This window comes from uncultured Veillonella sp. (genome assembly GCF_963524655.1).
Classification (GTDB): Bacteria; Bacillota; Negativicutes; order Veillonellales; family Veillonellaceae; genus Veillonella.
This window is the reverse complement of sequence record NZ_CAURHA010000006.1, coordinates 1-57,671: the sequence shown is the minus strand read 5'-3', so window position 1 is coordinate 57,671 and position 57,671 is coordinate 1. Positions and strand designations below refer to the sequence as shown.

43 protein-coding genes and 1 pseudogene (1 of these 44 running past the window's edge) are annotated in these 57,671 nt (G+C 36.4%); 41 read left to right on the top strand and 3 right to left on the bottom strand.

All coding sequences use genetic code 11. From position 1 onward, the window contains the following. From dnaA to RYM16_RS02380, 9 genes are all read left to right on the top strand, one after another. On the top strand, positions 1-1,299 hold the 3' portion of the coding sequence (dnaA, locus tag RYM16_RS02420) for a chromosomal replication initiator protein DnaA (RefSeq protein ID WP_314982074.1). Its footprint begins 279 nt before the window's first position; 1,299 of the gene's 1,578 nt are visible here — the last part of the coding sequence; its start codon lies off the left edge, out of view; its stop codon occupies positions 1,297-1,299. 298 nt (positions 1,300-1,597) lie between these two features. After that, positions 1,598-2,710 (top strand): DNA polymerase III subunit beta, encoded by a 1,113-nt coding sequence (dnaN, locus tag RYM16_RS02415; RefSeq protein WP_004698016.1) that lies wholly within the window; start codon positions 1,598-1,600, stop codon positions 2,708-2,710. Positions 2,711-2,859: 149 nt separating this feature from the next. Then, positions 2,860-3,093 carry an RNA-binding S4 domain-containing protein gene (locus RYM16_RS02410; RefSeq protein WP_314982072.1) on the top strand — a complete coding sequence of 78 codons (234 nt, stop codon included), beginning with the start codon at positions 2,860-2,862 and terminating at the stop codon, positions 3,091-3,093. Between the two features lie 3 nt (positions 3,094-3,096). After that, on the top strand, positions 3,097-4,197 hold the full coding sequence (gene recF / locus RYM16_RS02405; RefSeq protein WP_314982070.1) for a DNA replication/repair protein RecF: 1,101 nt from the start codon (positions 3,097-3,099) through the stop codon (positions 4,195-4,197). Next, complete coding sequence (locus tag RYM16_RS02400) at positions 4,184-5,086, top strand: DUF721 domain-containing protein (RefSeq protein WP_314982068.1); 903 nt, start codon at positions 4,184-4,186, stop codon at positions 5,084-5,086. Before recF ends, RYM16_RS02400 begins: the two co-directional genes overlap by 14 nt. A gap of 13 nt (positions 5,087-5,099) precedes the next feature. Continuing rightward, complete coding sequence (locus RYM16_RS02395) at positions 5,100-5,348, top strand: DUF370 domain-containing protein (protein WP_009351583.1); 249 nt, start codon at positions 5,100-5,102, stop codon at positions 5,346-5,348. A gap of 75 nt (positions 5,349-5,423) precedes the next feature. Further along, positions 5,424-7,325, top strand: coding sequence for a DNA topoisomerase (ATP-hydrolyzing) subunit B (gyrB, locus tag RYM16_RS02390; protein ID WP_314982066.1), 1,902 nt, complete (start codon positions 5,424-5,426; stop codon positions 7,323-7,325). A gap of 10 nt (positions 7,326-7,335) precedes the next feature. Beyond that, positions 7,336-8,817, top strand: a complete 1,482-nt coding sequence (locus tag RYM16_RS02385) for an amino acid permease (protein WP_314982065.1) — start codon at positions 7,336-7,338, stop codon at positions 8,815-8,817. 153 nt (positions 8,818-8,970) lie between these two features. Further along, positions 8,971-9,288: a YbjQ family protein gene (locus RYM16_RS02380; protein WP_009351557.1), complete on the top strand. Its 318-nt coding sequence runs from the start codon at positions 8,971-8,973 to the stop codon at positions 9,286-9,288. A 247-nt stretch (positions 9,289-9,535) separates the two neighbouring features. Here RYM16_RS02380 and RYM16_RS02375 read toward each other — a convergent pair whose 3' ends face one another. The 3 genes from RYM16_RS02375 to RYM16_RS02365 form a co-directional block, all read right to left on the bottom strand. Then, positions 9,536-12,598 carry an efflux RND transporter permease subunit gene (locus RYM16_RS02375; RefSeq protein ID WP_314982063.1) on the bottom strand — a complete coding sequence of 1,021 codons (3,063 nt, stop codon included), beginning with the start codon at positions 12,596-12,598 and terminating at the stop codon, positions 9,536-9,538. Continuing rightward, on the bottom strand, positions 12,595-13,659 hold the full coding sequence (locus RYM16_RS02370; RefSeq protein ID WP_314982061.1) for an efflux RND transporter periplasmic adaptor subunit: 1,065 nt from the start codon (positions 13,657-13,659) through the stop codon (positions 12,595-12,597). Before RYM16_RS02370 ends, RYM16_RS02375 begins: the two co-directional genes overlap by 4 nt. A 480-nt stretch (positions 13,660-14,139) precedes the next feature. Beyond that, entirely contained in the window at positions 14,140-15,495 is a 1,356-nt protein-coding gene (locus RYM16_RS02365) for a hemolysin family protein (protein ID WP_314982059.1), read from the bottom strand. A 507-nt stretch (positions 15,496-16,002) separates the two neighbouring features. Here RYM16_RS02365 and RYM16_RS02360 point away from each other — a divergent pair. The 32 genes and pseudogenes from RYM16_RS02360 to RYM16_RS02205 all read left to right on the top strand — a co-directional run bounded on the left by RYM16_RS02360 (position 16,003) and on the right by RYM16_RS02205 (position 57,538). Further along, entirely contained in the window at positions 16,003-16,602 is a 600-nt protein-coding gene (locus RYM16_RS02360; RefSeq protein ID WP_314982057.1) for a class I SAM-dependent methyltransferase, read from the top strand. Positions 16,603-16,854: 252 nt separating this feature from the next. After that, entirely contained in the window at positions 16,855-18,009 is a 1,155-nt protein-coding gene (locus tag RYM16_RS02355; protein ID WP_314982055.1) for a transcriptional regulator, read from the top strand. A gap of 201 nt (positions 18,010-18,210) precedes the next feature. Further along, positions 18,211-20,223, top strand: coding sequence for a sulfatase-like hydrolase/transferase (locus RYM16_RS02350; protein WP_314982052.1), 2,013 nt, complete (start codon positions 18,211-18,213; stop codon positions 20,221-20,223). A gap of 101 nt (positions 20,224-20,324) precedes the next feature. Beyond that, positions 20,325-21,290: a glycosyltransferase gene (locus RYM16_RS02345; protein WP_314982051.1), complete on the top strand. Its 966-nt coding sequence runs from the start codon at positions 20,325-20,327 to the stop codon at positions 21,288-21,290. An 18-nt stretch (positions 21,291-21,308) separates the two neighbouring features. Beyond that, a complete protein-coding gene (locus tag RYM16_RS02340) occupies positions 21,309-22,067 on the top strand; it encodes a glycosyltransferase family 2 protein (protein ID WP_278604905.1) in 759 nt (252 codons plus the stop codon). Between the two features lie 16 nt (positions 22,068-22,083). After that, the gene (locus RYM16_RS02335) at positions 22,084-23,022 is read left to right on the top strand and encodes a DUF535 family protein (protein WP_314982048.1); all 939 of its coding nucleotides are present in this window, start codon (positions 22,084-22,086) and stop codon (positions 23,020-23,022) included. Between the two features lie 9 nt (positions 23,023-23,031). Continuing rightward, a complete protein-coding gene (locus tag RYM16_RS02330; protein ID WP_314982046.1) occupies positions 23,032-24,174 on the top strand; it encodes a glycosyltransferase in 1,143 nt (380 codons plus the stop codon). A gap of 46 nt (positions 24,175-24,220) precedes the next feature. Further along, the gene (locus RYM16_RS02325) at positions 24,221-25,399 is read left to right on the top strand and encodes an O-antigen ligase family protein (protein ID WP_314982044.1); all 1,179 of its coding nucleotides are present in this window, start codon (positions 24,221-24,223) and stop codon (positions 25,397-25,399) included. 260 nt (positions 25,400-25,659) lie between these two features. Then, a complete protein-coding gene (wbaP, locus tag RYM16_RS02320) occupies positions 25,660-27,096 on the top strand; it encodes an undecaprenyl-phosphate galactose phosphotransferase WbaP (RefSeq protein ID WP_314982042.1) in 1,437 nt (478 codons plus the stop codon). After that, the gene (gene glf / locus RYM16_RS02315; protein WP_314982040.1) at positions 27,096-28,190 is read left to right on the top strand and encodes a UDP-galactopyranose mutase; all 1,095 of its coding nucleotides are present in this window, start codon (positions 27,096-27,098) and stop codon (positions 28,188-28,190) included. Before wbaP ends, glf begins: the two co-directional genes overlap by 1 nt. A 2-nt stretch (positions 28,191-28,192) precedes the next feature. After that, on the top strand, positions 28,193-29,197 hold the full coding sequence (locus tag RYM16_RS02310) for an acyltransferase (RefSeq protein WP_314982038.1): 1,005 nt from the start codon (positions 28,193-28,195) through the stop codon (positions 29,195-29,197). Between the two features lie 25 nt (positions 29,198-29,222). After that, positions 29,223-30,833, top strand: coding sequence for a hypothetical protein (locus RYM16_RS02305; protein ID WP_314982035.1), 1,611 nt, complete (start codon positions 29,223-29,225; stop codon positions 30,831-30,833). Then, positions 30,823-31,584 (top strand): DUF4422 domain-containing protein, encoded by a 762-nt coding sequence (locus tag RYM16_RS02300; RefSeq protein WP_314982034.1) that lies wholly within the window; start codon positions 30,823-30,825, stop codon positions 31,582-31,584. The genes RYM16_RS02305 and RYM16_RS02300 overlap by 11 nt, the downstream gene beginning before the upstream one ends. A gap of 10 nt (positions 31,585-31,594) precedes the next feature. Further along, positions 31,595-32,686, top strand: a complete 1,092-nt coding sequence (locus RYM16_RS02295) for a glycosyltransferase (protein ID WP_314982033.1) — start codon at positions 31,595-31,597, stop codon at positions 32,684-32,686. Then, on the top strand, positions 32,683-33,684 hold the full coding sequence (locus tag RYM16_RS02290) for a polysaccharide deacetylase family protein (protein ID WP_314982032.1): 1,002 nt from the start codon (positions 32,683-32,685) through the stop codon (positions 33,682-33,684). The genes RYM16_RS02295 and RYM16_RS02290 overlap by 4 nt, the downstream gene beginning before the upstream one ends. Positions 33,685-33,696: 12 nt before the next feature. After that, the gene (locus RYM16_RS02285; protein ID WP_314982030.1) at positions 33,697-34,491 is read left to right on the top strand and encodes a LicD family protein; all 795 of its coding nucleotides are present in this window, start codon (positions 33,697-33,699) and stop codon (positions 34,489-34,491) included. A 16-nt stretch (positions 34,492-34,507) separates the two neighbouring features. Further along, on the top strand, positions 34,508-35,227 hold the full coding sequence (locus RYM16_RS02280) for an IspD/TarI family cytidylyltransferase (protein ID WP_314982028.1): 720 nt from the start codon (positions 34,508-34,510) through the stop codon (positions 35,225-35,227). A gap of 9 nt (positions 35,228-35,236) precedes the next feature. Next, entirely contained in the window at positions 35,237-36,757 is a 1,521-nt protein-coding gene (locus RYM16_RS02275) for a transporter (protein ID WP_314982026.1), read from the top strand. 2 nt (positions 36,758-36,759) lie between these two features. Next, a complete protein-coding gene (locus tag RYM16_RS02270; protein WP_314982024.1) occupies positions 36,760-37,680 on the top strand; it encodes an NAD-dependent epimerase/dehydratase family protein in 921 nt (306 codons plus the stop codon). 5 nt (positions 37,681-37,685) lie between these two features. Then, on the top strand, positions 37,686-38,747 hold the full coding sequence (locus RYM16_RS02265; protein WP_314982022.1) for an NAD-dependent epimerase/dehydratase family protein: 1,062 nt from the start codon (positions 37,686-37,688) through the stop codon (positions 38,745-38,747). A 223-nt stretch (positions 38,748-38,970) separates the two neighbouring features. After that, positions 38,971-39,381: a hypothetical protein gene (locus RYM16_RS02260; RefSeq protein WP_314982020.1), complete on the top strand. Its 411-nt coding sequence runs from the start codon at positions 38,971-38,973 to the stop codon at positions 39,379-39,381. A gap of 186 nt (positions 39,382-39,567) precedes the next feature. Further along, positions 39,568-40,200 (top strand): hypothetical protein, encoded by a 633-nt coding sequence (locus tag RYM16_RS02255; protein WP_314982018.1) that lies wholly within the window; start codon positions 39,568-39,570, stop codon positions 40,198-40,200. Positions 40,201-40,410: 210 nt separating this feature from the next. Continuing rightward, positions 40,411-41,799: a putative porin gene (locus RYM16_RS02250; protein WP_314982016.1), complete on the top strand. Its 1,389-nt coding sequence runs from the start codon at positions 40,411-40,413 to the stop codon at positions 41,797-41,799. A gap of 315 nt (positions 41,800-42,114) precedes the next feature. Further along, positions 42,115-43,323: a helix-hairpin-helix domain-containing protein gene (locus RYM16_RS02245; RefSeq protein WP_314982014.1), complete on the top strand. Its 1,209-nt coding sequence runs from the start codon at positions 42,115-42,117 to the stop codon at positions 43,321-43,323. Positions 43,324-43,619: 296 nt separating this feature from the next. Continuing rightward, on the top strand, positions 43,620-45,878 hold the full coding sequence (locus RYM16_RS02240; protein ID WP_314982012.1) for an autotransporter outer membrane beta-barrel domain-containing protein: 2,259 nt from the start codon (positions 43,620-43,622) through the stop codon (positions 45,876-45,878). A 161-nt stretch (positions 45,879-46,039) separates the two neighbouring features. After that, positions 46,040-47,196: pseudogene (locus tag RYM16_RS02235) on the top strand (putative porin); the annotation flags it as partial. Positions 47,197-48,187: 991 nt separating this feature from the next. Then, on the top strand, positions 48,188-48,514 hold the full coding sequence (locus RYM16_RS02230) for a hypothetical protein (RefSeq protein ID WP_009351580.1): 327 nt from the start codon (positions 48,188-48,190) through the stop codon (positions 48,512-48,514). A 595-nt stretch (positions 48,515-49,109) separates the two neighbouring features. Then, the gene (locus RYM16_RS02225) at positions 49,110-51,335 is read left to right on the top strand and encodes an autotransporter outer membrane beta-barrel domain-containing protein (RefSeq protein WP_314982010.1); all 2,226 of its coding nucleotides are present in this window, start codon (positions 49,110-49,112) and stop codon (positions 51,333-51,335) included. A gap of 358 nt (positions 51,336-51,693) precedes the next feature. After that, positions 51,694-52,263, top strand: coding sequence for a hypothetical protein (locus RYM16_RS02220; protein WP_314982008.1), 570 nt, complete (start codon positions 51,694-51,696; stop codon positions 52,261-52,263). Positions 52,264-53,002: 739 nt separating this feature from the next. Continuing rightward, positions 53,003-55,330 carry an autotransporter domain-containing protein gene (locus RYM16_RS02215; protein ID WP_314982006.1) on the top strand — a complete coding sequence of 776 codons (2,328 nt, stop codon included), beginning with the start codon at positions 53,003-53,005 and terminating at the stop codon, positions 55,328-55,330. A gap of 458 nt (positions 55,331-55,788) precedes the next feature. Continuing rightward, complete coding sequence (locus RYM16_RS02210) at positions 55,789-56,931, top strand: ATP-binding protein (protein ID WP_314982005.1); 1,143 nt, start codon at positions 55,789-55,791, stop codon at positions 56,929-56,931. Between the two features lie 4 nt (positions 56,932-56,935). After that, complete coding sequence (locus RYM16_RS02205) at positions 56,936-57,538, top strand: hypothetical protein (protein ID WP_314982003.1); 603 nt, start codon at positions 56,936-56,938, stop codon at positions 57,536-57,538. The last annotated feature ends 133 nt before the right edge of the window (positions 57,539-57,671 follow it).

Below are 57,671 nucleotides of genomic sequence, written 5' to 3'. Positions count from 1 at the left end.
GATACTACCTTTGTTGATGAAAGTCTCATTGATGATGCTCCTGTAGTGGCTCCACCGATGCCGTTACCACCTGTGGTAGAGGAAAAAGCTCAACAAGATGAGTTCTACACACCGGTGTATCAGGAACCTGTCTATATCGACCGCACACCAGCTCCTGTGAATATTCCAGATGAGCCAATGGTAGCGCCTAGTAAAACGGTTGAAACTACAACACCTACATTACAGTCTGATAATGTGCCTGTGGATTTATCCTTATCTAACCTTAATCCAGCGTATCGTTTCGATAACTACGTTACAGGTAACGCCAACCGCATTCCTTTTGGGGCTGCTCAAAATGTAGCTGAATTCCCAGGAGGCGACTATAATCCGCTCTTTATCTACGGCCCGTCAGGCCTCGGTAAAACGCACTTAATGCACGCTATTGGCAACGCTATCAAGGAACATCATCCACATATGAAGGTTATGTCCATTACGAGCGAAAACTTTATGAACATCTTCGTTGAAACATTGCAACGTAACCAAGGTAAATTATTCCGCAATACGTTCCGCAACATAGACGTGCTCATGATCGACGATATTCAGTTCCTTGAAAGTCGTGAAAGTACGAAAACTGAGCTATTTAATACGTTCAATGAATTATTAAATAACAACAAGCAAATTGTCCTCACCTCTGATACGATGCCAAACGATATGGAGCAATTCGAAGATCGTCTCCGTTCTCGTTTCCAAGCTGGCTACATTGCCACTATGGAAAATCCAGATTTAGAAACGCGCATTGCCATCTTTAGATCTTTGCTAGAACGAGAATATAAGAAAAATCGCGTTATCCGCATCGATAACGACTCCATCAACTACGTGGCATTACAATTTAGCGAAAACGTCCGCGTGTTGCAAGGTGCTTTCACCAAATTAATCGGCACCGCATCCATCGATCAACGTCTTGAATCTATCGACCTAGAATATACAAAACAAGCCTTGGCTGGCCTCGTTCACACAGAAGAGGTGAACATGGTTAATATTGAAAGTATCCAGAATTTTGTAAGTTCTTATTTCAATATTAAAAAGCAAGACTTGCTCGGCAAGAAGAGAAAAGCTCAATTCGCATTCCCACGGCAAATTGCCATGTATTTATGCCGCGACATGATCAACGAAAGTTATCCGCAAATCGCAGCTGCCTTCTCTCGTGACCATACGACAATTCTCCATGCGTACGATAAAATCACGAAGGAAATTGAAAAAAACGAAGAAACAAAACGCATAGTAGCAGAAATTAAACAGAAATTAACAACCTGTGGATAACTCTGTGGATAGATGGTGTATAACTTTGTGGATATCCAAAAACTCGCACTTACCTGTGAGTATGTGGATAAGTAGATACAAACTATCAACATAGTTATACACACCCCAAAAATCACACAGCTAGTGGCCCCAATTCACTTTTACACATATGAACAGGCCCCTACTATTACTACTACTAAAACTAACAAACAATCAAAAAACCAGTAGAAACAGATCTATCGCAGAATATCTATAGAGCATCTACGGTAGCAAACATAGAATATTACAAACAAACATACAAATCATAAAGGAGTTATAAATGCATATTACATTCCCAAAAGCAAATCTCCAAAAAGCAATCAACGTATTGCAAAAGGTATCTCAAAATAAAACAAGTTCCAACTTACCAGGTGCTATCTACATGACAACAAAAAATGGTCAAGTAGAGTTACAAGGTAACGATTTTGAGCTCGGTATTCGTTTAACCATCGATGGCGACATCAAAGAACCTGGCACATTAGTAGTAGGTTCTCGCTATTTCCAAGAATTAATTCGCAAATTACCTGGCGATACAATCGAACTTTACAAACCAGAGGACGGAAATTCTTTAACAATCACATCTGGATCTTCTGAATTTAACCTCGTTACATTACATCCAGATGATTTCTCTTTGGTTGAACAAATTCACGACCAAGATCATGTAAATATCGATAGCTTTGCTATGAAAGAACTCATCGATTTAACAAACTACGCAGCTGCAACAGACGAAGATCGTCCTGTATTTACTGGTGCTCTTCTTGAAATTAAAGAAAACGAAGTCACAATGGTTGCTACTGATACACATCGCATGGCTGTTAAGAAAATCACTATCGATGAACCAGCAACTACGCCAATGCGTGCTATCATTCCTACAAAAACGTTGGCTGAAGTATCTCGTTTATTACCAACAGATAATCCAGCCATGATCAACATCATCTGGAACCGCACACAAATCGTGTTCAACTTTGAATCTATTTATATTATTTCTCGTTTGATCGAAGGCACATATCCTGAATATGAAAAGGTAATTCCTTCCCAATTCGACTCTAGCGCTGTTATCGATCGCCGCGAATTCGCTGGTGCTGTTGACCGCGTATCCTTATTAGCTAAAGATATCAGCTATAACGTAATTCGTTATGATTGGTCTGAAAGCAATGTAACATTGTCTACTCAAAATACTGAAATCGGTATGGCCAAAGAAGACGTAGCTGTTGAATTTAAAGGTACACCTTTCACAATCTCCTTCAACGGTCGCTACATCTCCGACATCTTGCGCCACAGCACAGGCGATAACATCCACTTGTTCTTAAAACAAAATGGTCCAGTTGTCATTCGCCAAGACAATAATCCGAACTATACATACGTAGTAACACCAGTTCGTACGAATGCGTGATCTTAAATACAGTTATATTTTGAGAAAAATATTACTGCATTGTATATTTTACTGAATTAATATACATATTTTTATTAGGTAATGATGATTAAAAGTCATCGTTACCTAATTCCCATATAGTTATAAATTGTCCACTATAGGAGGACGTTATGAAAGAGCAACAGCAGGTACCCATTCATACGAAGTACATTCAAATTGATCAGTTGTTGAAGTTAGAAGGCATTATCGAAACAGGTGGTCAAATTAAATCCTTTATCGATGAAGGCATTCTTACTTTGAATGGTCAAGTTGTGACAGAAAAGCGCAAGAAGTGTCGCGTTGGGGACGTGATTTCTTGCGAAGGTCTCGATGTAGATCTCGTGATTACTCAAGAGGAGGCATAATCGGTGAGAATTGACTCACTGCAATTATTCCAGTTTCGTAATTACAAGGATGTACAGATTCAGTTTAATCCGGAGATTATCGTTTTACACGGCACCAATGGGGCTGGTAAGACGAATATCCTCGAATCCATCTATGTGGGTACCATTGGTAAAAGCCATCGTACAAACGATACATCGGATATGCTCATGTTCAATGCTGAGGAAGCAGGCATTGTCGTTAAGTTCGAGAAAAAGGATACACCTCAAAAGGTAAATATTAAGTTATTTCGCCAAGGTCCTAAGGATATTCGTTTAAACGACACTAAAATATCTCAAAAAGAATTGATTGGTACATTAAATACAGTTATCTTCTGTCCTGAAGATTTACAGCTCATCAAGGGTACTCCATCGGGGCGTAGACGTTTTCTCGATATGGAAATCTCTCAGACTAGCGCTACTTATTATCATCAGTTGATGCAGTATAATCGGTTATTACAGCAACGAAATGCAGTCCTCAAGGAATATAGAGGAAAGCAAAACATTCCTCTTGAAGAATGGGATTTACAGCTAGCTGATATGGCGAGCTTTATCGTAAAGAAACGGTTAGAAAGCTTAAAGAAAATTAACCTTCTTATCGATTTGATGAATCGTAAATTGACGGATGGCCTTGAGAATTTAACCATCGGTTATGAACAGCCTTATATGGACAACGGATCCTTAGAATATACAAAGGAAGGCTTTTACGAGCGCATTAAAGCAGCGTTGCCCCAGGATCGTCATCGGATGACCACCAGCGTAGGTCCTCATCGCGATGATTTACGATTCTTTTCCGATGCGATGGATTTAAAGAAATTTGGATCACAAGGGCAGCAACGAACGGCTGTATTGTCCTTAAAGTTGAGTGAGCTTGAGTTTATCAAGTCCGAGGTTGGGGAATATCCAGTTCTGCTACTAGATGATGTATTGAGCGAACTTGATGAGTCGAGACGAGCGAATTTATTGCAGTTTATTCATAAACGCATTCAAACATTTATTACTACTACAGATATTCACGATTTTAAAGATTTGAAATCGGTTCAATTTATTTCTTGTGAAGGGGGTAAGGTTCAGTATGGACAGCCTTGATCTTTGTTTACCAAAGGCCTTAGCAGAACTGAATTTACTAGAACAATATAAATTAAATACCCTTGTTCACAAGTGGCGTCATGTAGTGGGCGATGTCATTGCAGACCATACGAAAATTGTGTCTATCAAGCCTCCAGATATGGTGATTAGCGCAGATAATTCCATGTGGATGCAGGAACTACAGATGCAAAAACGGCGTATCATAGAGGCGATTAACAAGTATTACCGCCAAGAGGTCATCACCGATATTCGCTTTATTATGAAACGTCAGAGCTATGTGAAAGCAGAGAACAATACGTCTATATCTCTTCCTGACAAAATAGGGGAATCTAAAAAGATTAATTTTGCAGACATCGTGCTTTCAAAAGAAGACGTAGACGCCATCGATAAATCGTTAGAGAAGACAAATAACGAAGAATTAAAGGCTGCTTTCAGAAAAGTACAAATTATGGCTCGAAAGCGGGAAATCTATTTAGAGCAGCATGGCTATCATCGTTGTAAGCGATGTGGCATGCACATGGAATCGAAAAAAGAAATCTGTCCCACTTGCGAATACGAATTGCATCGCGCTCATATTAAGGACATTAAGGCGGTCATTAGAAAGTATCCGTACTTTAAATACAGTGACTGTCAGCAATTTATACAGTGTACCTTCCCAGACTTTGCAGAAGCTATGCGGGAATCTATATACTTTTACTTAGATAAAATTTATAAAGGGTCCATCAATCGTCGTCACATGTATATGGTGGCTATGCTCATCACTCATAAGAAGCCTGATGAGTTGACGGATCAGCACGTTATTAATTTGTGCAACAAATATCGATCAAAGTTCCTTGCTGAAGAGGAACAGCGAAAAATTGATTCATTAAATGGGACATTAGAAAAGTAGAGGAGGCATTCCTATGTACGTTCATATTGGGGATACCGTTTCCGTACCGATTGAATCCATCATTACCATGGTGCACGCCAAGGGCGGAAAGTCCCATAAAAGTCCTATTCATCACTATGAAAGCTTAGAGTATATCGCCATGGTGCCAGAGGAGCAAATCAAGACCTATGTGGTCACTGATGATTGCATTTATGGATCTGGTATTAGTATTAAGACTTTAATGAGGCGAATTGATGAATTTTATAGTATAATAAAGAGATAAGTTTAATCTGTACATGTGTTGTCATACAAATTCTAGTATGTACAGTGAGATAGATTGTTAGGAGGAGTTTGTTTCATGCCTGAACAAAATTATGGCGCTCAGAATATTCAGGTTCTTGAGGGTCTCGACGCGGTGCGTAAACGCCCGGGGATGTACATTGGTAGTACGTCTGCCCGCGGTTTGCATCACCTCGTATACGAAGTTGTAGATAACTCTGTAGACGAAGCGCTTGCTGGTTACGCTACACACATCGAAGTGTCCATCAATCCAGATAACAGTATTACTGTTGTGGATGATGGCCGTGGTATCCCAACAGGGATGCATGAATCTGGTATGTCTGCGGTAGAGTTAGTATTAACTAAATTACATGCCGGTGGTAAATTCGGCGGTGGCGGCTACAAGGTGTCTGGTGGTCTTCACGGCGTAGGTATTTCCGTAGTAAATGCATTGAGTGAATGGACTAAGGTTCAAGTAGCTCAAAATGGTATCGTTCAAGAAATTTCTTTTGCTCGTGGTCACAAGACTTCCGAGTTGCACGAAATTGGTAAAGCAGAAGGTACTGGTACTACTGTTATCTTCAAGCCAGATGCTGAGATTTTTGAAACTACAGTATTCAGCTTTGATACATTGAAAATGCGTTTACAAGAATTGGCATTCCTTAACAAAGGACTTCGCATTACATTGAGCGATTTGCGCCAAGAGGAACCTCGTGTTGAAAGCTTCCACTACGAAGGTGGTTTGAGTTCTTTCATCACATTCTTGAACGAAAATAAAGAAGTTGTTAATCCAACTGTTATTAACATCGAAAATACAAAAGATGATGTAGTAGTAGATGTAGCTTTGCAATATAACGATAGTTACAGCGAAAACTTGTTGTCCTTCGTAAATAACATCAACACTATTGACGGTGGTACACATCTATCTGGTTTCCGTGCTGCTTTGACTCGTACCCTCAATGATTATGGCCGTAAATCTGGCTTGATTAAGGAAAATGAGTCCAACCTTTCTGGTGAAGACGTACGTGAAGGTTTGACAGCTGTTGTTTCTGTAAAAGTATTGGAACCTCAGTTTGAAGGCCAAACAAAAACTAAACTTGGCAATAGCGAAGTTAAAGGTATTACAGATGTTATCGTATCTGAAGGTCTTAGAACATTCTTCGAAGAACATCCGCAAGATGCGAAGAAAATCATCGAAAAAGCAACAATGGCAAGCCGTGCTCGTGAGGCAGCTCGTAAAGCCCGCGACTTAACTCGCCGTAAAAATGCTTTAGAAGTATCTAGCCTTCCTGGTAAATTGGCAGATTGCTCCGAAAAAGATACATCTATGACTGAAATTTATCTAGTCGAAGGTGATTCTGCGGGCGGTTCTGCAAAACAAGGTCGTGACCGTCGTTACCAAGCGATTTTGCCGTTGCGTGGTAAGATCCTTAACGTAGAAAAAGCACGCCTTGATAAGATTTTAGCTAATAATGAAATTCGCTCCATGATTACCGCTTTCGGTACTGGTATTGGGGAAGAATTCGATATTACTAAGTCCCGTTATAACAAGATCATCATCATGACAGATGCGGACGTTGACGGTGCTCATATCCGTACCTTGTTATTAACATTCTTCTACCGCTATATGAAACCATTGGTGGAAGAAGGCCATATTTACATTGCTCAACCACCGTTGTATCAAATCAAGAAGGGCAAGTCCCATTGGTATGTATACTCTGATGCGGAATTAACTGCTAAGCTTGATGAAGTAGGCCGTGATGGTATCACTATCCAACGTTACAAAGGTTTAGGTGAAATGAACCCTGAACAATTATGGGAAACTACTATGAACCCTGAAAATCGTACGATTTTACAAGTTAGCTTGGAAGATTCTATCGAAGCTGACAAAATCTTTACCGTTCTCATGGGCGATAAGGTAGAACCTCGTCGTAAATTTATTGAAGATAACGCAAAATACGTGCGTAATCTAGATTTGTAAGAGGTGTACCATGGCTGATAATCAAAATAATAACGTAGAGTTTACGTCTAACAAAGATCAACATCTAAAACGTACCCTGAAAGCGCGTCATATGAATATGATCGCTCTTGGTGGTGCTATCGGTACTGGCTTGTTCGTTGCCGGTGGTGAAGTAGTAAGTACTGCAGGCCCTGGTGGTGCGCTCGTAGCTTATGGCCTCATTGGTATCATGGTGTACTTCCTCATGACTTCTCTTGGGGAAATGGCTACGTACTTGCCGATTCCTGGTTCCTTCGGGACCTATGCAAAACGCTATGTAGACCCTGCCTTTGGTTTTGCTTTAGGTTGGAATTACTGGTTTAACTGGGCTATTACCTTGGCTGCTGAAGTATTAGCAGGGGCGCTCATCATGAAATATTGGTTCCCTGATGTGCCTGCCATCGTATGGTCTGCTCTGTTCTTGCTTATTTTATTCGGCTTGAACTATTTATCCACACGTTCCTTTGGTGAAAGTGAATATGTGTTCTCTAGCATCAAGGTTATTACTGTATTCGTATTCCTATTCTGTGGATCCATGCTCATCTTTGGCATTGGTGATACATCTCCAGGCTTTACGAACTGGACAATAGGGGAAGCACCTTTCGTAGGTGGCTGGGAATCTATCCTCGCTATCTTCATGGTAGCTGGTTTCTCCTTCCAAGGTACTGAGCTTATCGGCGTAGCTGCTGGTGAAGCCGAAGACCCTGAAAAGAATGTGCCAAAAGCGATTAATACAATCTTCTGGCGTATTTTATTGTTCTATATCGGTGCTTTCACAGTTATCGGTTTCTTGATTCCATACACTGATCCAAATCTATTGAATTCTAGTGTAGAGAACGTATCTATTTCTCCATTTACACTCGTATTTGACCGCTTTGGTTTTGCCTTTGCTGCTAACTTCATCAATGCTATCATCTTAACGGCAGTACTTAGTGCTGGTAACTCTGGTCTATATTCTTCTACGCGTATGCTCTACGCACTCGCTAAAGAAGGTCAAGCACCTCAAATCTTCGCTAAGCTTAACAGCCGCGGCGTTCCAGTGCCAGCGTTAATCTTAACGACAGCAATCGGTTTATTTGCATTCCTTACAAGCTTCATTGGCGAAGGTACTGCATATACTTGGATTGTTAATATTTCCGGTCTTTGCGGGTTCATCGCATGGGTTGGTATTGCGGTGTCTCACTATCGTTTCCGCCGTGCTTTCATTGCACAAGGTAGAGATCTTAGTGAATTGCCTTACAAAGCATGGTTGTTCCCAATTGGCCCAATCTTGGCGTTCATTCTTTGCGTCATCATCATTGCTGGTCAAAACTACTCTGCTTTCACAGGCGATACAATCGACTGGTACGGCGTATCCGTTGCGTACATTGGCTTGCCAATCTTCTTCGCCGTATACTTAGGTTACAAATACATCAACAAAACTAAACTTGTGCCGTTGAAAGAAGTTAACCTAGACCGCGACTTTGATAGATAATGATTGATTTAATCAATAGTTAATCAATACTATAATAAAATCCTACTTAATGAGCTTTCTTGTGAAAGTAGATTAAGTAGGATTTTTTGTATTTATATTATTTTTACTGTATGATATATATGATAATAATTTTTTAATAATGAGGAGAGAATTATGATTATTACAACAACTTTTCATATTGAAAACAAACCTGTACAAGAATACAAAGGTATTGTATTTGGTGAAGTAGTAGAAGGTCGTAACTTTGTTAAAGACTTCATGTCTGGTATTCGTGACATCGTTGGTGGCCGTAGTGGCAGCTATGAAGATTCTTTGATGAGTGCCCGCCAAGCAGCTCTCGATGAAATGTCTCAACGGGCTTCTAAATTGGGTGCTAATGCTATTATTGGTGTATCCTTCCAATATAGCACCGTAGGTGCACAAAACGGCATGCTCATGATTACATGCAATGGTACAGCTGTAGTAGTTTAATAGATGGTAGACTACGTTAGATATAACTGTTAATATAATCCTAAGGGAAATAAGTAAGTTGCAATGTATTCTTGTGACTAAAAAACAGCAGGCTTTAGTCCTGCTGTTTTTTATGTTACTTATTTATAATTAAATCCCCTAATCAATGTATAAAGCGATATAGCTTTTACAAAGATTAGGGGATTTTTACTAAGGAAATAAAGTTCCTAGTACATATTAGATTTTACAAATTTAGGTATATTTGTAATTATTTTATCTTATACCAGCTTGCGTACATGACTGGCAGTACGATAAGTGTTAGTACTGTTGCAACGAGTAGGCCGCCGCTAAAGGCGATAGCTAGTGGGCTCCAGAATACAGATCCCATGAGAGGAATCATGCCTAAAATTGCTGCGAGAGCGGTGAGCATGATTGGGCGGAAACGAAGTGTAGCGGAGTTGATAATCGCTTCACGAGGTTTTTGGCCTTCTGCCTTGTGGATTTCGATTTGGTCTAACAAGATAATGGAGTTACGAATGATCATACCCGATAGGGCGATGATACCTAGTATGGCCATAAAACCTAACGGCGTTCTCGTAATATTCAGTGCTAATACAACACCGATGAGGCCTAGTGGGGCTGTGAGTAAAGCCATTATCATGAGGGCGATACGCTTCAATTGGAACATGAGGATTGTCATTATCACAAAGAGCATAATCGGCATTGGTTTTAATAATCTTTGAACCGCTGTTACGCTCTTTTCAGCAGCACCGTCTAGCTCAATGGTATAGCCTGTAGACAAGGAATCGCGAATGTCTTGCAAGGATTTATAAACCTCTTTCGTTTTCGCATTGCCTAAAACGCCAGGTTTTACATTAGCATACACACTGATGGTAGGCATCATGTTACGGTGCCAAATAATACCATCCTCTTGCGTCATGGTAATGGTAGCAATTTGGTTAAGTGGTACGTAGGAACCGTTGCCTGTTTGAATCGGTAAGGACGAAAGGGCACTTAAATTGTGCTGTTCGTTGCCGCCTAAACGGAAGGTAACAGGTATAGTTTGATTGCCTTCGTAATATTCACCAGATTTTGTACCAGATAATAGACTTTGTAAGTGCAAGGATACAGCGTAGCTATCGATACCTAGTAGGCGTGCCTTGTTTGGATCGATGTGAATATTGGCTACTGGTTCTGTATCTGGCCAGTCAAAGGCAATATTCTTTAAATCCTTATCGTCTTGCATTTTGGCTTTTACTTGGTTTGCAATGTCTTTTACCACCTTTTGATCAGGACCTGCTACACGGAGCATAACAGGATACTTAGATGGAGGACCGATTTGTACAAACTGAGCATTTACAAGAGCTGATGGGAATTCTGTATTTAAGTAAGACGTTAATTCATTATATAGGTTATCTCGGTCCTCTAAGGATTTTGTAACGATTACATATTGTAAGAAATTGTTTCGTTGCAATTCAGGTTCCAAGGTGAGGACAAAACGAGGAGAACCTTGTCCAATATTGGATGAGAACGTTGCAATGCGTTCGTCCCCTTGTAAATGTTCATCGATGATCTTTGCTTGGTTAGCGGTGTACTCAATGGATGAGCTTTGAGGGAACTGCATGGACACGATAATTTCATTACGCGTTGATGATGGGAAGAATTCCTGTTTGATCAATGGTAGTGAAAGTAGAGATAGTACGAATATGACTAAAGTAGCTAGTAATACTACTTTATGGTGACCTAGTGCCCAATGTAAAAGCTTTTCAAACTTTTCATAGAAGGTCACGTTTAGCTTGTGCATGATATGGTCTCGTTTAGTCCATTCTGATTCAGGTTTTGGTTCTTTGTTTTCGATGATTTTATAACCGAGAACAGGGCTGACGAGAACAGAAGCAAACCAGGATAGGATGAGAGCCATAAATACAACGATGGATAGAGATTTTGTAAATTCTGCTACCATCCCTTCTGCTAGTGCTAATGGCAAGAAGCCTGCACAGGTAATGAGCGTACCGGATAGCATAGGGAACGCCGTAGATTGGTAAGCAAAGGTGGCCGCTTTAAAGTGTCCCCAACCTTCTTCGAGTTTAACGCTCATCATTTCTACAACGATGATGGCGTCGTCTACGAGTAGGCCCAGTGCCAAAATGAGGGCACCTAGGCTAACCTTGTGTAAGTAAATACCGTTTTCATACATCAAGATGAATGTCGTAGATACAACGACTGGAATGGTGAGGGCTACTACGACACCTGTTCGCAAGCCAAGGGATGCAAAGCTTACGAGCAATACGATGGCGATAGCTTCAAATAAGGATTGAGAGAAATCGCCAATGGATTCTTTAACAATATGAGGCTGATTCGATACTTGACTGAGTTCGAGTCCTGCAGGAATAGTTTTCTTCAATTCCGCCAGTTTTTTATCGATAGCTTCACCGAATTCGATATTATTGCCCCCTGCATCCATAGAGATGGCAATGCCAATAGCTGGCTTACCTTCAAAGTAGAACTGTGGATTGCTAGGATCTTGATAGGTCATAGTTACATCAGCCATGTCGCCGAGTCGCAACGTTTGATTATTGATGCGGATAGGCATATCTTGTACAGCTTGAGGGCTATCGAATAGGCCATTAACGCGGAGATATACATTGTTTGTATCTGTCGTAATCATACCAGCTGGAACCATCATACTTTGCTGTTTGATAGCCGTTAATAGCTGTTGCGTGCTGACTTGATAAGATGCTAGCTTATCCTTGTTGATCGTTACATTAAGGGTTTGTTGTTGAACCCCAATGAGGCTGATTTTTTTAACATTAGGAACTGATAAAAGCTGACGATTTAGGTCTTCTGCTTGTTGCCGCTTTTCTTCGTACGAATATTCATCACCACTGATAGCGTAAATGATGCCGTATACATCGTCGAATCGATCGTTGATGGTAGGACCTTGAACGCCTTGGGGCAGTGATTTCCATTCATCGTTGATCATATTCCGCGCTTCTTCCCAAGCGGGACGAATTTTATCAGATGGTAAATTTTCTTTCAGATTAATATAAATTACCGATTTGCTGCCATCTGTGAAAGATTTCGTATAATCCACGCCAGGTAGGTCGCGCAGTTTTTCTTCTAGTTTGTCCGTTACCTGGTCCGACATTTCTTGCGGGGAAGCCCCTGGCCAAGCAACGCCGACCACCATGGTGCGCATCGTAAAGTCTGGGTCTTCCATACGGCCCATTTGGGAGTACGAGAAGATACCAAAGGTGAGAAGCACAGCCATGAAGTAGTAGATAATGGACTTGTGTTTGAGAGCCCATTCGGCTAAGTTAAATTGTTTCATTGACTAACCGCCGTCCCTTCTTGTAACTGTTGGGTACCTGCGGTGATGACAATGTCGCCTTTAGCTAAGCCAGATGTGACGATAACTGAGTTTTGACCAAAATCGCCAGTTTTGATAGGAACTAGATGAGCCTTCTTATCGCGGATGATATAGACCGCATTGTTGCCGTTCGAGTCTTTCACAAGAGCCGTCAATGGAATCGTAATATTGCTTGTATCTGTTGTAGTTAGATTTACGTTTACTGTCATACCTAGTTGTACTTCACTAGGTGCATTTTGTAAGGCGATTTTTACGGTATACGTTCTCGCCACAGGATCTGGAATTGGTGAAATTTCACGTACAACGCCTTGGACCTTTACATCTGGCAAGGCCCAGAAGGTAATAGTAGCAGGGCTTCCTACGTGAATTTTACTCAATTCTTGTTCCGGTAAAGCGATAACTGCTTCTGGATCGTGACCAGCCGCTAAGGTACCAATGCTTTGACCTGCTGCGACCACTTGGCCTGATTCAAGATTGAGGGCCGTTATAATGCCTGTATCTGGAGCCGTTAAGTTGGTATAGCTATTTTGATTGCTACTCAAATTGAGGCTTGCTTGGGCCTGTTGTAGTTGAGCAGCTGTCGCATTCAATTGGTTTTCCGCTTGGTCTAATTGCAATTTACTAATTGCTTGTTGCGCATAGAGTTCGCGGTATCTGTTAGCATTGGTTTCTGCTAATTCGTAAGCCGATTGAGCTGCTTTTACGGCGCCTTCTGCATTTTGCATTTGTGCTGCCGTATCAGAACCGTTGATTTGAGCAATTACTTGTCCTGCTTCTACTACATCACCAACATTAACAAATTTGTTGATAACGCGGCCTCCAATTTGAAAGGCTAGTTTAGTTTCCGTCTTATTGTGGATGGTGCCTGCATAACCAGCACTGGTAGTGCCTGATTCTTCACCGATGGTGATGGTGCGCACCTTGAGGCTTGTATCCTCAGGTGGCTTTTCTGATCCACAACCACTTATGACGGCAGTCCCTATTAATAGGGCCCCTATGGTTGCTATGACTCTTGGATTCATAGAATCTCTCCTTTTACTACCACACATAAGCCCTATGAAAGCTGCAACATATTCGTTACAACTAAACATCATAGGACTTTTATTGTTAGCATATTTCTAAATACATACACAAGATAAGGAAATAGAAATACTATTCTACTTATATATTTTATACAATTTAATAATACTATATTTAAATATATAATTCTACCCTTTATGCGGAATATAAAAGAATTATATACTTATTTGACATATTTATTAGTATATTTTGAACATATGCCTTTTTATTTTAAAATCATAGGTTGTTAGGTTGTTAGGTTGTTAGGTTGTTAGGAATAAAAAAGTGAGCCCTCCTTAGAGAACTCACTCTTTTATACATGTTTATAAGCTTTTATATACTGTTTGTTATCTTATTACCCTGAATTATTAAGGCTTAATTATCTTTAAATACCCTTAATTATTAAGGCTTAATCGTTAATAATAGTAAGCTAGTAGATGTTATTATTTTTCTTCTTCTTGTTCTACAATAGGTTCTTCATAGGTAACAAGGATTTTGTCGATACGGGTATTATCCATGTCGATGACTTCAAAGGTATAGCCATTCCATTTTGCCTTGTCTAGTTCTTTTGGAATGCGACCGAAGAGCAGATTCAAAAGACCACCCATAGTTTTGTACAAGTCATCTTCTTCGCCTGGTAATTCTTCATCGATGTGGAAGAATTCTTTAAATTCATCTACGTCGAGTAGGCCGTCTACGAGCCATGCACCATCGCGTTCGATGATTTTATTTTCTTCTTCTTTGATTTCGTCTTCGCCAGAAGGCATAAGGCCTACGATTTCTTCCATGATGTCATGCAAGGTTACGAGACCTGTGAAACCGCCGTACTCATCGAGGATAATGGACTCGTGAACGCCTTCAGTACGAAGGACGTTCAATAACTTCATGAGCGGAATGGATTCTGGAACGAGGACAGGTTCCTTGAGACAAGACTTGATGATATCTTGAATGGAACTTTCACTAGGACGTTGCATAATTTGAACTAATACGTCAGATACGGTAACGAGACCATTTAGTTCGTCCAAGGAATCGGTGCCAACAGGAATGCGATAATGGTTGGCATTTTTGAGGACATCCATGATTTCGTCCTCAGTGCCGTTAAGGTCGATCCATTTGAGCTGTGTACGCGGCGTCATCACGTCGCCAGCGTTCATATCTGCAAGATGGAAGATATTTTCTACGAGAATTGGTTCCTCTTCTTCGTAAGCACCCATAGCAACGCCTTCGGTGAGCATTTTGTTGATTTCAGACTCTGTAACAGGAGCCTCTTCTTTCACAGTCACGCCTAGTAATTTTAAGAGGAACTCTGTGGAAACGCCGAGAAAGCTAACGATTGGCTTTAAGGTTACAGACAACCAATAAATCGGTTTTGCTACGACTACGGCAATGCTTTCAGGACTATTTAAGGCTAAACGTTTCGGCACGAGCTCTCCGATAACGAGGGATAAATAGGTGATAACTGCAACGATGAGGAAGGAACTAATAGATGCTGCATAGGGCTCAATACTTGGAATATTAGCAACTAATACTTCCTCTAGAGGACCAGAGAAGGTCGCACCAGAATATAAACCAGTTAAAACGCCGACGAGGGTAATACCAATTTGAATAGTAGAGAACATCTCGTTTGGATTTTCTGCTAATTCAAAGGCTTTTTTAGCACGCTCATTGCCTGCTTCGGCCAACTCTTCGAGCTTACGTTTTTTAGTATTGACGATGGCGAGTTCCGTCATGGAGAACAAGCCGTTAGCGATGATTAATACGACGATAATTATAAAATCTAAGGTCAGATCACTGTCCATGTAAGTAGACACTCCTTTTTAATGACATATAATTCTGCACATGAGAATAATAGAAATATTATTCTTTAGTATACCATATTAGAATCAATAAATGTTTGTACACAATAAAAGTATCCTATATATCATAAGGGTACTTTTGATATATACTATAGGTGTTACCGCCCCAAACTGGTAACAGGAAGGGGGTGTATTAAAATGCTCGAAATATTTATTTCCTTCACAGTATCTATCGTAGCAAGTATAATTGGATATTATATTTGCAAGTGGCTAGATAGATATTAGGCCGGTAACTAGCACAAAAAGAGGAGGGCTGCCACCCTCCTCTTTTGTTTTGCATGCATTAAAATGCTAGCAAAATATTTATTTCCTTTATCTATAATTATATTACACAATTTAGTATTATTTGTAAATAATATTATATGCATATACAATAGTTGATATAACTAGATATTACTTAATATATTACGATTGATATAAGGTAGAAAATAAGCATAGTAGGAATGATATATGACAAGTGAACAGGAATGGGAACAGGTTTTACAAATAAAGACAGCTGGTCGTGATGCTAGTCGGTCTGATACGGAGCATCATCCTTATGAGCCGACGGATTATTGCGTCCTTGAGCGCTTGGCAAATAGCGGTCATATTCGCAAGAAAAACACCCTCATCGATTATGGCAGTGGCAAGGGCCGTGTCAGCATTTTTATGGCGTACCAAACGGGTTGTCACTCCATCGGCATCGAATACGATGAACGCCTCTATGAAAGGGCTCTTATTAATGGTGAAAGCCCATCAGCTCGCAATCGTGTAAGCTTTGTGCATGGTGATGCGGCGCTTTATGAATTGCCAGATCAAGCAGATCGATGCTTTTTCTTTAATCCCTTTGCTCTTCATACGATTAAGCGTGTATTAGGAAATATCTTTGATTCCTTATACCATCATCCTCGTGAGATTAAGCTCTTTTTCTACTACGTCAACGAAGAGGTAGAAAACTTCTTAAATAACCATGTGCGCTTGGAACAAGAAGAATCCATTGATTGCAGTGATCTCTTTGAAGAAAGGGATGCAAAGGAACGAATATTAGTATATTCAGTAAATCTATTTTAGGATTAAGAAACCTCATTTTGAATGGTTGTGTTAGCAGTTCTAAATTTATAGGACTAAGGTAATATTCAAATTGAGGTTTTATTCCGTTTTTTAGGAACTTTCACCTAGATTATTAAGGAAAAAGCAGATAAATTCTGATATAATAATATATTAGAGATTATAAAATCAATTCATTTTTTACGGTTCTATACATTGATTCGTATGCGCTATATTAGCGGGTAGGGATGAGTGTATTGAATACAGGAGGTACCCGTGGAACTCATCGATACAGTATTGATTGAACGCATTCGCAAGGCCTTGATGAAACGTTACGACCGAGATCAACAAATTCAACAAATGATTGAAGAAATCGGCGCCGAAGAGGGGCTTAATGAGTCTGAACTGGCTATCGTTTACCAAGCCTATTTAGAGGTAAAGGAACGCGTATACTATATATCTACCCTCGTTGATTTGTGGAATCAAATTGAAGAGGTTCAAAACAGGATGTCCTTGTTGCATACCTACGAATCTCTTGAGCAAGATTTGTTTGGCGATGTGCTAGGCGACGATAAGGAAGACATCATTCTGTCCGATACATCGTATCTTGGCAAGGGCGCTAGTCATAACAACGAAATGTACGCTATGGAACAGGTGCAATTGTCTGATGTGCCGGTGCAGCACGATTCTACGGTGGGCATGAACCACATTAAATTGAACGAATTAAACTCTATGGGCGGACTTTTTACAGGTTCTGGTGAAAGCTCCATTAAAGAAACCGTAGATTTTGATGATGCTACAGTAGAACACCTTGATGTAAATCCACTAGATGGCGTTGAAAGTTTAGAAGTACATCATTTAGATGAGGAAAATCCTTTTGATAATGATGATTTAGAAGCAATTTTATCATCTAAGAACAAAGATAAAAAATCTAAAAAAGATAAAAAATTAGAGGAAGAAGATGTATTGGATGATGAGGAAATGTCCTCTATTGATCCATATACTGCGGTAAATGCATTGTTATTTGGTAAAGCAGGCTTGGAGTCCGATAAAGCAAATAAGAAGCTTGAAAAGATTCTTAAAAAGCAATTGAAACGTGTTGATGATGAATGGGCGCGGATCAACGGCTCTGACGTAAAAAAATCCAAGGACGAAAAAAAATCTAAAGAAGATAAGAAATCTAAAGAGGATAAAAAGTCTAAGGAAGATAAAAAAGAGAAAAAACACAAAAAGTCCAAGGAAGAAAAACAGGCTAAGGACGAAGAAAAGTTAAAGAAAAAGAAAGATAAGGCTGAAAAGAAGCTTAAACTCTTAAACGATAAGTTGAAAACAGTCTTCTTAGCTGATACTTTCAGTAAAAAAGATAAGAAAGACAAGAAAAAGGATAAAAAATCCAAAAAGGATGAATCCGGAAAAAAGCAGAAACGATAGTTTCCGTATGGGATAGTAAGGCCGATAATTGGGCTATGGAGAGTGCTAGTGTTAAGAAATCAGCAGGTGCTGGGACTATCGACCGTGGATGCGGTAAATGCAAACGATGTAAGGGACCTAAATGTAAGAAATATCCAAGATAATTATAGTTAGGTAGTATAGAGTAGTTACGTTATATGAATAAACAGTTAGGGGTTAACGATGAACCGATGGCAGCGATTATTTGAAGGCATACGAACAGAGATTAAGGTGTTTATCTTTTTCTCTGCTTTGTTGACTGCATTTAGAATCGTGTTTCTTGCAGTATTTCAATCACAACTAGCTTCTGTGACGATGGAGAATATCCTCACGTCCTTGTGGCTAGGCTTTAGATTGAGTCTCAAGACCGTCGGTTCTTTGTGTTTACTAGGCTTTTTAGGAGGTACGTTGGTGTATACCTTTGTACCTAAATGGCCGTCCTTACGCATTAAACAAGTTCTCTATTCCATAACGACTGTACTGTTGACCTTCCTATTCTTAGGTCGCATTCCGTTCTACAAAATATTTAACTCCTCTTATAATGCGATGCTCATCAATGGTAAAAACGATGATATTAGCGCCATTGTAAATACGGCAATCAACGAATATAACGCCCTCATGTACATCGTTGGGGCCGTAGTATTGAGCGCAGCTCTTTGCTGGTTCCTCGTTCGCTTCTTAGGATGGGGCACGAAGAAATATAGTGACTATATTGGTAATGACCTTAGTGGTAGTGATCAACTGAGTGCTAGTGAACAAGTTAGCTGTCCTACTTGGTATCCTAAGACGAAGAAAACGGAGTGGATGACGGGTATTGGACTCACGGTTTGTATTGCAGTACTCGGTCTATTCTTTAGATTTGGCGGGGCTTTCAGCTATACGAATTCTATTAACTGGGAAAGTGCGGCGCGCCTAAGCTCTAATTTGTTGAATGAAAATATCCTTGATGATGTGCAGGCTCTTTATCGTGTTAAAAGCATTGCGAAACGGACAGCTGAGCTAGAGGTTATTAACTTAACGCCGCAAGAGTTAAACGAAAAAATCACTGCTGTTGGCGGTAAGTTTAATGGCACTAATTTTGATGGTTCTTTCACAAGAACTATTACGACACAGCGACTAGAGGAGCAACCGCAGTCTATTAATATCGTTCTCGGTGAATCCTATGGTTTATGGCCATTCCTCACCGAGTATAACGAACCTGGTGCGTACCTTGTTGAACAAGGTCGTAAATACGCTAGCAGTCCTCAAGCGATGAGCACGCAGCTAGCCCTTGCTCAAGGAACGGGCACGATGCCTGCTATTAATGGTTTACTCACTGGTATGCCTGACACAGGTCTATATCCTAACTATGAAGGTGAAAGCTTCAAACAACCGTATGGTTTAGGCATTGGTCCTGTTATGAAAAAGCTAGGCTATAAAACTGTATTCTGGTACGGTGGCTTTAGCACATGGCAAAATGTTAAGAATTTTGCTTTATCTCAAGGTTTCGATGAATTCCACGATGCATCTGAAATGCCAAGTGAAGATGGCAACGCTTGGGGTGTAGGCGATAAAGACTTGTTTAAAGCTATTTCTGCGTATATGGATCAACATAGAGGGGAAAAAATTCTCAATGTGATTATGACTACCTCTAACCATCCGCCGTATAGCATCAATGTAGCTAAGGAAGGCTACGATGTGAATAAGGTTAAAGGTCATTTGCCAGATACTATCGAAGAAAACGAAAAGCAATTGAACGAAATGGGCCATCTTTGGTATGCAGACCACGTGATGGGCGAGTTTATTGCAAATGAAGAAAAAGCAGATCCTTCTGCACTCTTTGTCATTACTGGTGACCATAGTGAACGATTTAACTTTGCTCGTGAAGTAGGGCCTAATGTGGCGTCTACAATTCCTATTATCTTCTACGGTCGCGGTATTCAAAAAGACTGGCTCGCTCCAAACGCATTTGGCATGAGCATTCAAATCATTCCAACCTTGGCAGAACTAGCTGGCCGCCCTGGTCAAACTTATGAAGCCATGGTACCAAGCCTATTTACACAAGAGGAATTTGTCTTTAACCATAGATTATATCTAGATAAAAATGGCAAAGTATTAGAACAAAGTGCGAGTATGCCTCAATCCTATGGGGATATGATTAAAAACATGCGCGAACTAGCGGCGTGGCGTATTAAACACGGGGATAAGATTAAGTAAGGGAAATTAGGATATAAGGTGCATATTGTAATTTAATAGGTACCTTATCTTAAAGTATATAAAAACTAGTATTGCTAGTGCATGTTTAAGAGGAGTATAGAATGGAGTTAATTTCGGTCATTGTACCGGTATATAATGTAGAACCTTATATTGCAGAATGCATAGAGTCCATTCAAAATCAAAGCTATCAACATTTGGAAATTATTTTGGTAAATGATGGTTCAACCGATGATAGTGGTGATATTTGTGATCAATATGCTGCTTATGATAATCGAATCAAGGTCATACATCAGGAAAATGCAGGACTTAGTGCAGCTCGTAATGCAGGAATAGAGGTTTCTACGGGTGATTATATTGCCTTTGTAGACTCCGATGATTACATTGGGATTACAGTATACGAAGATATGCTGAAACTCATGAAAGATCATAATTTAGATATCATCGAATTTACTGCTTTCAGAGATAAAGGTGGTACTATTATTGAAGGATGTAATGATGGTCAATTAGAAATCTTTGATAAGGATGATGCGTTGCAACTAGCGATGCATGATTGTTTTGTAGCTGCTTGGAGCAAATTATATAAACGCAGTGCTATTGGTGATGTGCGTTTTCCTATAGGTCGTAAATTTGAGGACACCGCAACATCTTATTTATACGTGGCAAATTCGAATCGAGTAGGTCATATCAACCGATGTTATTATTACTATCGATTGAATCCAAATTCTATAACACAAACATCATTTGATGCTAAATCACGATGGGATTTTGTATTGGGTTACGAGGAACGCTTACAATACGCTATAGATCACCAATTACCGTATGTGGATGATTGTAATAGTTTATTGATGAAAGCTGTATTATCCTGCTTAACAGCCTATTATGCAAAGCCTGTGGGCAATCAAGTGTATTACGATAATTGTAAAAAAATGATTGGAACCTATCGTAATGACGCATCTTACAAACAATTAAATTCTAAATATAAGCTCTTTTTATGGTCTTTCGGTCGCGCAGATTTTATCCATAAAATAGGGGCTCGTTTATCGTATTTTGCTAAACAAGCACGTTAGTTAGTGAAAGGTAAAACTATGGCAACTGTATCTGTAATAATCTTAGCGAGAAATGAAGAACATAATATTCATGACTGCATTGAGTCTGTGCAGTTTGCCGATGAAGTTTTAGTCATCGATGATTTCAGTACGGATGACACTGTAAAAATTTCTGAAGAAATGGGTGCTCGTGTTGTACAACACGCCATGAATGGTGATTGGGGTGCCCAACAAACCTTTGGCATTGAACAAGCAAAGTCTGACTGGATTTTATTTCTTGATGCGGATGAACGCATATCCGATCCTTTAGCGAAAGAAATTCAAAGTATTGTAGTTAATGAACCTAATAAAGCGTACTGGATTCAACGTCGTAATAAATTCCATCATAATAAGGCTACTCACGGTGTTTTGCGCCCAGATTATGTACTTCGTCTCATGCCAAAAGAGGGCAGTTATGTAGAAGGCTACGTGCATCCTGCCATAATTACGCCGTATCCAACAGAAAAATTACAACATCCGATGTATCATTACACATACGATAATTGGCATCAATATTTCAATAAATTTAACAACTATACCACATTATCTGCTGAAAAATATCGCGATAATGGTAAAAGCTGTTCTTTCATTAAAGATATTATCTTCCGTCCTACTTGGGCGTTCATCAAGGTGTACTTCTTACAAGGCGGTATTCTCGATGGAAAGATGGGCTTTATTTTATCTGTAAATCACTACTTTTACACGATGACTAAATACGTGAAGTTTTACTATTTACTAAAATCCAAGGGGAAATTGTAATAGCTGGGGGAGCATTATGTTAGGAAATTTTGGAAAGCATTGGCATATAGGCCGTACTATATATGGTAAGCGCACATGGCGTGAAACAAGACGTACCTTTTTACATACCATGCGCTCTTGTCGTTATGACTCAACAGTTACTGAATTTGAAAACTTCTTTAAGTCTTATACGGCAGATCCAAAGATGTTGGAAAAACATCCAAGTCTCTATGAATTGATGAGCCGTATGTTTTTGATTAAAAACTCTACACCACAATGGCGTTTAGAGGCACTTCGTCAGCATTTTACCATCTTACAAGAGGTGTTTACGGATGAAGCGATTCAGCTCATGTATGTAGATGAAGCGAAGTTTGATTATTTTGATAAAAAACGAGGTATTACCCTTTGGAGCTCTGATGAGCTCGATATGAGTGCTCATTTATATTACGAGCCAGGTCAACGCAAGGAAGGGTTCTTGACAGTTATGCTCTTGCTAGAGGATAAAGGTGTATATCATGCTAATATTCGTTTTGCAATGGGTTCTAATGGGGAGCGTACCCTTGTTATTGGCACTATTCAAGGTTATAAAGATGGCCTTGAGCGAGCAAAGAAGATTACAAAGAAAATGTATGGTTACCGTCCGAAGAATTTCATTACCTTCTTGATTCGTGAAATTGGTCGTGCAGCACAAGTAGAATCTATTCTTGCTGTTCCTGATGAAGGTTTCTATGCAAATTCTCATATGGTGCGCGGCAATAAAGCAAAGGTAGCCATCTTAGATACCTTGTGGGAGGATATTGGCGGTACTGTATTGAAAAACGATTCAAATTACTATGTGATTCCTCTTGAAGAAGAGCGAAAGCCAATCGAGGAAATTAAGTCTCAAAAACGTAGCCAATATCGTAATCGCTATGCACTATTAGATGAATACGCAGCTATGATTCAAGAAAATATAAAACCGTACGTAAAGGCCTAGAGGTGTGCTATGCGTGTAGCAATTTTAGAAAGTATTGTCATGCCTGCTGGGCATGAGGTAGAGTTTGATCGTATCCTCATCAATGAACTGAAACAACAAGGTCATGAACCTGTACTATTCGTGCCGGAGAACTTTCCTTTCAAAGTAGACTATGGAGTAGATATAGTGTACCTTGAAGGGGGAGAAGTAGTGACCTATGCGGGAGCGTCTAAATGGAAAAAGCCATTTTTATCTATTTTGCGCGAACGCCGACGCCGTAGTTGGTTCACATCAGCAGCACAGAAGATTAAAGAACATAAGATAGATGCGTTAATCATTCCTACAGGAACGTATCGTTATATAAAAGCATTATTAGATACGCCATTAAAGGACAGCGAGGCTTCAGTGCACGTTATTTTCCATGGTATCGGCAAGGGAGAAATGGATCGCTTTATTAAACAAGCCCATCGAGCTAATGCTTATAAAAACTTGTATCTCGATGTCATCTCTTTGCGTGATGATATGTTACGCTCTGATTTACCGAGAGTTCGCAAAATCTTGCCACCTGTGTTTTTACCATCTACTGAACTTAGGGCAGAACAAGGAAACTCCAATAGATCCGTAGATAATACGATTAAACTTGGTTTCTTTGGTCAGTTTAGAAAAGAGAAAAATATTGAGCGCTTCATCGATGCCTTTGTATCTTTGAATTATGATAATTCAGTGCAGCTCGTCGTTCAAGGGGCCACTGTAAAGCCTGAAGATGGAGCTTTATTTGAGTCTATAATTAAGAAATATAGCCAATATAGTAATATTCAGTTCATTCATGCCAGTTTGATTGGGAAAGACTGGGATAAAGCATTATTGAGTGTAGATGCTTTATTATTGCCTTATGGTGCTGAACGATATCGCTATCATTGGGCAGCTATGCTATTTACGGCTATAGGCTTTAACAAGCCTGTTCTCATATCTCCAGAAATTAATCCTGAGGTATTAGAACAATACTCCATTGGAGAAGTATTAAATTTAGACAGTGTAAATTCCATCGGGCAGGGGATTCAAACGTTCGTAGAGAATTTACAACATAACAAGGAACAATATAATCAAGGATTAATGAATGCTAATGAGGATTATAGTCATCGTGCATTGATTCAATCCATTATAAATGTATAAGAATTGTTAGGTAAGCATTATGACTTACTTATTGAGGGGGATTTTCTTGGGGATTTTATCAAAGTTACGATTAGAATCATGGATAGCTATTATGGTTACCTTAATGGTCTGCTTTACTAGGTTATCTATGGCTGCAGGGCAGATTTTTTATGGCATTGCAATTCTATTAAGTATTATCTATATTTGGAAACATAGGCGTGAGCTATATGTTCCGTCTTATGTCAAAAAATATAGTAAATCATTAGTTGCGATGCTGTTATTGTTATTACCATCAGCAATTTTGACGAATAATATTGCTGTAGGATTACCAGAGTTTATTAATGTATGGCTTTGGCGTATACCTGTGTTTTTTATTATTGCCCTTTGTATACGAGATAAAAAAACACTATTTACCATGCTTGCTGTATTTTTTGTAGATTTTGGTATCGATAATTTAGTAGCCTTTTATCAATATTATTCCGGTATGGCTGTGCGTGGTTGGGGTTTTGGCAGTAGTGTATTAACCATTGCAGGTATTATGGTTATGTTAGTGCCTATATTCTGTGTTATTTTATTAGATAAAGAATTTCCAAACTATGTGAAAGCTGCGGCTTTATGGGCTTTAGGCTGCGTCGGATTTGGTATGTATGGTAATCAAAGTCGTGGATCATGGCTATTTAATATGATCTTAATACCTATCGTATCATTACCGTATTTAATCAAACGCTTTGTCTATGTAGTGGCAGTTCTTGCTGCATTAGGTGGTGTTATTTGGGGATTCAGTACACAACCACAATATGTAGCTAGATTTGAATCTATTACAAACACGACTACTGATGGTTCTAATTTAGGACGCTTTGAAGTATGGACATCGTCTATCAATATGTTCAATGATCATCCTTTGACAGGTGTAGGTATAGGTCAATGGCGTACTAAATATGAAGAATCTTATCGTTTACCATCGGAAAATCAACATCTATATCATGCACATAATAACTTTATTCAGCTTTTAAGTGAGGTAGGTATACTAGGTTTACTTGGTGTTCTTATTTTTTATAGCACGATTATTATAGATAATTTTGTGACATGGTTTAAAAAGCGAGATCCCTATAGTCTTTGTTCTATGATTGCTGTAGTTTCCTATGTATTTGTCTTTGGACAGGTTGAATATACATTGGATAATTCCTCTGGTATGCGTATTATGTACTTTATGTTAGCCACGATGCTTCAATTGAGGGATAATTGAGAAATAGATGAACATTAAATTTGTATTTAAGGATTCATTTAATTAGTTTTTATGAGAAATTTATTCCTCGTTTAACTAAATTAGGTAAAAATATAAAACTAAATAAAAGTAGTTGAAATCTATGTTTTTCATAGTTTTAAACATTTGAATATGATACAATATAAGTAATTATTGGTACATTGTATTCGTATGCAAGAGAGGTTGTTTTCTTTAAAATTAATTGAGAAAACAACCTCTTTTTTAAAAATTGGGGTATTAGTATGAACTGTTCTGAATGTAATAATAACAATAAGCTACTTATTAGCAAAATTATAGTTCTTATAGCAGATTATGTGGCTATTGTTTTGGGGACATTAGCAGCTTATTATCTGCGAGTAAATTTACAAATCTTACCAGTAAGTGAACACTTCAAAGTCGATGAAATTTACGTATATGGTATTGTACCCATTGTTTTTTTATCTATATTGTTACTTAATAATGCTTATTCAATCGTAGCACCATATTGGGATACAATGAAAAATTTATTCCGTAGTATTACTATTGGTGTAGTTGTATCTATTGTGCTCATGTACACAGGACATGTAATTAATGATGTATCCCGTCTATTTGTAGCCTTTGCTTATATATTTATGCTACTCTTTATCTTTAGCGGTCGTTTTATTGTAGGCAAGATTCTTTCTAAGGTAGGATACTTAACAATACCAGTCCTCTTAGTTGGTGCAGGTAAAACAGCAGAGCTCGTAAAGAAATCGTTAGATCGCATGCCTATTGCTACTTACAAGATTATTGGTTATGTAGATGATAAGCCAAAATCCTCTACCATTGCTAAAGAATATGCATGTCTTGGTGCTTTTTCTGATGTAGAAAGAGTTATTAAAGATACCGGTGTACAAACAGTTCTTATATGTGCACCAGGGTTAGAACCTAAAAAGTTGGTATCTTTAATCAATCAATTGCAGTTATTAGTAAAACGAGTATCCTTTGTACCTGAGTTATTTGGTTTGCCAACAAGTAATATATCTGCTCGTGGCATGATGGAAGAACAAGCTGTTGTATTGCGGGTGCAAAATAACTTAGCTCGCAAGTCTAACCGCATTATGAAGCGTATCTTTGATATTGTAGCTACTGTATGTGGTGGCATTTTGATATTGCCAATCTTTGCCATCGTAGCTATACTGATTTATTTAGATTCTCCAGGTCCTATCGTGTTTGGTCATAAGCGCGTTGGCCAAGGTGGTAAAGAGTTCCCATGCTATAAATTCCGATCCATGGTGCCTAATGCACAAGAGGCATTGGAGGTATATTTGAAAGAAAATCCTGAAGCTCGTGAAGAATGGGAACGAGATTTCAAATTGAAAGACGATCCTCGCGTTACAAAAATTGGTAAATTCCTTCGTAAAACGAGCCTTGATGAATTGCCACAATTGTGGAATGTTCTCGTTGGTGATATGAGCCTCGTAGGTCCTCGTCCTATCGTTCGCGATGAAATCGTGAAATACGGCGACTATATTAATGACTTTTACCTTGTACCACCAGGGATTACTGGTGTATGGCAAGTAAGCGGTCGTAGCGATACTACCTATGAAGAACGCGTATTAATGGACTCTTGGTATGTTCATAACTGGTCCGTGTGGATTGATATTGTATATCTATTAAAAACTGTGTTGGCTGTCGTTAAATCGAAAGGGGCCTATTAATGAAATACGATTATCTAGTAGTTGGGGCAGGCCCATTTGGTGCTGTATTTGCCCATGAAGCGCACAAGCGTGGTAAATCTGTACTTGTTATTGATCGTCGCAATCATATTGCCGGTAATATGTACTGTGAAAGCAAGGACGATATCAACATTCACGTGTATGGTGCTCATATTTTCCATACATCCTTGAAGCATGTGTGGGACTATGTTAATCAATTTGCTGAGTTCAATCACTATGTAAACAGCCCTGTGGCCAACTATAAAGGTGAAATGTACAATTTACCGTTTAATATGAATACATTCTCTAAAATGTGGAATATTCGAACTCCAAAAGAAGCACAGGACATCATTACTAAACAACGGGCTGCTATTACAAGTGAACCAAAGAACTTAGAAGAGCAAGCTATTAGCCTTGTAGGTACAGATATTTACGAAAAGCTCATCAAAGGGTATACGGAGAAACAATGGGGCCGTAAATGTACAGAATTGCCAGCTTTCATCATTAAACGTTTACCAGTTCGTTATACATACGATAACAATTACTTTAATGACCGTTTCCAAGGCATTCCTATGGGTGGTTATACGAAGATGATTGAACGTATGTTAGAGGGCATCGAAGTTCGTTTAGGTGTAGACTTCCTTAAACATCGTGATGAATACGAAGCCTTGGCAGATAAGATCATCTATACAGGGCCTATTGATGAATACTTTGGTTATTCTGAAGGGGTTTTAGAATATCGTGGTCTTCACTTTGAAACAGAACGTCTTGAAGAGGAAAATCATCAAGGTATTGCCGTTGTGAATTATACAGAAGGAGAAATTCCTTATACTCGTATCATCGAGCATAAACACTTTGAATTTGGTACACAACCTGTTACGTATGTAACTAAAGAATATCCAAAAGATTGGAAAATCGGTGAAGAAGCGTATTATCCAGTGAACGATGTAAAGAATTTAGACCTTTACGCAAAATATGTTAAAAAGGCTGAAACGATTTCCAATGTTATCTTTGGTGGTCGTTTAGGGGAATACAAATATTACGATATGGATAAGGTCATTGCTAGTGCTTTAGCATTATGTAATAAGGAGTTTTAGGAATGAGAATTGAGTGGCTAGATTCGCTAAAGGGGTTTGCTATATTTTTAGTTGTTGTTGGTCATGTTATTCTTGGCTATATTCGTGCAGAAACTTTTACAGAATATCAATGGAGCTTACAGTTTGTATATGATGTTATTTATAGCTTCCATATGCCGTTGTTTTTTTTGATTAGTGGTTTTTTATATAAGCTTACATGGGCACGAAAAAATTCAGGTCTGCTAAAAAATATTTCTAATAAAGTTTTGAATATGGTACCTATGTATTTATTATTCTCGGTTGTATTTTGGTTATCTAAATATTATGCAACATTGTATGGGAATATCCAAATGAGTGATCATTTTAATCTAGTTGATTTAATGCACATTTATATAGCCCCTCTTTCTTATTTATGGTTTTTGTATGTACTGATTTGGCTTTTTGTAGCTATTCCTATATTTGAATTTATAATAAAGCCTACAATAGTCTTTATTATATTTCTATGTTTGTATTTTTTTATGCCACCCGTTCATGGATTATTGAAGATTATTAATCTAATTGTTTATGGAGGCGTGTATTTTACATTAGGATCAGTATTATGTATGTATCAGGATCAACTCAGGACAATTATTTGTAATAAGTTGAATGGTATTGGTTTTATTAGTATTGTTCTGGCAGTCATTACATTTCCTTATATAGAAGTGCATAATATTTTAAAGTTTATATGTGCTATATCAGGTTCTGTTTTTTTATCTATTCTATTTTTTAAGTTTAAGAATATAAAGTGGGTTACTATTTGGAATATTTGTGGTCGTTACTCTTTGGGAATCTATATTTTACATTTATATTTTTCTGGACCATTGAGAACCATATTTAAGCACCTGTCTATTGATAATATTATGGTGTGTTTAATTTTATCTTGTATGATTAGTACAATAGTGCCTATATTTATTGTTAAGTTTTTTGATAAATATAAAATAACCTCTTGGGTTTTTGGTAATTCCAAGTTAATCAAATTGAAATCATAAGATGAGAGTAGTAGGATGAAAGTATATGTCTAGTAATAAATATATTGATAGTTTAATAGGATTAAGTTTTATATTTGTAATATTTCCTGTAATACCCATGTCTTTACGAATAGGTTTTTTAGGTGGTGAGTTTTCAGCAAAAGCATCATTTTATACACTATTTATTTGTTTAGTATATAGTGTATGGCTAAAAAGACATAGTATACGTCAATATCATTTATATTGGAAAGAATTATTATATATAGCTCTTTTAGGGTTCAGTATTGCTGTATCTTTAGTTCATGGTTTGATTAATTTCCCTTACTATTATTTAGTTCCTGGCACTAATTATATGAATCATAAATTGGAAGTCATAATTCAATTCATATTTAATGAAACTGTGAGTGAATATACATTATCGGTCATTCATTTTTGCTTTAGAGTTTTAAAGAACTCTTTGACTCAACTTATTTTTACATTTGGATTTTCTTATTTGATTTTCTATTGGTATAAAAATCGCTCGGAAACAATTTTTAAAATAGTAAGTAAGGGTTCATTAATTTCTGCTACTTTAGTTGTTGTTTTTGGTGTTGTTGAACTATTTTATTTTGATAAACAGCAATGGGCACTTTCATTATTAACATACATAAGACCTATTGTTCATGCTATTGAGATTAATAATACATGGTGGCCACCATTATTTTGGCCAGAATTACAATTTAGGTCTCTATTTCCCGAACCATCCTTTTTGGGGATTTATGCAGTTATCACAATTCCTTTTATATGGAGTATTATTTTTACATCTAAGAATAAAAAGTTGGTAGGATTATCTTTCATTATTCTATTGCTTTTAGAGATGATTACCTTATTAGCTAATAGTAGAACTGCAACTGTTTTTTTTATCATAGATCACATATTGCTTGTATTTGCGCTTTGTATTCAATTTAGAAACAAAAAATTTATAATACATACAGTTCTTGTAACTTTAATAGGTCTTTTAGCTTTTGTAGGAAATATAGTATATACATCTAATGTTCTTTATGTACAAGATGCTTCTACTAAAAGTACAACTAGTACAACAAATAAAAATATTTCAACTCAGCAGGTTGCAAATGAAATCACATCTTATGGAGAAAATAATATTACGTCTTTATCTAAAAAAGGTGGTCGTAGTAATAACCAAAGATATGGTGTTATGAAGGCTGATTTGAATATATTTAAAGAAAATTCGTTATTAGGAATTGGGCAAGGGTTACGTACCCCATATGTTTTGAATCATTTAGATGAAGATATATTAAATGGTACGGAAGTAAAAATGTGGATTGAAAATATTAAAAATAAGGGCCTTATTAATATTTCTATTCCCATGTTAGGAGAATATACCTCTCGTTTATCGGAAACAGGGATCATAAGTTTTGTATTGTTTATGGGACCTATTGTATTCTTATTAGTTAGATTGCTTATTTATGTATTTAAAAATCCAAAAGATATATGGATTATATTTTTTACAATTGCTTATATAGAGTCTTTGTTGACAGGGATAGGAACGACTTTAAATGAACTGTATTATTTTTGGATATTATTAGGGTTTGGTTATGCATTAGTATATACGAGAAATTCATATCGTAATAAGGTGGATGAAATTAGTGAATATTAAGATTTTAGTAGCAACACATAAACAATATTGGATGCCTGAAGATTCTGTTTATATGCCGATTCATGTAGGACGAGACGGTAAGGCTGATATTGGTTATACAGGGGATCATACAGGAGATAATATATCTTCAAAGAATGCAAATTACTGTGAATTGACGGGCCTCTATTGGGCGTGGAAAAATCTTGATGCGGATTATATTGGTCTCGTTCATTACAGACGTTACTTTACACGTAAAGAGGTACGCTCTGTGGAGGACAAAAAGAATCAAATTTTAACGGGCGCAGAATGGGAGAAACTGCTTTCACAATATCCTGTAGTAGTAGCAGATAAGCGTAAATATTATATTGAGTCCAATCGTTCTCACTATAATAATGCCCACCATAGCTCAGGACTAGATGCGGCAGAGCAAATCATCGCTGAAAAATATCCCGAATATAGCGCTGCTTTCACAAAGGTATGCAATCGCACCTGGGCTCATATGTTCAACATGTTCGTTATGCGTAGAGATTTATTTGATCAATACTGTGAATGGATGTTTTCCATCTTAGAAGAAATCGAAAAACGTGTTGATATTTCTGATTATGATACATATGAAGCACGTATCTATGGCTTTGTTAGCGAAATCTTGCTTGATGTATGGATTGAAGCTAATAATATTAATTATAAAGAACAAAATGTATCTTTCATGGAACCTCAAAATTGGATTAAAAAAGGTGGATTATTTTTAAAACGTAAATTATTTGGGAGATAATATACTGACTATGATAAAGGTAATAGAACTTCCTATAGATAAAGATATGGGAGGTTTAACATCTTATGTTCTTCAATTATATAGAATGATTGATAAAAAAGAATTTGAATTAACATTACTGAGTTATGATGATCCTCAAAATTTTGATGTAAATTATAATGTAGAGACGGTTAGTAGACCATATCATATTATTCATTTTTATAAAAAAATGAAGTGTCTGCTTTCTGAAGAAAAAAATATCATTCATTTTCATCAATCTTATGTCAATATTATTCCTATTTTGATTGCTAAATTAGCTGGATTTAAAACTATTATTTTACATGCGCATAGCTCTAGTATAGATGATAATCGAAAAATTGTACGCTTTCTAAAGACAGGGTTACATAAGGTTGGAAGATTTTTATTACCTTATTTGGTTGATAATTATATAGGTTGCTCTACTAAGGCCTCAGAATGGATGTTTCCTAAAAAGTGTATAGATAGTGATTCATATTATTTATTACATAATGCGATTGATTTAGATTTATATGATAGAAATATAAATCTAGGGTTGGAGGTTAGACAAAAATTCAACATTCCTAAGGATGCATTGGTAGTAGGACATATTGGTCGTTTTACGCCTGTTAAAAATCATCCTTTTATTATCGATATATTTAAAGAGGTATTAAAACAAAATCCTAATAGTTATTTATTTCTCTTGGGGGATGGTGTAGAACGTCATAAGATTGATAGTCTTGTAAAATCAGCAGCTATATCTGACAAGGTTATTTTTATGGGGTATGTAAATAATACTGTGGATATTATGCAAGCTATAGATATTATGATATTACCTTCTTTATTTGAAGGGCTACCTCTAATTGCTATTGAGTCTCAAGCATTAGGTATACCAATATTAGTATCTGATACGATTACACAAGAGGTTGTGTTAACTGATTTATGTAGGACTCTACCAATTGATAATCCTAAACCATGGGCTTATGAGATTATATCTAAATTTGGTAAGAATAAATATATTGATTATAGATCTAGAATTAAAGAGCTAGGTTATGATTCTAGTGTTGCTATAAAGAAGATTGAAAATATATACAAGGGAAAACAATGAGTTTTAAAGGTTATATAAAAGAGAATCTACCATGGATTCGATCTATCTATAGAAAAAGGTTGGCTCCAATCAATTTAATCCATAATATTTTTGATAAGCCAGTAGTTGTTTTACTTTATCATAGAGTTAATCATTTGAATCGTGATTTATTTAATATTAATGTAACTCCTGATAATTTTGAAAGACATATTCGAATCTTAAAAAATCACTACAATGTAATAACTTTTAATGATTTAAAACGCAATGATATAAAGGAACCATCTGTTATTATTACCTTTGATGATGGATATTATGATAATTACAAATATGCCTTTCCAATTTTAAAAAAGTATCAAGTCCCAGCGACGATTTTTATAACATCTGGCGGTGTAGATACGGGTAAAGAGTTTTGGTGGGATCGATTAGAAACTGTCTTATTCGAAAATAAAAATCTACGAGAATCAATTGAGTTAGATATTTTAAATCAAAGACATATATTTGATGTATCTGATGATAAAAAGCGATTACATAGTTTTTATACATTACATCATATGCTTTTTTCTCTACATCCTAATGAAAGAGATATGATGTTAGACAGATGGTATGAGTCTTATGGATTGAAGGTTAATCCTAATAATAGGACTATAACTTCATCGGAGTTAATAGAGTTATATCAAAGTCAGTTAATCACATTAGGAGCGCATACTATTCATCATCCAGCGTTGAAACAAATTAGTAGAGAAGAACAAATACATGAAATACAATCTTCTAAGCTTTTTTTAGAGAACTTATTACATACGGATATAGATATTTTTGCGTATCCTTTTGGTCATAAAGAAAGTTTTGATCAAGTGACAGAACAAATTGTTCAAGATCTAGGATTCACATATTCAGTTAGTACTAAAAGAGCACAGCTTCATTCTAATACTAATCCATTTTCTATACCTAGATTCGGCATTGAAGATTGGTCAGAAGATGAATTTATACGACAAATGAAGCTAGTATGGTTTGAAAATTAGGGGATTTTTATAATGTTGACTATATCTGAAATTCAAGATCATTTATATATAATGCTTAAAGAGTTTGATTCCTTTTGTAAAGAGAATGATATTAAATATTCGCTATCAGGAGGATCATTATTGGGGGCCATTAGGCATAAAGGTTTTATTCCTTGGGATGATGATATAGACATTTGTTTAAGTCGATCAGATTATGAAAAATTAATTACTATATTTCCAAAGGTTTTTCATAGCAATTACCTGCTTAGATCTATTGAGCGTAATAACTCAAAATATCCTTTTGCGCGATTAGAAAAGCTTGATATCAAGATTGAAGATGAGTACAGTAATGCTAATCAGTTTTTATTTATGGATATTATGCCTGTTGATGGATTACCAAATGATAAAAATGAAGTTGTTAGTATCTATAAGAAACGTAAAATTTATAGTAAAATGCTCGAATTATGCGATGCTAAATTAGGTCATGGTAAATCATTTAGTAGAGCATTTATCAAGTCTATATTAATTATTTTTGCTAAATGTGTGGGATATAAATATTGGGCTCATAAATTAGATCAATTAGCAAAACAGTATGATTATAATACTTCTGATTATGTAGGCGCTATTACTGGGGGCGTTTATGGTGAAGCTGAATGTATGGTAAAGGATGCTTTTGAAAAACGTGTCCCTATAGAATTTAGAGATTTAAAATTAGAGGTTTTTTCATGTTACGATACATATTTAAGTAATTTATATGGTCGTAACTATATGGAAATACCGCCAGAAGGTAAACGTAAAATATCAAGTATTAGAGCATATGAGATTTAATGTATAGGGGTATAGCATGAATATAGGTATTATTTTTGCTGGAGGAACTGGACAACGCATGAGTTCAACTGGCACACCGAAACAATTGCTAGAAGTTAATGGGAAACCAATATTAGTGTATACGCTGGAACACTTTCAAAATAATGATAATATTGATGGAATTGTTTTGGTAGTATTAGAGTCTATTATTAGAGAGGTTAGTAAATTAGTACAAAAGTATAGTTTGGATAAAGTAAAGTCGATTATTCCAGGTGGAAAAACAGGGCAAGAGTCAATTTATCTTGGAATTCAAGAGTCTTCAAGACTATATGATCAAGATAGTATAGTTTTACTACATGATGGAGTTAGACCTATTATTTCTGATGAGCTAATTAATACGTGTATATCGTCCACAAAAACATATGGCAACGCCATTACTGTTTCACAAGCTATAGAAACTATTGTTTTAAAAGATAATGAGCTTTCTCATGTAGGGAAAATACTTTCTCGAGATGAATGTTTACTTGCTAAAGCTCCACAATGTTTCTATTTAAAAGATATTTATAAGGCACATGAAAAAGCAAGATCTGAAAACTTGGAGTTCATAGATTCGGCATCTATGATGCAGTTTTATGGGACTGAACTGTTTACAGTAATAGGACCAGCTGAGAATATTAAGATTACAACACCTATTGATTTTTATACATTTAAGGCTTATTTAGAAGTAAAAAATAGCCTCAATATTATGGGATTATAGGCTGATATTATGCGGACAGTTAGTGCAATTAAGAATATAAATTCCACGTTAATTGTATATGGATTTAATATGGTCTTACAGTTCATTATCCGTTTTGTATTACTATATTATTTATCTATTGAATATTTAGGCTTAAATGGTTTATTTGATAATATTTTGACTGTATTATCTCTGACTGAATTGGGCATTGGTCCAGCTATTATATTTAGTTTATATGCTCCTTTAGCTAATCATGATTTAGAAACAGCAAAATCAATCATGAGAATATTTAAAAAAGCATATATTTATATTGGTACACTTATTCTATTCTTAGGATTATGTATATCGCCCTTTGTTCAACATCTTATAAAGGTACCTCCTAATATTGCATATTTAAATATTTTCTTTTTACTTTTTGTTGTTGATACGGGTATTAGTTATTTTTACTCTTATAAAAAATGCTTGCTTATAGCTGACCAAAAACAATATATAGCTAACTATTACAGAGGGATTACTCAACTGATAGGAAGTTTATTCCAAATTGCCTTAGTCATTTTAACTCATAGTTTTTGGGTATATATTATTCTACGTATATGTATGACTTTTTCTGAGAATTTTTTAATAGCTAGAAAAGCCGATCACTTATATTCGTTCTTAAATGAAAAGAACATTCAGCCTTTAAATAAAGATATATACCAAAGTATTATTAGAAATATAAAGGCTTTAATACTTCATAAAATTGGTGGTGTTACTGTTTTTGGAACATCAAATATTATTTTATCAAAATTTGTAGGTTTAAGTGCTGTTGCGTTATATACGAATTATTATTTGATTATTAATGGTATCGATAAGTTGTCTGATCAAGTATTTAATGCACTAAAGGCATCTGTAGGAAATTTGAATGAGTCTCATGATGATGCTCATAAATTAGTTATTTTCAAGAGATTAGAATTTATGACAGCCTATTTGGCTTGTTTTATCTGTAGTAATTTGTACCTTTTATTAAATCCGTTTATTACCATCTGGCTAGGAAATAGCTATCGTTTTGATGAAAGTATAGTGCTTTGGATGGTTATCAACTTCTATCTAATGTTTATGCGTAAAGGCGTCTTAGTATTTAAAGATGCTATGGGGCTTTTTTGGCAAAATCGATATATGTCCTTAATAGAGGCCTTAATAAATTTAGTGTCTTCCATTATTTTGGTTCAATATTTTGATGTTTGGGGCGTTTTATTGGCTATGTTTATTAGTACGATTTGTATGCCTTTTATAGTTGAACCATATGTTTTATTTAAATACGGATTACGTTGGTCTTTGGTTAGTTATTTTAAACTTTATTTTCGCTACACTCTAGTCACTGTTATATTGGTTTATTTTAGTAAATTGTTATCACAGTTTGTTGCTATAGATAGTAGTTGGTTTGGACTATTACTAGGGGTTATATGTAATAGTGTTTTTATAATAATGACATGGGGGTTATTGTTTATTAGAAGTAAAGAATTTAAATTTTATATTGATTTAATTAAAAGTAGGTTTATAAGAAGGGGATAATAATGAGAATAACTGTAACTGGTGGTGCTGGATTTATTGGTTCTCATTTAGTTGATCGTTTAATTCATGATGGGCATACTGTCCAGGTTATTGATAATTTATATACAGGAAATAAAGAATTTGTTCATTCGAAAGCACAATTTGTAGAATTGGATATTAGAGACCCAAAGTTGTATTCTGTATTAGAAGAGTTTCGTCCAGAATATATATTTCATGAGGCTGCACAAACTGAAGTTTCTACATCTATGAGTAATCCAATGTTAGATTGTGATATTAATTTGATGGGATTAATTAATTTACTTAATGCAGCAGTAAAATTAGAGGTTAAAAAGTTTTTGATGCCATCTTCTGCAGCAGTTTATGGTAATTTAGATACATTACCATTAAATGAGGAAATGATTGGAAATCCATCGTCATTTTATGGATTAACAAAGTTAACTACAGAACATTATCTTCGTATTTATCATGAATCTTTTGGATTACCATATATATGTTATCGTTATTCGAATGTGTTTGGTCCGCGACAAGGTAATGGTGGAGAGGGAGGGGTTATTAGTATTTTTGCAAAAGCGATTGTACAAGATTCTCCTATTATTATTTATGGTGATGGAAAACAAACAAGGGATTTTATATATGTGGATGATGTAGTTGAAGCGAACATTTTAGGTATGCAACACCAGGTTACAGGTATTTATAATGTAAGTACTGGTATTGCAAGCTCCGTAAATTTGTTAGTTGATGAGTTTAGAAATATTAGCGGTAAAGATATAGAGGTAGTTTATGATAAGCCTAGATTAGGCGATATTAGAGATTCTGTTTTGGGAACTGATAAATCAGAAAAAGAGCTTTTATTTACAGTAAAATATAATTTACACGATGGGTTAATGAAAACATATGAGTATTTTAAAATGGTAGAGGGCTAATATTTATGAATGATGTTTTATCTTATGAATTGGAACGCACTGCTAAAGATATTCATATTTTTCTATCTAAACTTTCAGAGAAAACTATTTTGATAACGGGGGCAACCGGATTCATAGGATCTATGCTCACCCGATTGTTTTTAGTTAGTAATATGAAATATGGAACAGATATCAATATTATTTGTTCCGTGAGAGACATAGAAAAGGCAGAGGCTTTGTTCTCTAACCTTAAGAATTCAGAACAGTTAGTCTATATTACTAATGGTCTTGTTGCATGTAATGATTCTGTTGATTATATATTTCATACAGCAGCACCTACTACATCTAAGTTTTTTATTACACAACCAGTTGAAACATTAAATGGTAGTATCAGTACAACATTAGATGTCTTGCAATATGCAACAAAGAATAAAGTTAAAAAAATTGTATATTTATCTTCTATGGAGCAATATGGCATTCAGCAAGTAGATTATCAGAATATGACTGAAGATGATTTAGGTTATATTGATCATTTAGATGTTAGAAGTTCGTATTCTGAAGGTAAACGCATTTGCGAATGTTATTGTAGTGCGTATTTTCATGAATATAATGTACCCGTTTGTATTGCTCGTGTTGCACAATGTTTTGGTCCAGGTCTTTCACTTTTAGATAATCGTGTATCTATGCAGTTTGCTAAAAGTGTTATGCACAATGAAAATATTACTTTACATACCGCAGGACAATCTGTATCAAACTTTTGTTATATAACTGATGTACTTTCCGCCTTGGTACTATTACTGTTTAAGGGAGAATGTGGAGAAGCATACAATATATGTAATAGTAATGAAACAAGAAGTATTAAAGATATTGCAAATTTAGTAGCAAAAGAAGTCGCTGGGGGTAAAATAGGCGTGGTATTTGATATACCAGATAATGCCAATCAATATGGATATGGATATGCACATGATGTAAAATTTTTTTTGAACAATAAAAAGATAAAATCTTTAGGATGGACTCCTAAAGTTAATATGAAAACAGGATATAGAAACTTAATTGACTATATAAGATATGAGAATAGTAAGGTATAGAGTTATATTTGTGGAATGTTTTTTATTTTACATATAGCTATTTTATATTTTTCATTTTATTTATTACTTATTTATTGTTTAGTTTATTGCTTTTTTCTAAAGGGTCTATATAATTATAAAAGAAATGAAATTATCATGAATTATTTTGATTCATGATAATTTAGTTGTTTTTATTAGAGATAAAATTTATTGTTTTATTATATAGTATGATAGGGCATTAATAATGACAAAATATGTATTATCAGTAGATAAAAATAGACCAATAGAAATTGAAATTTTAAATAATACGAGTAGTGAATCTAAGGTAGTGCATGGTTGCTTAAAAAACTATAGTATAGATTATGATGTAAAATCTAGTTCTGTTATCTTACGATTTACATTACATGAAGATTTAACAACTTCTTACAGTGTTCGTTTAACAGAAGATGATTCAGTCGTAACAGATATGGATTTGACACCTCAAGAGGTATTCTTTAGAATTGTCAATTTCCTTGGTGAAGTGATATATAAAGCCAAATCTATTGGAAATACATTGGTAATGAAGTTAGATAATCAAACTTCTAAACTATTTGTGAAGGATTTAACTAAAATTGAAGATGAGTATCGTGTGTTTAAAGGTGAATTAGTATATTAAGAGAATTTTTTTAGCCACAAAATAATACATGAAATGACTAAAGAAGGTATCAACGTGTTTGTTGGTACCTTTTTTGATGTATATACTAAACCCTTAGGGTAGTCTAAAAAGTATAATAATTGTTATGATATATAAGTACAGTTTTAAACATCATTTGATAAATAGTTTTATATTAGTGGAGTAAATATGTCTAAATTAATAGTTTTATATAAGTATATATGTAAATGTTTAATGAAAATTAAGTCCTATTTCGAAGGTAATAATCAATTAGACTATTGGGATAAATTATATGATAAATATTATGAAGAGTATAAGTTCTTAAGTATAAAAGAGTTGAGAAGATTACAAAGTATTAAGTCTGTTGATTATAATGTAAATATGTCATATACCTGGGTGAATATATTTATAGGTGCTATATTAGCTACATTTGTATCTAATATCATTAATATGACTAATTTTATATCATCTGATATACCAATAAATTTAGATCAAGCAATAGTTGACTTTATAGGTTGTGTAGTGATAGGCATAGTTATATTAGCTCCATTAGTTGGATATTTTTATTTTTCAATTAAAAGAATATCTACTCTAAAAACACGTATATTCTATTTCTTATTCATGGCAGTTTTTATAATAGCACAGTTTGCAAAAAAGCCATCATTAGAAGTATTTGTTAATAACGCTATTGTCGTTTTATTATTTTTGAATATATTTATGGTAATAGTGGCTTTTTTAGATAAACGAAAACAAAGGCTAGGGATTGAATGTGCTGTTATTAAGGATCTACTTTTAAAGCGGGAAGAAAATAACAAAAAATAGGACATAGTAAATTACACCTTTAATATTAGTCATAATTTTGAAGGTGTTTTTATTATTATGAAAACTAAATGAAAGTTTATAGCTATGTTAATCACTATTTATATTTATATGTTAAACTGTGTGTAATTAACTAAATGCCATGATGGTCTTATGTAGATGTGTATATAAAAGATATCATGAGATTAAATGTAAGTGTAGTGAGGTAGTATTATGAAAAAACAATTTGCCGCAGTTTTTGCTGCAACTGCTGTATTGGGAGTAACAACAGCATTTGCTAATAATCCATTTTCTGATGTGAGTTCTGATTCTTGGGCATACCAAGCTGTATCCCAATTGGCTGAAGCTGGTATTGTGAATGGTTATCCGGATGGAACTTTCAAAGGTCAAAATAACATTACTCGTTACGAAATGGCTCAAATGATTGCAAAAGCTATGGCGAACCAAGATCGAGCTAATGCAGAGCAACAAGCATTACTTAATCGTTTAGCTGATGAATTTTCTAATGAATTAAATACATTAGGTGTACGTGTAGCTCGTTTAGAAGATCGTGTAGGCAATGTAAAAGTAACTGGTGATGTACGTCTTCGTTACCTTGGTTCTCAAGAAAAAGATGGTAAATTTGTAAACGATGGTACTAATCTTCGTGGTTTTGAATATAGTAAACGTAAGACTTTTGATACACGTGCTCGTGTACAATTCAATGCAAAGGTAAATGATCGTACAGAGGCAGTAGTTCGTATGACTACTGGTAATATCGAATTAGGGGACGCTTATATTGCTACGGGACCAGCTGCATCTCAAGCTTATGAGCCAACAAAAGTTAAAATTGACCGTGCCTATGTAAATCATCAATTTGGTCAACGTGTATCAGCTAAATTAGGTCGCTTTAATCAAATGATTGGTAACGGTTTAATTTATGATGATACATTTGATGGTGCGCAATTTACGGCAGGTAATGATAAAGTTCAATTCCAAGCTGCTTATGGCTATGGCGTTGAAGGTGGTTTTGCTATGGATATGTATGGTGAACATACAATTGATAGACAAGAAAACTTTACTATTGCTTATGCTGGTTTGAAAGGTGAATTGAACAAACATGTAAATCTTGGTGGTTTCTATGCTAGACTTAACAAGCAAAGAACATCTAATGAAGATGTTAGAAATATGTATGGATTTAGCACAGATTTAAACTTTGATAAAGTTTGGGTTGGCGGTGAATGGGTAAAAGCTTCTGGTGTTTCTCATGGTTCTGCCTGGTCTGCAGGTCTAGGTTATGGTAATTATAGTATTGCTAAACGAGGTACTTGGGATGTGAAAGCTCAATACTTCTCCTTTGGTGATAATATTGCTATGGAGTCCTCTAGATGGCAAGTTCCATACGATGCAACTAATCGTTACTATGATCCTAACTTTGGTGGTGGTACATTTGTTACTACATACCGTGGCTTCAAAGGTTGGTTGGCAACAGCTAACTATGCATTACAAAAGAACGTAGGCTTAACTGCATACTACGGCTTTAACAACAAAACAAACAAGGCTACTGGCGATAACGAAAAACTTTCCAACTACTACCGCCTAGACCTTAACTACCAATTCTAATCTGATGATTGGTATCGTTCATAACTAAAACAATCCCCTTGATAAGTATCTTGGTACCTATCAAGGGGATTTTAAATTAGAACAGGCGTGTACTAATTTTTAAGACGAGTCTGATATGGTCTCTCTAGAATTAGAACCGGCCTGTTCTAATTTTTAGGAGGTGTATCAAGGGGCGTATCCAATACTATAGGTGTGCACTAATTTTCAGAAGAGATATCAAGAGGTCGAGCTATTACTTCTAGAATTAATATATCTCCTCGTGATATATTACATATAAGTAGTATTCTTACGTTTATATGTATAAGGAGACACTCTATGTTTAGCTTTCAAAGTGAGTTATTATTACGTTTACAGAAACAATTTGTATCTGAACATGAGACTGAATTCAAACCTATTGAGGATTTGATAGAAGCATTTATGACTCAATATAATCGTGGTGATTTTAATGATACGACAGAAATGAAATTGCGTGATTTATACAAGGCTGCGGAAGAGGCTAATACGACTGAGGAATCAAAGAAATTGTACAATAAGATTCTTGCATTATGTCCTGACGAAGTAGATGCTAAACGGGAACTCATAGCGCTTGAGTTACATCCAAGCTTTCAACTTTATCAGCTGAAACAGCTAGTAGAATCCTTGAAAAAACCTAAGAAAATGGATTGGCATATAATCGAGGCTCGTCCTTATATGCGATGCCTCATCGACATGGGGATGATATATCTAGAATACAGTATGTATAATGATGCAATTGCATGCTTTACTCCTGTCTTTCACGGGGACAAGCAAGATCATTCGGGATTCCTTGTGTATATGATGGTTGCTTGCTGTGGCGCGGCCAATTGGGATCGTGGCCGCAAGGTATATCAACGCTATCTTGCATGTTGCGATGATATACAAAATGCATTTAATCAGGCGCCGGATATCATGTTGCCGATGCATATGCTGTATATTTTATTGGCTTTGCAGTGTGGTGAAAGCAAGGTTGCCCATGATGTCTTAGCAGATCTTGTTGACGAATATGAAGATATTGATTGGTTATTACAAGATGCAACGCGGTGGAACGATTTTGTAGAAGACCATTTAGAGACTATTATGTATATGGTAGACCAAGTGATTGATATCGATTTTGATCCACGGGAATTAATAAGCTTATATACTGCTATCTCATTTTTACCGACTCAATTGGTGAATTTTGAAAGCCCATTATGGCAAGTGCTATATGATGCGTATGAACGTGTTACCGGTCGAACTGTTGTGAATCGGTACTCTAATGATAGTTATATGGGAAAATGCGAGACAGCTCATATGAGTCCCCTAGAGGTTGCTAAAGGTGAGGCTGTGCGAGGAAATCCAGTATATGACAATATACGGTTTGGTGCACAAATTACACTTTCACAAGCCGGGCTATACACAGTAGATGATTTCAAAACAGTTACTAAACAAGAAGTATTGATGCTACCAGGCATTGGTAAAAAAACGGTGGAACAACTAGAGCATAATGGTGTCACATTTAAAGCGTAAAATGTGCGTTAAGCAATAAGCATCTATAAATACAGATATATGAATTAAAGGAAAATAAGAGTCTTGATGATAAAGACACATTTATAACTAAATTAAGTGGTTTTAAAGGTTACTTAGTAACTGCAAACCAACTAAAACAATCCCCTTGATGAGTATCTCGGTACCTATCAAGGGGATTTTAAATTAGAACAGGCGTGTACTAATTTTATTTCTCTCATATTTACAAATAACAAATTGTAAATTATAATTTAAGACAATTTATAGTTTGTTTACATTGTGAGAGTGAGAGGACTATTATGAGACATGTAAGTAAAGCAAAGCTATCGTTAGCTGTGGCACTGGCGATTGCTGGATCTATAATGCCTAATATGATGGTAGATGCGGCTTATACCGCTCCGTATACTGATAATACAGACTTCGTAGCTAACAGTGATGATATGATACGTGTATTCCCAGAATACGATAAAAATATATCTTCTATAGTAGCGAACGGTGGTATGGTTATTATTGAAGACGGGTATTCTAATATTGGCTATGGTCATAATGCATTTGCTACCAGTAAAAATGGTGGAGACATTAAATTGAAAAAAGGTGTATATAATTCTGGTAGAGTGAATACACCTGTTGCCCTTGCTCAAGGTGGCACAATTAATATAGGCGTCCATGATCATCACGGCGAATTTACGGGTGATAAAATATTCGTTGAAGGCGATGTTATAGTTAAACATGATCCAATTCATAGCTCAACCATTAATATCGGTATAGATGGCGAGGAATCCAATTGGTCTGGGCTAGCTTTCAATTTAGCTGATGAAAATGACAGAAAATATGATCATATCAATGTGTTCCTTGGTGAAAGAGGGAATTGGGAGCTATTATATCAAGGTGGCCTTGATGGTACTAACCTTGATAGTAGTACTATGCCTAGCCGTGTACATCGACTCGTTGGCTCTACGAATCGTAACTTTCAAAATATGGTAGAGCAAAATGAGCATAATAAACTCTATATTGATAAGCTCGAAGGACATGTGAATTATATTTATGATCCTAATGATGAATATGCAGATACCGAGGATCCAGAATATACACCGCCAACCACAACATATAATGGGTTAACGGCTGATTCCTTCTGGGGTGGCGACATTCATATCACAAGTGCAGCCCCTAATTCTGGCGCTCATCTATACACCAGCCGCAAGGGATTGGACTTGTCTACTGAGGATAATGTAAACAAGGTTTTGGATAATCTTGCACACAAGGTGTACTACCATGATTATGTGACTGGTGAAGGAAACCTTGAAGGCACAGTAGCCATTGCTTCTGAAGGTGCTGAATCTGGACGTTTTAAGGTAGTAACATCTGGTTATGCTAAAGAAGGTGCTATTACATGGCAAGCCGACCAAAATGGTCAAGGTAAATACGTGTATGGCAATACAACAGTAACGCCAGCACCACAACCGGCACCGCAACCAATGCCAACACCGGCGCCACAACCAGCACCAACGCCGACCCCAACACCACAACCAACGCCGGCACCAACACCGGCGCCAACACCGCAACCAGCACCAACGCCGGATCCAGCACCGCAACCAACTCCGGCGCCAACACCACAACCTGCACCAACGCCGCAACCGGTACCAACCCCACAACCTGCTCAAACAACGGCATATGATACTCCTCATATGCGTGGCGCTCGTTCCGCAATTATGAGTAATATCAACGGCTGGCGCACATTAACAAATATGTATCGCCCTCGTGCATTGCAACAAGGCGCAACAACAGGTGTTTGGGCCCATATCGGTGGCGGTCAATACAGTTATGATGCACAAGGTATTGATACTGACACAACCTATACACGCATTCAAGGTGGTTACGACGCTAAAACTGGTACCGGCTGGACCGTAGGCGGTCAAGTATCTTATCTTCGTGGCCATGATGATTATGTGTTCAATGGCTCTGGCAAAGAAAAGGTCTTTGCAGTTGGCGCCTATGGTTTGAAAGACCTCGGCCGAGATCAATACATTCAACTTGAATCCCAAGTTGGTCGCGTAACGAATACTTTCACAACTCGTAATGAAATTGGTGAAAGCCTATCTGGCGAAACGAAGGCTAATGCATATACTATCGGCGCTCGCTATGGTAAAACTGTGAAATTACAAAATGGTGTATACATCGAGCCACAAGCGCAATTGAGCTATACTCGATTTGGTGGAGATAGCTTTAATGCAGGAGCGATACATGTAGACCAAGCTGGCGTAAGCAGCACTGCTGGCGGTCTTGGCCTTGAAATTGGTAAGACCTTTGGCGCCGGTAGTATCTATACTCGTGTAGGTGTTAATCATGCCTTCTCCGGCTCGGTGAAAACTACATACACAAGTGGTTCCACTGTAAAATCTACAGAACAAGACCTTAAAGGTACATGGACTGACCTTGCATTCGGTGGCCGCTATGGCATCAATGCTAACAACAGCCTTTATGCTGATATTAGCACAGGTTTATCTGGCGACTATAAACCAGGCTGGTCTGTAAACGCTGGATTTACACATAAGTTCTAAACTAAGTTTACCTAAAATAATCTGAAAATATAGTCTATATATAAAATAACCCCAGAGCACTAATAGCGGTGTATATTAGCTGTTAGTACTCTGGGGCTTTTATGAATATGGTCTCTCCGGAATTAGAACAGGCGTGTTCTAATTTTTAGGAGCAGTATTAAGCGGTGTCTCGATTAGCTGAGGCAGGCATCGTAAATGGCTACCCAGATGGGCCTTTCAAAGGGCAAAACGAAATTACTCGTTTTGAAATGGCGCAAATGATTGCAAAAGCTATGGCGAACCAAGATCGTGCAAATGCAGAGCAACAAACTATGATTAATCGCTTAGCTGATGAATTCTCTAATGAATTGAACAATTTGGGTGTTCGTGTGGCTCGATTAGAAGACCGCGTAGGTAATGTGAAGGTAACTGGCGATGTACGTCTTCGTTATCTTGGATCCCAAGAAAAGATGGTAAATTCGTAAATGATGGCACGAATATGCGTGGTCTAGATTATAGTAAAGGTTCCCAATTCGATGTGCGTGCTCGCTTGCAATTCAATGCAAGGGTTAATAATCGTACCGACGTTGTAATCCGTACTACAACAGGAAATATGGAAATAGGTGATTCTTTCCAAACATCCTCTTTTGGTTCATCCCTTCGCGATAGACCAACAAATATCCATTTCGACCGTGCTTATGTAAATCATAAATTTGGTGAACGCGTATCTGTGAAAGCAGGTCGTTTCAATCAAATGATTGGTAATGGCTTGATTTATGACGATGGCTTTGACGGTGTTCAATTCAACGCAGGCAATCATAAGCTTAATTTCCAAGCAGCATATGGTTATGGTATTGAGGGCGGTTTTGCTACTGATATTTATGGTCAAAACACCATTGATAAAAATGGAAACTTTACCATGGTCTATACAGGTTTAAAAGGTCAACTTAATGACCATGTAAACCTCGGTGGTTTCTATACACGTGTAAATAAACGCGTAAATGGGGAAGCTAAAAATATGTACGGTTTCAGCTCTGACTTGAACTTTGATAAAGTTTGGGTTGGTGGCGAATGGGTGAAAGCAGCTAGTATTTCTAATGGTACAGCTTGGTCTGCTGACCTTGGCTATGGGGATTATAAAATCTCCAAATGCGGTACATGGGATGTAAAAACGCAATACTTCAACTTTAGCGATAACATTGCCCTTCAATCCTCTCGTTGGGAAGTACCATATGATGCGACAAACCGTTATTATGATCCTAACTTCCATGGTGGTCCAGCTTATGTTACTAGCTACCGTGGTTACAGAGGTTGGTTGGCAACGGCTCACTATGCATTGCTTTGTTAATTATCTAAAAAGATAATATGAATAAATATAATACCATCAAATATGATATTATATTTCTACTTATAGTAATATAGTTGAAATGAGAGGTATCTATGAATTTAAAGAGTATAAGTAAATCTATAGTTAGTAATTTTAGTAGAAATATTAAGTGTATCTAAAGTGACTGGCAGAATTTACGTGTTTCTGTCAGTGAAGGAACTTATATATCTAAATATTGGGATAAGTTTTATAAAAAACGTTATAATGTATATTCAAAATTAGATACAGATAGATTATTATACTTATTAAGTCATAAATCAGTTGAGTATAATGCAGGATTATCTTATTCATGGATAGGGATTCTTTTAGCAGGGGTTTTAGGAGCTCTTTTATCTAATATAGATAAGATTGTTAAATTTCTTACTTCAGATAATTTATCATCATATGATGTGGCTATACTAACACCGTTAGTGATTTTTCTAATCAGTTTAGACTTTGCCGTTCCATTATTAGGTTGGCTTTCATTAACATACTTGGGGTTAGGTACTAATAAAGCTTGGTATTTTTATGTTCTATTTTTTGTGATGATGATTTTCTTAGCAATATATAACTTTTTAATTAATGTGATATGGACGATACCGTTAATTATTATTATATTAAGCGCCCTTAATATATATGGTGTAATTGTTTCTGTTTTAGATTGTTTTAAACCGCGAATAGCTTTTGCGTATATAGTTATCAAAGATATACTTTTAGAAAGAGGCGTATCATGTAATAAATAATTATAATTAAAAAGAGATTATAATTTGCACTTAAATTGTAATAATCAACAACGGTATTTTGTAGAGTTACATATTAATATAAAGATAGATTAAGACTTTGGGATTCTTAATACTGAAAGTAGTTAATCATGTATGGTACAGAAGGTACCATTTTAATGCGGATTTCACCGTTTTTTGGTATAATAAACAAGTATTCCAACGATAAAACGGAGGTAATTCTAATGCGTAAATTCTTATATATGTTAGCGGCTCTACTCGTGTTAATCGGTATTAATACATATGATGTAGAAGCTCGCACAGATGTGTATGCTACTACTTATAACGGTAACAGTTGGTATGTGGACCAAGACTCTGTGAAGAGAGTAGGGGATGTACTCAACTTTACGGTGTATACAACATCTGGCCTTAGCTATAAGGTAACATCTAGCGATAGTAACTATTACAATGCAGATGTATTCTACTATAACAATAAACTCGTTTCAGACAATGGCCAATCCGTCTGGAAATCTCCAGGTATGATGGCCGCTATGCGTGTGGCACGTAAGTAAAGGGTAAATAAAAAGGCAGCAATTTTATTGCTGCCTTTTGGTCTGTATAAGTGTACTATGGTATTGTTTATCTGTATTTGACGATATATGATATAAACCCTATAATATAAACAGATAGCCAAGCGAGTGGTTCCGTCGGGCTCATCTCACAGTTACAAAAAATTGATGAAATGGCCTTTCAGTTACCTAATTATCCAAGGATAACGAAGGGCTATTTGTCTTTTCCAAGACAAATAAGCGCCACAAGTGCACCAAAGGCAATGACAACTGTCATTGCTTCTAGAATTATCATGATCAACTCATAATCACTCATAGACAACCCTCCCTTCATTAACGAAGAGAGGCCCAACCTCGCCGGCTATCCTAAGTCTATTATATGGCGAACATATAAGCGAATCAATAAGAATCTATTTATAGAAATATACAAAAATATATATACGTATACGTTAGCAGTAACTATAGTTACTGCTTTTTTTACTTGTGGTAATTTTATAGTTATGTGGCAAATTTATCTCATATTTACAATGATTTGAATATAAATTATAATTAAATTATTTAAATATAGTTTATAGTATGTGAATGAGAGAGGGCTTTTATGAAACGCATGTACAAAAAGAACTTATCTTTAGCGATTGCGCTGACAATTGCCAGTTCTGTTGCGCCTTATGCAATGGCAGAATATCCTGTTTTTAGTTTGACTAAGGGTGAAACTGTAGATTTAGGAACACCGCAAGGTATAATGTATGGGCTTGATGCAGATAACTTGAGTACCATTAATGCAGATTACGTAACAGGTAGATTAATCGATGAACGTAATACTATTATTTCTAGTCAAAATGGCAGTACTGTGAATATCAAGAATGGTGATCTTCAAGTTGGTCGTAGTAGTAATCCAGTTGTTATTTCTAAAGGTGGTACTGTAAATCTTGGTGTAGATGGTAATACAGGTGATTTTACTGGGCATAATATGTCTATTGAAGGTGATGTCCGTATTGATGGCAACCCTAATTACGCATCTGTAATTAATATCGGGTTAGATAGTGATGAAGTATTTTGGACTGGCTTTGCTATTAACTTAGCAGATAAAAATTCAAAACAAGCAAACCATATTAATGTATACCTTGGTCAACGTGGGTATTGGGATCATCTCTACGAAGGCGGTTTAAATGGCACTAGCTACAGCTCAATGACAACACCAAGCCATGTACATCGATTAGTAGGATCTAAAAATCGCAGTTTTGAAAATGCTGTAGTGCAAAATGAGCACAATGAAATCCACATTGATAAGTTAGTTGGTCATGTAAACTTCTTTTACGATATTAATGGTGAGTACGACGATACAGAAGATCCAGAATACACACCACCAACGAAAATCTATAATGGTTTGACTTCAGAATCCTTCTGGGGTGGAGATATTCATATTACAAGTGCAGAGTCTAATGCAGCTGCTCATTTGTATACGTCTCAAAAAGGTCTTGATGTATCTAGTGAGGATAATGTAAATAAAATTTTAGATAACTTGGCTCATAAGGTGTATTATCATAATTATGTAAATGGTGAAAGAAATCTTCAAGGTACAGTAGGTATTGCTTCTAATGGTGCCGAGTCTGCACGTTTTAAAGTATTGACTGAAGGTTATGCTAAAGAAGGTGAAATTACATGGCAAGCAGATAAAGATGGCCAAGGTAAATACGTGTATGGTGAAAATAAACCAGCGCCAAAACCTCAACCTAAGCCAACTCCTAAGCCAGAGGTAAAACCAGAACCAGCTCCTGCTCCAAAACCTGAGGTTAAACCGGTTCCAGCTCCAACGCCTAAGCCTGAAGTAAAACCAACACCTCAACCAACTCCGAAACCTGAGGTTAAACCGGCTCCGGCTCCAACACCTAAGCCTGAAAACAACGGTCATATTCATGTTGTATTAGGTGATTTTGATACGCCTCATATGCGCGGTACTCGTTCTGCTATCATGAGCAATATCAACGGTTGGAGAACATTAACAGATAATATGTATCGTCCACGCGTATTGCAACAAGGCGAACCAACAGGTATCTGGGCTCGCGTTGGGGGTGGTAAATACAGCTTCAATGCAAAAGGTATCGATACAGATACAACGTATACACGCATTCAAGGTGGTTACGATGCTAAAACTAGCAGCGGTTGGACTGTAGGTGGTCAAGTTTCTTACCTTCGTGGCAACGATGACTATGTATTCAATGGCTCCGGTAAAGAAAAATCCTTTGCTGTTGGTGCGTATGGCTTGAAAGATCTTGGCAACGATCAATACATCCACATCGAGTCTCAAGTAGGTCGTGTATCTAATGACTTTACGGCTCGCAATGAGATTGGTGAAAGACTTTCTGGTGAAACTAAAGCGAATGCTTACACAATTGGTGTACGCTATGGTAAAACTGTGAAGCTTTCAAATGGTACATACATTGAACCACAAGCACAATTGAGCTACACTCACTTTGGTGGCGATAGCTTCAATGCTGGCAGCATGCATGTAGAACAATCTGGTGTGAGCAGCACAGCAGGTGGTCTTGGTCTTGAAATCGGCAAAAACTTCGGTGCAGGTAATATCTATACTCGTGTTGGTGTGAACCATGCCTTCTCTGGTACAGTGAAAACTGCGTATATAAGTGGTGCTACTACTAAATACACATCCGAAGACATTAAAGGTACTTGGACAGATTTAGCATTCGGTGGCCGTTATGGCTTCAATGCAAATAACAGCATCTTTGCTGATCTTAGCACAGGTCTATCTGGCGACTATAAAGCCGGTTGGTCTGTAAATGCAGGATTTACACATAAATTCTAAGGGTAGATTTATTAAATAATCCTTTGTACAATCGTTAACATAAATAAAGCCGCCTAATAGTAGAGTCATAACTTTATTATTAGGCGGCTTTTATAGTATCTGTTATAGAATTAACTATATAGAACTTATGTATTTATCTTCTAAATTTAAGATAAATTATATAGACGAAATACGATGTATCGAGTATACTAATGAAACTGTAAGCTACCAGAATTATTATTGATGGATGCTTACTATATCAATAAATTTACCATGCTTAGTATGGGGCTCTATGAGTATAACAGTTCCTAAATAGATAATATCTAGTGTATGATAACTGAAGTAGCTCTGGGGAGGGCGCTTCAAGAGAGGAGAACTTATGAAATTAGTAAAATTATTATCTGTTATGGCAATTGCCAGCGTATGTTTTTGTAGTCAAGCTAATGCAGCTCAAGATCCACTAATGATGCCTGAACAAGTATCTGCTCCTATGACTATGAGCGAACGAGAGGTTTCTCTTGCCGTTCCTAGCGAAGAGGTAAAAGCAGTTGTCTCTGAATTCGCAGCGTTCCAATTGGGTATGCGCAATGCATTGATCAAAGATGACAACCGTGTAATGTCTGGTCAACAACGTTATGCTAACAATGCTTTGTACTACATGAATGTTCGCCGTAGCTGGTACACCACAAGCCATCGGTATAAAAAAGATAGCTATGCTCGTGTAGCATTAGATCGCTTGTACTTGGATTACAAAGAATTCTTTACGAATAATACGACTGTATCCGAAATGAACCAAGCTGAATACGAACGCCAAATCTTAGCTATTCTTGAAAAGAATACTGAAAACATGAACAATAATGAATTGCGTTTCTACATGAACGAAATGGTAATACACAGCTTGCAACAAGCTATGCGTGACAACAATAACCGTGTTAAACGCATTCGCTAATGAGTATATAACTGAATATATATACAAAAGAGGTAATGATGACGGTCGTTGCCTCTTTTGATTTTAGGGCATTTTTTATTTATAATAATGTGATGAAAATCACATAATACTGATGTTAATAGGTCTATACTATACCCATGACCGTATAGCAGTTTATATATAGACAACCCTTACGTACTATACATAAATTTACACACAGGTATCCAGATATATGCAATTACTCCTAGTTACAAAGCAATTACAATTTCTACTGGATACTATATTCTCTCTTTTAGCTATATGGTCGTTGTTAAACAAATTGGGGCTGTAACAGAATGTGGTTTTACAATATTCTAGTTGCAGCCCCTTTACAATATAAGAAATATCAAGAAAATTAGGTTTGTAATACCCTAAGTTTTCTTGATAATTTTTGTTTTTAGGCGCACCAGTTCCTCTATGTAAATCGTTTAAACCTTAGATCTTGTTTTGTTACAGCTCCTTATTTATATATTTTTATATTCTATTTTTATAATTCAACTATTAATATTTTAAATAATTTTAAATAAAATTTACAAAATTCATTTACAATTCACAAAAAATAGTGTAATATTTTAAAAGTGTTGGACATAAGTTCTTAATAAGGCAAGTATATATCTATCTTTTCTGTCTATTTAAGATAATAAATAAACCTACTGATATATATTCTTTTATGAAGGAACTTTCACAAATGTGATTGTATTTATAGTTGAGGTGTAAGAGGATGAGAGCAAGAAATAAATTTTTATTATCTGCTGTTATGATGACTTTATTGTCATCTACGATGGCTATGCCTAGTACATGGGCTGCAGCAGGTCTTAATTCTGAGGGACGCGTTTTTGCAACTACTGCAAATAGTAAATTTGAAAGCACTGGGAATGTGACTGCGAATGGTGTGGTAGCATCTAATGGTGGCCAAGTTATCATTGGCTCCTTGGATACTCCTGATACATCTCAATTGCCTAAACGCTATCGTCAACCAGCTTTCATTACAGGCATGCTAGATAATAGTTCCATCCAAGTAGATGGCGGTGTTATGGATGTGACTACTGCGCCATGGAAGTCTCCATATCCAGTAGCGTTTGCGTATAATAGTAAAATCAACATTGGCATTGATGATGAGGGTACTGTAAAACATAAAGTGTTGAACATGCAAGGTGATGTGCTCGTAACCGATAAAACAATGCCTCCATATCAAGAACAGCAACCATCTGTTGTCAATATCGGTCTAGGTCGTGCTCATAATAGCCCTAACCAATTCTCTGGTAAAGCAGTGAATACTTTAGAAGATAAAGGTGGCGAGATTAACATGACCTTTGATGGAGGCATGTGGAGCCACGATAGTATGGGTGGCTTAGAGCCGTTCATGATCGATGGTAAAAAGGCTCGTAGTAGTATCAATACACTCACAGGCACTCGTACTCGCGAAGGTTTCAGCCGTATTTCTCAAGATTCTCTCAGCGATATCCATGTGAATAAGTTGGACGGCCATATCAATGTTATTTATGATATGAGTGCAAGTACTGGACTAAACTTCGGTAAACCAGCTTCTCAAAAAAATGGTCTTGATGCGGCTGACATCGAGGGCGGTAACTTCATCGTGAAATCTGCTGCAGCTGGCTCTGGCGTGCATGGTTATGTAACAGGTGATAACCTTGATACATCTTCTGAAAGCAATGTAAACAAGATTTTAGATAATTTGGCACATAAATTTTATTATGAAAATTATGTAAAAGGTGAAAGAAACCTTTCTGGTACTGTATCCATCGCTTCTAAAGGCATCGTGTCTAGCTACAAAAAAGCGTTGACTACAGATAAAAAAGAAGGGGATATTACATGGAAAGACGGTAATGGTCAAGGCTCCTATGTGGTGCCAGAACCAAAACCTACACCAACTCCAGATCTAAAACCAGTTACACCAGTAACTCCAGATCCTAAGCCTGTTACACCTGTAACTCCAGATCCTAAGCCGGTTACGCCAGTAACTCCAGATCCAAAACCAGTTACACCAGTAACTCCAGACCCTAAACCAGTTACACCTGTAACTCCAGATCCTAAGCCTGTTACACCTGTAACTCCAGATCCAAAACCAGTTACACCAGCAACTCCGGATCCAAAACTAGTTACACCAGTAACTCCTAACCCTGTTGTTCGTGGTGCGTACGATACACCTCATATGCGTGGTATTCGTTCTGCTGTAGTAGGTAATATCAATGCTTGGCGTACAGTAGCTGACGATATGTATCGTCCTCGCGTATTGCAACAAGGCGAACCAACTGGTATTTGGACTCGCATCGGTGGCGGTAAATACAGCTACTCTGGCAGCGGTATTGATACAGCTACAGATTACACACGCATCCAAGGCGGTTATGATGCTAAAATCAGCCGTGGTTGGACTGTAGGTGGTCAAGTATCCTACCTACGCGGTTCTGAAGACTATGTATTCGATGGTTCTGGTAAGGTTAAATCCTTCTCCGTTGGTGCCTATGGTTTGAAAGACCTTGGTAAGGATCAATATGTACATGTAGAAACGCAAGTAGGTCGTGTATCTAATGACTTCACAGCGCGTAATGAAATTGGTGAATCCATGTCTGGCGATGCAAAGTCTAATGCATACAGCATCGGTGTTCGCTACGGTAAAACATTGAAATACGCTAATGGTTTCTATGTAGAACCACAAGCACAATTGAACTTCACACACTTCGGTGGCCGTAACTTCAACGTAGATAATGTATCTGTTAACCAATCTGGTGTGAACAGCACTTCTGGTAAGCTTGGTCTTGAATTGGGTAAACAATTCGGCAATGGCAATATTTATACACGATTTGCTGCAGGTCATGCTTTCACAGGCAATGTAAAAACTGCATTCGCTAGTGGCAGTGTTGTGAAATTAACAGAACAAGATCTTAAAGGCACTTGGACTGAACTTGCCTTCGGTGGTCGTTATGGATTCAATAGCAACAATAGCGTGTTTGCTGATGTTGCCACAGGTTTGTCTGGTGACCTCCAAGCAGACTGGGGCGTAAACGCTGGTTTCACGCACAAATTCTAATATATAGGCATTTATGCATAAGGTCATGAGACCTTGTGCATGGCTATCTATGGCCATATAGCTGTATGTCCGTATAGATATATATTTCCTTCACATATATTACCCCTTACATATATACAACGTATTTATCTATACATATACGTAGCATCCATATGCAACTTCCCCTTTTTATCATGCAATTACAATCCCTACGGATGCTATACTTCCCCCTGTATCACATAAGTATATGGCCTATCTTATTATGTTTAGACCTAGTCTAAATGTAATATACTAACCTTCTTAAATACAATGCAAAAGAGCCCTCTTATAGACGCTTGAAGTAATCCTATCGTTTTTGAATATAGGATATACCCATTATGTGTATCTATAAGAGGGCTCTTTTGTATTAATTTTAGTTTAAAGATAAACCTTTTTTTTGATTATCTTTGTGTTATAATTAGAAAAAGGAGGCAAATAATATGTTAATTGATTTTTCCGTTGCTGGCTTTGCATCGATACAAAAAAGACAAGAGTTAACATTTTGTGCTTTCAGCGGGCAAAGAATTAAAGGCACTAAATATGAAGATAATTATATATTGACAAGTGAATCACGCCCTGCTAAATCTACTATTATATTTGGTAATAATGCAGTCGGTAAAACTAATTTGTTGCATGCTATTGATTCTCTGATTCATATTATTAAAGAAGAAAAGATTTTTTCTAATAATCGATTATTTAATATATTGTCAAATAATATTCAATATAATATAACAGTAGAATCTAAACAAGAAAACTTATATCAATACTCTCTAGTTATTGATAAAAACCAGACCGTATTATCTGAAAAGTTAGAACAGAATAATAAAATTATATATAAATTTGAAGATAATATTTTATCAAGTGATGTCTTAGAGGATGCTGTTACAGAAATTTATTCTCGTAAATCAACTGCAACTATTCTTTCAAAGATAAAAGATTTTATTAGCGATATTTATATTGATTTTATAGATACTATAAATTCTATCAGTGTTATTACTGATCCTTTCATTAATCCTGATGTTAAACCATTTAATATAACTATTACTGAAGATCAGAGAATCTTAATTGAGGAGAATAAGGATTTAACATTAGAAATTCTAGCTCAATTGGATGGAACAATTTCTTCAATTGAATTAGAAAAAAGAACTATAGCAGAGGAAGAGTCTGTTTCATATGATGTTTATATTGTCCGTGATTTAGGGGAACAAGATCCAGTAAGACTCCCATTAGCTTATGAATCAAAAGGGATAAAGCGTATTATGGCAATACTCACATCGCTCCTTCGCGTTCACAATGGTAGAACGGTACTAATTGATGAACTAGATGCATCAATTAGTACTAAATCTCTTATTTTACTTTTTAATCATATAATCAACTCTAATTCCAATACTTGTGGTCAATTGGTTGTTACATCCCATAATTTAGAGCTTTTTAATATTAATTTATTTGCACCAGAACAAATTTATATCACTACGAAAGATCAAACATTGTCTACTATAGTTAATTCGTTAGCTGATTTTGATTTGAGAAGTAATAAAAAAAGGTTGGCTATCGACTATTTACAAGGAAAATTCGAGGTATAAAGTCATGCCAACAAAGCCTAAACGTATTAGAAGAAATCTTAAAACCAGCTTAAAGATTCAAGTTGTGTGTGAAGGCGATACTGAATATAGTTATCTATATAGTATCTTGAAAGGGTTATCTAATGTCAAAATTTATTCAATAAATGGTGGAGGATACGGTAAATTTAGTAACCATATAGAGAAAAATTCATCTTTATATAGTATATTCCTAGTAGTTGTAGATTTAGATAAAGCGCAAAATAGGGATAGTGAGTGTAAGTTACTAAATCGTTTAATTAAGGATCTAGACCTTTTAGATAGACGTAATTGTATATTTTTGAATGGTCCTGATATTGAGTATTGGATTGCCTGTTGTATAGGCAATCCTAATGACACTCTTACTGAATTGATTGAGTTAGGATATGTTAAAGGCAACACAGTTAATACTTTTTTAAATAACCAGCATGGTAGTATAGATATTGCTAAACAGCATGTTAATAGTACAAGGATTTATTACAGTAAGCCAAATGTTGATTGTAAATATGGTCTGTATAAAGAATTTTTAAATGAACGTCAGAGTACCTTAGGGAATTTACTACCCTATATAGAAGAATTAAATAGGTCATAGAAATATTTAGGTTAACTTATTGATTATAACGAAAGAATCCACTTACTATCTAAAAAAGAAGTAGTAAGTGGATTTTTTATATATTGATTTTATTTGGCTTATAGGACAATACGTGTGTGTAAAAACCCTTATA

Bases quoted from the DNA above. Each gene is read 5' to 3' on its own strand.
- dnaN (WP_004698016.1), top strand. From the start codon at position 1,598: ATGCATATTACATTCCCAAAAGCAAATCTCCAAAAAGCAATCAACGTA.
- RYM16_RS02410 (WP_314982072.1), top strand. From the start codon at position 2,860: ATGAAAGAGCAACAGCAGGTACCCATTCATACGAAGTACATTCAAATT.
- RYM16_RS02400 (WP_314982068.1), top strand. From the start codon at position 4,184: ATGGACAGCCTTGATCTTTGTTTACCAAAGGCCTTAGCAGAACTGAAT.
- RYM16_RS02395 (WP_009351583.1), top strand. From the start codon at position 5,100: ATGTACGTTCATATTGGGGATACCGTTTCCGTACCGATTGAATCCATC.
- gyrB (WP_314982066.1), top strand. From the start codon at position 5,424: ATGCCTGAACAAAATTATGGCGCTCAGAATATTCAGGTTCTTGAGGGT.
- RYM16_RS02385 (WP_314982065.1), top strand. From the start codon at position 7,336: ATGGCTGATAATCAAAATAATAACGTAGAGTTTACGTCTAACAAAGAT.
- RYM16_RS02380 (WP_009351557.1), top strand. From the start codon at position 8,971: ATGATTATTACAACAACTTTTCATATTGAAAACAAACCTGTACAAGAA.
- RYM16_RS02375 (WP_314982063.1), bottom strand. From the start codon at position 12,598: ATGAAACAATTTAACTTAGCCGAATGGGCTCTCAAACACAAGTCCATT.
- RYM16_RS02370 (WP_314982061.1), bottom strand. From the start codon at position 13,659: ATGAATCCAAGAGTCATAGCAACCATAGGGGCCCTATTAATAGGGACT.
- RYM16_RS02365 (WP_314982059.1), bottom strand. From the start codon at position 15,495: ATGGACAGTGATCTGACCTTAGATTTTATAATTATCGTCGTATTAATC.
- RYM16_RS02360 (WP_314982057.1), top strand. From the start codon at position 16,003: ATGACAAGTGAACAGGAATGGGAACAGGTTTTACAAATAAAGACAGCT.
- RYM16_RS02350 (WP_314982052.1), top strand. From the start codon at position 18,211: ATGAACCGATGGCAGCGATTATTTGAAGGCATACGAACAGAGATTAAG.
- RYM16_RS02345 (WP_314982051.1), top strand. From the start codon at position 20,325: ATGGAGTTAATTTCGGTCATTGTACCGGTATATAATGTAGAACCTTAT.
- RYM16_RS02340 (WP_278604905.1), top strand. From the start codon at position 21,309: ATGGCAACTGTATCTGTAATAATCTTAGCGAGAAATGAAGAACATAAT.
- RYM16_RS02335 (WP_314982048.1), top strand. From the start codon at position 22,084: ATGTTAGGAAATTTTGGAAAGCATTGGCATATAGGCCGTACTATATAT.
- RYM16_RS02330 (WP_314982046.1), top strand. From the start codon at position 23,032: ATGCGTGTAGCAATTTTAGAAAGTATTGTCATGCCTGCTGGGCATGAG.
- wbaP (WP_314982042.1), top strand. From the start codon at position 25,660: ATGAACTGTTCTGAATGTAATAATAACAATAAGCTACTTATTAGCAAA.
- glf (WP_314982040.1), top strand. From the start codon at position 27,096: ATGAAATACGATTATCTAGTAGTTGGGGCAGGCCCATTTGGTGCTGTA.
- RYM16_RS02310 (WP_314982038.1), top strand. From the start codon at position 28,193: ATGAGAATTGAGTGGCTAGATTCGCTAAAGGGGTTTGCTATATTTTTA.
- RYM16_RS02305 (WP_314982035.1), top strand. From the start codon at position 29,223: ATGTCTAGTAATAAATATATTGATAGTTTAATAGGATTAAGTTTTATA.
- RYM16_RS02295 (WP_314982033.1), top strand. From the start codon at position 31,595: ATGATAAAGGTAATAGAACTTCCTATAGATAAAGATATGGGAGGTTTA.
- RYM16_RS02290 (WP_314982032.1), top strand. From the start codon at position 32,683: ATGAGTTTTAAAGGTTATATAAAAGAGAATCTACCATGGATTCGATCT.
- RYM16_RS02285 (WP_314982030.1), top strand. From the start codon at position 33,697: ATGTTGACTATATCTGAAATTCAAGATCATTTATATATAATGCTTAAA.
- RYM16_RS02280 (WP_314982028.1), top strand. From the start codon at position 34,508: ATGAATATAGGTATTATTTTTGCTGGAGGAACTGGACAACGCATGAGT.
- RYM16_RS02275 (WP_314982026.1), top strand. From the start codon at position 35,237: ATGCGGACAGTTAGTGCAATTAAGAATATAAATTCCACGTTAATTGTA.
- RYM16_RS02270 (WP_314982024.1), top strand. From the start codon at position 36,760: ATGAGAATAACTGTAACTGGTGGTGCTGGATTTATTGGTTCTCATTTA.
- RYM16_RS02265 (WP_314982022.1), top strand. From the start codon at position 37,686: ATGAATGATGTTTTATCTTATGAATTGGAACGCACTGCTAAAGATATT.
- RYM16_RS02260 (WP_314982020.1), top strand. From the start codon at position 38,971: ATGACAAAATATGTATTATCAGTAGATAAAAATAGACCAATAGAAATT.
- RYM16_RS02255 (WP_314982018.1), top strand. From the start codon at position 39,568: ATGTCTAAATTAATAGTTTTATATAAGTATATATGTAAATGTTTAATG.
- RYM16_RS02250 (WP_314982016.1), top strand. From the start codon at position 40,411: ATGAAAAAACAATTTGCCGCAGTTTTTGCTGCAACTGCTGTATTGGGA.
- RYM16_RS02245 (WP_314982014.1), top strand. From the start codon at position 42,115: ATGTTTAGCTTTCAAAGTGAGTTATTATTACGTTTACAGAAACAATTT.
- RYM16_RS02240 (WP_314982012.1), top strand. From the start codon at position 43,620: ATGAGACATGTAAGTAAAGCAAAGCTATCGTTAGCTGTGGCACTGGCG.
- RYM16_RS02230 (WP_009351580.1), top strand. From the start codon at position 48,188: ATGCGTAAATTCTTATATATGTTAGCGGCTCTACTCGTGTTAATCGGT.
- RYM16_RS02225 (WP_314982010.1), top strand. From the start codon at position 49,110: ATGAAACGCATGTACAAAAAGAACTTATCTTTAGCGATTGCGCTGACA.
- RYM16_RS02220 (WP_314982008.1), top strand. From the start codon at position 51,694: ATGAAATTAGTAAAATTATTATCTGTTATGGCAATTGCCAGCGTATGT.
- RYM16_RS02215 (WP_314982006.1), top strand. From the start codon at position 53,003: ATGAGAGCAAGAAATAAATTTTTATTATCTGCTGTTATGATGACTTTA.
- RYM16_RS02210 (WP_314982005.1), top strand. From the start codon at position 55,789: ATGTTAATTGATTTTTCCGTTGCTGGCTTTGCATCGATACAAAAAAGA.
- RYM16_RS02205 (WP_314982003.1), top strand. From the start codon at position 56,936: ATGCCAACAAAGCCTAAACGTATTAGAAGAAATCTTAAAACCAGCTTA.